Source organism: Nocardia arthritidis NBRC 100137 (assembly GCF_001612765.1).
In the GTDB taxonomy this organism is placed as follows: Bacteria; Actinomycetota; Actinomycetes; order Mycobacteriales; family Mycobacteriaceae; genus Nocardia; species Nocardia arthritidis.
Genome location: NZ_BDBB01000034.1, coordinates 1 through 57671 on the forward strand (window position 1 = coordinate 1; position 57671 = coordinate 57671).

Here is a 57671-nt window from a genome sequence, read left to right on the forward strand (position 1 = left end):
GGCCGCGGCGTGCGCCGACCGGCCGACGCCGCCCGCTCATCGGCGCTTCACCGGGCCAGCCACGCGACGAATTTCTCGGTCTCGCCGATCAGCTCGCGCATGTCGCGTCCGATCGGCACGTGCGCGCCCGCCGTGGCATCGCGCAGCGCGTCCACCACCCACCGTCCTTCCGCCGCGATGAGGTTCTTGTTCAGGTCGTCGACCTTGCTGCCGACCCCGAAGACCGCCAGTGCCACCTTCGCCCTGGTGGACTGCGCGGCGTCGATGTGGCGTTCCACCTCGCGGTGATTCATGCCCGCGGACAGCAGCGTGCGCCGCGCCCTCGCCAGGCTGGCCGCCTCCACCGCGGAACGGCAGCACGTGGCCACCAGTTCGTCGGCGATCGCCGCGGGCAGCTGCGGGGTGCGCACCAAGGCGCGGGCGTCGTCGAGATAGCGGCGGATCGGATCGCTGGACACCCGCACCTCGACCACCGAGCGGTCGCGCCGCTGCACCTCGAGCACGGTCGCGTCCAGTTGCATCCGCCGCACCGCCTCGGCGAGGCGCTCGTCATGGGTGAAGACCACCACCTGGCGGGTCCAGGCCACCGTGGCGAGCACCTGGGCCAAGCCGTCCACCTTGGCCGGGTCCATCGCCTGCACCGGGTCGTCGATCATGACGAAGCGGAACGGGCTCTGCTCCACCGTGGCTCGCGGCAGGAACAGCGACAGACCGAGCGCGTGCAACTCGCCTTGGCTCATCACGCCGAGGGCTGCCCCGTCCACCTCGTCCACGGTGACGTCGAGCAGTACGCGGCGCGCGGTGCCCGCGTTGCCCTGCAAGCGGATAGCGCCCAGTTCGACGTTGCTCTGCTGCCGCAGGGTGCGCCACACCCATCGGGCCGTCGTCTCCAGCGGCGTCATGCGCTCGCCGCGCAGGCCAGCGGTGGCCGACTTCAGCCAGTCCTCGGCCTTCTTCACCGTGCGTAGCTCCGCCGCGTGCGCGGCCACCTCGCGCGCGCCCTCCAGCCAGGCCACGATCCGCGGCACCAGCGGCGTCCACACCTCGTCCAGGCGGTCGAGTTCCTTGCGCGTGCCTTTCTGCAGCAGGTCGAGCTCGTCGACCAGCCGCGCGTGCGCGCTGCGCAGCCTGCCGGGCAGGTCCGGGGTGTATTCGGTGGTGGTCAGCGCGGCCCACTCGGCCCAGGCCTCGCGCACCGCCGTGGTGTCGACCGACGGAGGGTTGCGCGGGTCGAAATCCAGTTCGGCGGGCACGAGGTCGGGAAGCGCCCGCGCGGCGCGCACGGCGTCGCCGAGTTCGATGCGGGCGGTGGTGAGCGCGTCCACCCGGGCGGCGAGTTGCTCGATGGCGGCATCGGTCTCGCGCACCCACGTCTCGTCCAATGCGCCACGGCCACACACCGGGCACGGACAAGCTCCGCTCGCCGCCTGGTGCTCGCGCGCTGTGCGCAGCAGCTCGAGCAGGCGCAGATCGGATTCGGCGTCCGCGGTCGTGCCCTCGGCGAGGGCCGCGCCACACGCTTCCAGCCGGGTGGCCACCGCGTCGACTTCGGCGTCGTCGGGCAGCGCGAGCCGCACGATCGCGCGCAAGCCGTCCGGTCCGGCCGGATCGTCCACCACGCCCAGCACTTCGCGACCCACCGCGGCGAGATCGGGTTGAGCGGGCCGCAGCAACCCGGCCACCCGGATCGCGCGGTCGTCGGCCACCGACGCCAGCAGTTCCAGCAATTCCAGTCGTTCCTGACGCGAATCCCGCACGGCGCGTTCCAGTTCCAGGCGGCGCGTCCGGATCCGTTCCTGCGCCAGGGTGAGTTCGTCCAGGCCCAGCAGCTGGTGCAGCGCGTCGAACAGATCACTCGGCTTCCCGTCCACCAGCGCGCCGAGTTCGCTGTAGGACAGGAAGGGGCGGTAGAGCTCGAGCTGGGCCGTCCACCGGTCCATGTCGAAATCCGTGGGCGCCGCGGGCGGATACCGCTGGGTCCAGTGCGCGTCCGGCAGGTCGGCGTCGGGCGCCCATTCCTTGGTGATGGTGAGCCGGGGCGTGCCACCGGCGGTGAGCATCTCCAGCTCGATCCGCACGGCCGTGCCGTCGTGCAGGTTGCGCCAGCCTTCCCGCCAGGCCGCCGATCGCCCGTCCCACCGGCGATTCCCGCCGGTCAGGGCCAATTCGGCGGCCTCGGCGAAACTGGATTTACCGCTGCCGTTGCGGCCGACCACGAGGGTGAGACCCGGACCCGGCGGCAGCTCTAGCGTCGTCTCGGGACCTATGCCGCGGAAACCGCACACCCGGATGGCGCTCAGGAAGATCCCGGAGTGATCGAATGCCGTTGCCGCGCCGTTTGATTCGGCGGCACCGAGGGCGCGCAGCACGGTCCGCGTGATCGAGGGCGTGACCGCTGGATCCTCGGCGAGGCGCCGGGTTACCACCTCCGAGAGCCGGGGCGGCGCGTCCGCGGAGCCGGCGGCCTGGACAGCGTCGGGATCCAGGCGCATGCGAAAAATCCCCTCCACCATCGAGCCGCCACACGTCCTCCGACCCCGTGCGCGGCGCCTGTCGAAAGCTGTGCGAAACGCTACCCGATGGCATCGGGATCGCCCACCGCACCCAGGCGAATCTGCCCGCGGGGATGGATATGGTCATCGAAACGCCTGCGCCGCGTCTCGATGTCCACCCCTCGCCAACCCCGGCGGGCAGCTCGATGGTGTCAACACCCGTTCCGGGTGGCTCGGTCGAGCCGAACAGGACAGAATGCCAGAGCGCCACGATCAGCGCAAGATTCGTCCGGGTGGCGAATACGGCGCCGGGACAGGCCGTTCCGTGCGCGGCCGGACACCGGTGGCGGCACTTGTCGGTGCGCTGCGGTAGAAATCCGGTCAACCGAGCAACGAAGGAAGGCGATGAGCCACCACCGAGCTGGAGCCTCCCGATGACGACGCCGTGGACCGAAGACCAGGTCACGGCGCTGGCACCGGACGCGAATTCGCTGTCGGCGGCCCGCAAGCTGGTGAGCCGCTGGCGCGGCTGCGGTCAGCACGGCACGGCGCTGTGGGGGCAGTGCCAGGGCAGCGGCGCCACGCCGTATCAGACGATCGTCGACCTGTCCGGCCCGGCATATCGGTGCTCCTGCCCGAGCCGCAAGTTCCCCTGTAAACACGCGCTGTCGCTGTTGCTGCGCTGGGCAGCGGGCGAGGTCGCCGCCGTTCCCGAGACCGCCGACTACGCGGCGTCGTGGATCGGCGGCCGTGCGGCGCGGGCCACCGCGACCGCGGACCGGCCGCGCACCGCCAACCCGGCCACCGCCGAACAGCGGCGGGTGCGGGTGACGGCCGGCTTGGAGGAACTCGACATCTGGCTCGCTGATCAGGTACGCACCGGGCTCGCGCAGGCCGATCGCTCGTATCACGCCTTCGAGGCCGTGGCCGCCAGAATGGTCGACGCGCAGGCCCCCGGCCTCGCCTCCGCCCTGCGCAGGCTCCCGGCCGTCATCGCCACCAGAACCGACTGGCCCGATGTGGTGCTGCGCGAGTACGCGCGGATGCACCTGCTGATCGTCGCGCACCGGCAGCTCGACTCGGTAGCGCCCGCGCTGCGCGCCGGCATCCGAACCCACGTCGGCTATCCCAACCCGGCCGAGGCGGTGCGCGCCGAGCCTCCGGTGCGCGACCGATGGATGGTGTTCGGGTCGCGGATCACCGAGGACGAGCGCCTCTACACCCGGCGAACCTGGCTGTACGGGAGGGCAAGCAGGCGCTGGGCGCTGGTGGTCGACCATTCCTTCGGGTCCCCCGGCTTCCCCGCCGACGTTCCCGCGCTCGGGCAGATGGCCGACGCGCAGCTGCATTTCTATCCGGGCGCCGCGCCGCTGCGGGCGCTGTGGGGGGAACGGCACAGCGCCGCCGAACCTTTCACCACGCTGCCCGCCGCCGACAGGCCCGCTACGATCGCCGCCGCGCTGGCCGCGCACGCGTCGGCGCTGGGCGCCGATCCGTGGTTGCGTTCCTGGCCGATGCTGCTGGCCGACGTGGTTCCAGCCCGCACCGAACAAGGCTGGTACGTCACCGAATCCGACGGCACGGCGCTGCCGATCCGGCCGGGCGAGCAACCGTGGACACTGCTGGCCGTCTCCGGTGGTCATCCGGTGACCGTGGTCGGCGAGTGGAGCGCCGACGGACTGGAGCCGATTTCGGTGTTCACCGCCGGTGAGGTCGTCGACCTGGTGCGCGCCGAGACCTTCGGATCCGAAGCGTCTCATCCGCCCGCCGGGTCGACCGGCAGCGCGGACCTCACCTCCGTCGCGCTGCTGGGCACCGCGCGCCGTACGCCGGATCTCGCCGCGCTCGCGCCGTCGATCGCGCACGCGGCGAAACGGTCAGCGAGCGATCCCGCGGTGCGGTTACTCGAAACAGCCGCGCTGCACGACCTTTTCCGCCGTGGCGGCATCGAACCTGCCACCGCGGCCGCACCCGAGCCCGCGGCGGACGATCCGCGCCCGTCGCTGCCGCGCCCCGCGGCGGCACGTCTGTCCCGCATGCTGCGGGAGCGCTCGGCATTTCTTCCCGAGTGGTTCGACGCGGCGCGGCCGCACGATTACCGGGCGCCGGACGCGCTCTGCGAGCAACTGCTCGAGCACGCGAAGATCAACGCCACCTTGCGGGAGCCGCTGCTCCGGCTCGCGGGCGCTCGCGGCAGCTGGCTGGCGGCCCGGCATCCGGACTGGCGCGACCTGGTCCGGCGGCCGTCCACCGCCTCCGAGCGCTCCGCCGACACCTGGCTGTTCGGCCGGCCACCCGAGCGCCGCGACTGGCTCGCCGAACTCCGGCGCGACGACGCGGGCGCCGCCAGGGCGGAACTGACCGCGGCGTGGCCGAAGGAAACCGGGCCGCTGAAGGCCGAGCTGCTGGCCGTGCTCGCCGACCGGCTCGGCCCGGACGACGAGCCACTGTTGGAAGCGGCGCTGGACGACCGGCGCGCGGACGTGCGCCGCACCGCCGCCGGACTGCTCGCCCTGCTGCCGGAATCGGCGTTCACCCAGCGGATGCGCGAGCGGGCGAGCGCGTGGATCCGCGCCGAGCACCGAATGCTGCACACGAATGTGCTGCTCAGGCTGCCGGATACGCTCGACGCAGCCGCGCAGCGCGATGGGATCACCGACCGCACGACCGAATTCGCCTACCGCTGGAACGGCGCGCCCGACGTATCCGCGGCTCGGCTCCGGCAGGTGGTCGCCGCCACCCCGCTCGCCCACTGGGCCCGTGTGCTCGGCACGCCGCAGCAGGCGGTGCGCGCCACGATCGACGACCGGTTCCGGCAACCGATCTTCGACGGCTGGGTGGATGCCGCGCTGGCGCAGCACGATTCGGCGTGGGCACAGGCGCTGTTCGAAGCGGGTGTGCCCACCGACCTGGCGATGCTGCGCAGGCGAGAGCTGTTCGCGCTGCTGCCGCTGCCGGATCGGACCGCGCACCTGACGCGGCTGGACGGCTCGTGGCTCTCCGAGATCGAGGCGCTGCTGCCCGCGATGGGACATCCGTGGCCGGAAGCGCTGGCCCAGCACGTGGTCCTGCTGCTGTTCGAGCGGGCGCGGGCGGCGGCGCGACGTCCCGAGACGCACGGCGCCGCACCGAACGCGCACCGGTCACTGCTCGCCGCGGCCGCGGTGCACCTTCCCGTCGCCGCCGCGGGCACACTGACCGCGGTGGCCCGTCGATGCGACGATCCCGCTTGGGAGCGGGCCTTCGACCAGCTCGCCCATGACCTCAACCACCGCTCGATGATGCTCGAGGAGCTGCAGTGACCACCATCGACCCCGCGCCGAATCTGCTGCGCCCCCACGCCGAACAGGCTTACGCCGACGAGCTGCGTGCCCTCGCCGCCGCCGACGACCGGCCCCGCCCGCCGTCCTGGCGACTGTCGCCCTGGGCGGTGGTCACCTACCTGCTCGGCGGCTCCCTCCCCGACGGCACGGTGATCACCCCCAAGTACGTCGGCCCGCGCAGGCTCATGGAGGTGGCGGTCGCGACGCTGGCCACCGACCGGGCGCTGCTGCTGCTCGGTGTGCCGGGCACCGCCAAGACCTGGGTGTCGGAACATCTTTCCGCCGCCATCAGCGGTGCGTCGACGCTGCTGGTGCAGGGCACCTCGGGCACGGCCGAGGAGGCCATTCGCTACGGCTGGAACTACGCACGGCTGCTCGCGGAGGGGCCGAGCGAGGCGGCGCTGGTACCGTCGCCGGTGCTCACGGCCATGCGGGCGGGCTCCATCGCCCGGCTAGAAGAGCTCACCCGCATCCCGTCGGACGTGCAGGACGCGCTGATCACCATCCTGTCCGAGAAGACCTTGCCGGTGCCCGAACTCGGCATGGAGGTGCAGGCCGCCAAGGGCTTCAACGTCATCGCCACCGCCAACGACCGCGACCGCGGGGTGAACGAGTTGTCCTCCGCGCTGCGCCGCCGGTTCAACACGGTGGTGCTGCCGTTGCCCGCGAGCGAGGACGAGGAGGTCGCCATCGTCAGCAGGCGGGTCGAGCAGCTCGGCGCCGCACTGGAACTGCCCACCGTGCCCGCGGCGGCCGAAGAGGTGCGGCGGGTGGTGCGGGTCTTCCGCGAGTTGCGCTCCGGCAGTACCGCCGATGGCCGGACCAAGCTCAAGTCGCCGTCCGGAACGCTGTCCACGGCCGAGGCGATTTCGGTGATCACCAACGGGATCGCGCTTTCGGCGCACTTCGGCGACGGCGTGCTGCGCGCCTCCGACATCGCGGGCGCGGTGCTCGGCTCGGTGATCAAGGATCCGGTGGCCGATGCGGTGGTGTGGACCGAGTACCTGGAGGCCGTGGTCCGCGAGCGCCCCGACTGGGCGGATTTCTACCGCGCCTGCCGTGAGGTCAGCGGGTGACCTCCGGCACCGAAAGCCTCGCGACGACCAGGGTTTTCGGCATCCGCCACCATGGTCCGGGATCGGCGCGCTCACTGCGGCTGGCCTTGGCGGCCTTCCGGCCCGACATGATTCTCATCGAGGGGCCCGCGGACGCTGATCCGCTGGTGGGCTTCGTCGCCGCCGAAGGCATGTCCCCGCCGGTCGCGCTGCTGGCCTACGTCCCCGACGCGCCCGCCAAGGCCGCGTTCTGGCCCTACGCGGTGTTCTCCCCCGAATGGCAGGCGCTGCGCTACGCCGTGGACAACGACGTCCCCGTGCGGTTCTGTGATCTGCCCGCCACCGTCACGCTCGCGACCGAGGACGAGCCCGGCGACCGGTTCGATCCGCTGGCCGCGCTCGCCGAGGCGGGCGGCTACGACGACGCCGAACGCTGGTGGGACGCCGTCGTCGAAACCGTGCCGGACGCCGACGCGTTCGAGGCGATCACCGAGGCGATGGGCGCGCTGCGCGAATCCGTCGAGCACACGGATCGGCAAGGCGACATGATGCCGGAAACCGGCCCCCCGGACGCGAACGAACACCCGTCCAACGGCGAGGACGTCCAGACCGTCCGCAAGCCGCCAGCGGTCGAACTCACCGGTGACCTCGCGGACGATTCGGAGCCGGAGCCCGATTCGGTCGCGGAAGCGGTTGCCGAATCGCCGTCGCGCGAATCACCACCCGAACCACTCGTGGTCGACGCCCACACGCTGCGGCGCGAAGCCCATATGCGCCAGACGATGCGCAAAGCGGTCAAGGACGGAGCGAGGAGGCTGGCGGTGGTGTGCGGTGCGTGGCACGCGCCCGCGCTCACCGGCGCGCTCGGTCCCGCCGCGCCCGACGCCCGGTTGCTCAAAGGTCTGCCGAAGACCAAAGCCCGGCTCACCTGGGTGCCGTGGACACATTCGCGGCTGTCCACGTCCTCCGGTTACGGCGCGGGGGTCACCTCCCCTGGCTGGTATCACCATCTGTTCACCGCGACCGAGCGGCCGATCGCCCGCTGGCTGACCAAGGTGGCCGGCGTGCTGCGCGCCCACGACCTGCCCGTCTCCAGCGCGCACGTCATCGAAGCCGTCCGGCTCGCCGACACCCTCGCCGCGTTGCGCGGCCGCCCGCTCGCCGGTCTGTCGGAGGTCACCGAGGCCACGCGGTCGGTGCTGTGCGGCGGAGACGAGACGATGCTGCGGTTGGTGATCGGTGAACTCGTCGTCGGCGAGGCGCTCGGCGCCGTTTCCGAGCAGACGCCGACCGTGCCGCTGGACGCGGACCTGCGCGCCACCATCCGATCGCTGCGGATGAAGCAGGAGCCCTCGATCCGCACCGTCGACCTGGATCTGCGCAAGCAACGCGAGGTCGAGCGGTCGCGTCTGTTGCACCGGCTGCGGGTCCTGGACATCGAGTGGGGCGCGCTCACCACCAGCGAGGTCCGCAGCACGGGCACCTTCCGGGAGACCTGGACGCTGCAATGGCATCCCGAGTACGCGATCTCGATCATCGAGGCCTCGCGCTGGGGCACCACCATCCGCAGCGCTGCGGAGTCGAAGATCCTCGACACCGCGAGCCGCGCCGACCGCTCGGTCGGCGAACTGACCACCGCGCTGGAAGTCGCGCTGCTGGCCGACCTCGGCGGCGCCACGGACGGATTGATCGCCCGGCTGGAGACCACCGCGGCGCTCGACCACGACGTCACCCACCTGCTGGCCGCGCTGCCCGGCCTGATCCGGACGCTGCGTTACGGCGATGTGCGCGGCACCGACACCAAGGCGCTGGGCCATGTCGCCGACGGGCTGCTGGTGCGCATCTGCGCGGGCCTGCCCGCGGCGGTCACCGGACTGGACACCGACGCCGCCACCGAGTTGCGCGGTCTCCTGGACGCGGCGCACACCGCCATCCGCACCAGGGACGACGGCTGGGCCACCGGCGAGTGGCTGGCCGCGCTGCGCCGCGTCGCCGACCGCGACGACGTGCACGGCGCGCTGGTGGGACGTTCCGTTCGTTTGCTCGCCGACGCCGGCCGCATCGACGACGCCGAATCCGCGCGCAGACTCTCCGCGGCGCTCTCGGTGGGCGCCACCGCCGCGGCCAAGGCGGCGTGGATCGACGGGTTTCTCGGCGGTCGCGGCCTGTTGCTCGTGCACGATCGGGAACTGCTGCGGCTCATCGACGACTGGCTGCGCGGCCTCGGTGACGACACATTCGTGGAAACCCTGCCGCTGCTGCGCCGCACGTTCGGCGCGTTCGAATCGGGTGAGCGCCGCGCGATCGGGCAGGCGGTCCGCGACGGCGGATCGGTCGCCGCCGCGTCGGCCGTCGCGGGCATCGACGTGGACCGGGCCACAGCCGCGGTGCGCACCGCGGCGGAGATCTTGGGGGTGACGGTATGAGAGGTCAGGACCTGAGGCGGCGGCGCTGCCCAACCACCGAGTACCCCTGGCCCCGCCGGGAAGGTCAGAGCATGAGTGATCAGGCAGCGCGGCGAGACGGCTGCGGAGTCCTCGCTCGCATCGGGGAGGCCAGGGCATGACCGACGAAGCACAGTCTCGGCGATGGCGATTGGTGCTCGGCGCGGCCGCGGAGGAAGGACTGGGCGGGCTGGGCTCCGGCACGGACGCGGCCATGGACCGGGCGCTGTCGGCGCTGTACAACACCGATGACGAGCCCTCGCCCGGCAAGCGCACCGGCGGTTTGCAGGGCTCGGCCCCGCGGGTGGCCCGCTGGCTCGGCGACATTCGCAGCTACTTCCCCGCCGCCGTCGTCGAGGTCATGCAGCGCGACGCCGTGGAACGGCTCGACCTCACCCAGTTGCTGTTGGAGCCGGAATTGCTCGAGGCGGTGGAGCCCGACGTGCACCTGGTCGGCACCCTGCTGAGCCTGAACCGGGTGATGCCCGAGACCACCAAGGCGACCGCGCGCATGGTGGTGGAGAAAGTGGTGCGGGAGATCGAGCAGCGCGTCGCGGCGCAGACCGTCGCCGCGGTATCCGGTGCGCTGAACCGCGCTGCCCGCGTCACCCGGCCGAGATTGCGGGATATCGATTGGGATCGCACGATTCGCAAGAACCTCGCCACCTATCTGCCCGAGCATCGCACCGTGGTCCCCGAACGCCTGGTCGGCTACGGCCGCAAGGCCCAGGCGGTGCGGCGCGATGTGGTGCTGGCCATCGATCAGTCCGGTTCGATGGCCGCCAGCGTCGTGTACGCGTCGGTGTTCGGCGCGGTGCTCGCCTCGATGCGGTCGCTGCGCACCTCGATGGTGGTCTTCGATACCGAAATCGTCGATCTGACCGACAAACTCGACGACCCGGTGGAGGTGCTGTTCGGCACGCAACTGGGCGGCGGCACCGACATCAACCGGGCTCTCGCCTACTGCCGGTCCCTGGTCACCCGCCCGGCCGACACGTTGTTCGTTCTGATCTCCGACCTCTACGAGGGCGGCATCCGCGACGAGATGCTGCGCCGCGTCCGCTCGATGCGGGAGTCCGGCGTGCAGGTCGTCGTGCTGCTCGCGCTCTCCGACGACGGCGCGCCCGCCTTCGATCACGACAACGCCGCGGCCCTCGCCGCGCTGGGCATCCCGGCCTTCGCCTGCACGCCCGATAAATTCCCGGAGCTACTGGCGCTGGCTCTCGATCGCGGCGACGTCCAGGCCTGGGCGCACGCCAACGCCGCCCACCACTGAATCGGCTTCCACACCGCGACGACGGTCAGCGGGGCGAAGGGCGCGGAAGCCGCGGCCGGAACGGGTCAGCCGGGGTAACCCCCCGGGAATCCCCCCAGCAGGGAGAACACCTGGATCGCAAGCCAGGACAGCAGATTCGGGATCGTCATCGGCTCCATGGCAACTCCTTGTCCGGGCGGGCGAACAGGACGGCTCTGCGATCGTACGCGCCGCGGCGAGCTTTTCCGGGCAGCGCCGCCGGGCGTGTGCGCAACCACTACGAGCGGTTCGGAACGGGTTTCTTCGAGACAGGACCCATCACGCCCCAGGCGGTGGCCGCCGCGGGGACCACGAAGGGATGCAAGGCGGCGGACACCGCCAGCAATCCGACAGCGACCATCGTGTCCAGCCAATAGTGGTTGGCGGTGCCCACGACCACGACCGTGGTCAGCACCGGATGGGCCAGCGCGAGCCAGCGCCACGGCGTGCGAGTCGCGGCGACCACCGCCACCCCGAGCAGCAGCGCCCAGCCGACGTGCAGCGAGGGCATGGCCGCGAATTGATTGGAAAGCCCGCCGGAATCGGCGTCGCCGTAGACGGATTGGCCGTACCGCGCGGCCAGATCGATGAAGCCTTGATCGGGCAGCATGCGCGGCGGTGCGAGCGGGACCAGTATGTGCACCGCTAGCGCGGCGCCGGTCAGCGCCACCATGAGGTTCCTGGTCCAGCGATAGTGACCCGGGCGAAATACCCACAGCCACAACAGGACCCCGACGGCTACGGTGAAATGCGCACTGGCGTAGTAGAAGTTGGCCGGAACGGCGAGGAACTCGCGGTCGAGGAACAACGCCTGAACCGTGCGCTCGTCCAGCAGGCCGAGCCGCCTTTCGAAGCCGAGCAGACCGTGCGCGTTGACCACCGCACGCCCGGTGTCGTCGGCGGTGACCAGCCGTCCCGCGCGATAGCCGAGGTAGAGCACCGTGATGAGGACGAGCTGCCCGACCGCCTCGCCGCCGCGACCGCGTACGGCCGCCCGCACCCGTTCGACTGCCTCGCCCGGCGCGAACTCCAGTCCGGCACCGAAGTCCACAGCGACCATCGCGGCCTCCTTCCCCGTTGCATCAGGCCGTTTACCGAGAATTAAGTGGAGTGGTAACCTCCGTTTAACCTAACGCTACGAAACCGACAACTTCAGCAAGATGTGACGGGACAGACACCGGCACGCCGAGGATCGAGTTCACTTGCGACACAAGTGAACTCGCGATTCATGCCGCCCGGCCGGGGGATCGTTGGCAATGGTGTCACCGGGTAGGCGGAGCGGTGATGCGGCGATCTACCGCCGTCTGATGCCCGCGCGAAGGGAACTGATCCCTGATGCCGTTACCGATCATCGCGGTGGAGTCCCGCATCGGTCGCGGTTCCGGCCGATCGAGGATGTGATCGGCGAGGGGACGAAGTCGTCTTCGTCACCAGGCAACACCCGGGCGAGTACCGGCGCCTGCCACCGACCGGCAGATCCCTCACCTATCACGCGATGTTCATCATCAGCTCCGCCGACGCGTGCGGCGCACGATGGACGTGCGCCGCACGAGCCGTTCAGAGGTCGGCGATGGCCGCCAGTGGCGGCGTGCGCGCCGCCCGGACCCCCGGCCAGAGGGCGGCCAGCACCCCGACGACCGCCGAGCTGATCAGGACCAGCACCAGCTGACCCCACGGGACGGCGATCTGGTCGAGGCCGAAATCACGCAGCGTGCGCAGGAACCCGACGCCGAGCCCCAGCCCGAGCAGCATGCCGACGATCGCGCCGAACACCGCGATCAGCATCGACTCCAGGTAGATCGTCCGGCGCACCTGGGCGCGCTGCATACCGACCGCGCGCAGCATGCCGATCTCCCTGCGTCGCTCCACCACCGACAGCGCGAGCGTGTTGACGATGCCGAGGATCGCGATCACCACCGCCAAGGCGAGCAGGCCGTACAGGATGGCCAGCAGTGTGTTGATCTGCTTGCCCTGCGCGCCTTTGAACTCCTCGCGGTCCTGCACCTGCACCACCACGAACTGCTCGGTGGCCTTCTCCAGGTCGGCACGCATCTGGGTGAGGTTCGCGCCCGGCTGCGCCTTGAGCAGCACCAGGAAGTTGGTCCGGAAGTTGAGCGGGACGACCTCGTCGTAGACCGTCTGCGACACCACCATCGGACCGAGCAGCGGGTTCTTCTTGTACACACCGGTCACGGTGAGCGGAACCTTCTTGCCGTCCACACTGGTCGGGGTCACCTGGTCGCCGACCTTCCATCCCCGGTCACCGGCCTCGTCCTCCGACACCAGCACGTCCCTGGCGCCCAGAGTGTCGCTGCCGCGCACGATCTCGTAGTTCAGCACGCCGGCCAGCGGACCGTCCGGCGACGAGGCGAACACCTGCTCATCGCCGAGCTTGAAGCCCGCGCCCCGCATCCCCACCGCTTGCTCCACACCCGGCACCTCGGTGCGCGCCGCATCGGCCGCGCCGAACGGCACGCCGAGCAATTGCGGTCCCGCCAGCACGTAGTCGGCTCGCACGCCTTTGTCGACCAGCACACCGACGCTGGCTTTCGCCGAGGCGCCCAGCATGCCGATCGCCGAGACGAGCATCAGTCCCAGGGTGAGCGCGAACGCCGTGGCGGCGGTGCGGCGAGGATTGCGTGAGGCGTTGTTGCGCGCCATCCGCCCGATCGGTCCGAACGGACGCACCAGCGCACCGAGCCCACCGACCAGCGGCCGCGACAGCGCCGGCGCGGCGAGCAGCACCGCGAAGATCAGCCCGAGCGCGCCGACACCGACCGTCGCGGCCGCCGTGCCGCCGGTGCGCTGCGCACCGAGCACGACGAACCCAGCGCCGAGCACGGCGAGCACCGCTCCGCAGATCGTGCGCAGACGCAGCGACTCCCCCGCCGACGCGAACTCTTCGCGCATGGCCTGCACCGGCGGAATCCGCGAGGCGCGGCGGGCGGGCGCGTAGGCGCTCACCATCGTCACCGCGAGACCGACCAGCAGTCCCACCGCGATGGTGCGCGGCCGCACCGCCATCGAGCCGGTCGGCAACCCGAGGTCGAAGGCGTTGAGCACCGCCGACAATCCGAACGCCAGCCCGACACCGCCCGCCAGGCCGATCACACTGCCGATCAATCCGATGACGAATGCCTCCGCCACCACCGACGTGCCGACCTGCTGCCTGCTCGCGCCGACCGCGCGCAGCAGCGCCAGCTCCCGCAGCCGTTGCGCGACGATCATCGAGAACGTGTTGTAGATGATGAACGTGCCCACGATCAGTGCGATCGCGCCGAAGGCGAGCAGGAAGTAATTGATGAAGTTCAGCGCGTTGGAGACTTCCTTCTTCAGGTCCGCACGCACCTGGTCGCCGTTCTGCACCTTGTAGCCGGTCAGCTCTTGCGCGAGATTGTCGCGCAGTTCGTCCCCGGGGATGCCGGTGGCGGCGAGGTCCACGTAGGCGACGTGCAAGCCGTCGGTGAACAACTTGCGCGCCTGCGTGTCGTCGAACAGCACCCCGATGAAGCCGCCGGTGTCGGACGGGACTTCGTAGATGCCGGTGAGGGTCACATCGATGGGATCGGGCTGGGAGGGGATGAGGACCTTGGTCCGGTCACCGATCTTCAGCCCGGCCCGCTCGGCTCCGCCGGTATTGAGCGCGATCTCGCCGGGCCGGGCGGGCGGGACGCCCTGCAGGAACTTCTCCGGCTCCGCGACGGCCTTCTCCGGTGGCAGGTACGACTTGCCCAACGTCGGCGCCCCGCCGGTCTGCACCGCTTTCTTGCCCGCCGGATCGAGCAGGACCACCGGTCCGTTCACGCTCGGCGCGACCGTGCGCACGCCCGGATACTTCACCAGCTCGTCCACCACGTTGTTGGGCACGCCCTGCGCTTGGCGCTCCTTCGGACTCACCCGGACGTCGACGCCCTTCGCCTCGTTGGCGAAGATCCCGTCGAAAGTGCTCTGCAGCGTGTCGGTGAACACGAACGAACCCGCGATGAACGCGGTGCCGAGCACCACCGACAACAGGGTCAGCGCGAGGCGCACCTTGTGCGCGGCGAGATTGCGCAGCGCGACTTTGCGCATCGGACTTCCGGCCATCACGCCCGCCCCCGATTCTCCCGCGAACGCCCGCTCACGCTTGGTCCAGCGCTTTCATCCGGTCGAGCACGGTTTCGGCGGTCGGATCGCGCATCTCGTCGACGATGCGTCCGTCGGCCAGGAACACCACCCGGTCGGCGAACCCGGCCGCATGCGGTTCGTGGGTGACGATGACGACCGTCTGCCCGAACTCGTCCACCGCGGCGCGCAGGATCGACAGCACCTCCTCCGAGGCGCGGGAGTCCAGGTTGCCGGTCGGCTCGTCGCCGAAGATGATCTCCGGCTTGCCCGCGAGCGCACGGGCGCAGGCCACCCGCTGCTGCTGTCCGCCGGACAGCTCACTGGGACGATGGGTGAGCCGATCGCTCAGCCCGAGCCGCTTCAGCACGGTGTCCAGCCACTCCTGGTCGGGCTTGCGCCCCGCGATGTCCAGCGGCAATGTGATGTTCTCCAGCGCCGTCAGCGTCGGCACCAGGTTGAACGCCTGGAAGACGAAGCCGATCCGGTCCCGGCGCAGGCGCGTCATCTGCTTGTCGGACAGACTGGTCAGGTCGGTGTCGCCGATGCGGACGGTGCCCGAACTGGCGCTGTCCAGCCCCGCCAGGCAGTGCATGAGGGTCGACTTGCCCGATCCGGATGGGCCCATGATCGCGGTGAACTCTCCCTTCGCGAACTCGGCCGACACTCCGTCCAATGCCCTGACCTGGGTGTCACCCGATCCGTAGACCTTGGTCAGTTCGATAGCGTGGGCCGCGACATCGTTCGATGCCGCCAGGTCGGCGATGTCGGCGCCCAAGGCTTGGGAAGTCATGCCGTCCAGTCTTACCGGCTTCGCGGCCCCACGCCATCAGGGAAGACCCTGTGTTCGTTTTTCCAGTGCCTGCGGGGCCGGGTGTTCCGTGTCGCCCGGATGCGAGCCGGACGGGACGGGAGGGTTGGCCGCGCTGGGTGCGCAATGGCCGACTGTGCCCGAGGTGGCCGGTCGGGACTACTCCGATTTTCCGCCGACCACCCACTCGAAGGCCGCGGCTTTCGAGCGGGCGCCTTCGAGGGCGCGCGAGCGATTGGGTTCGCCGAGTTCGGCCAGTAGCTCCTCCGACATGTTCACCAACGCGGCCAGCGTGGCGGGGGTGAACCAGTCCGGTCTGGTGGCGAAGAGGATGTCCTCGGAGGCCGTGTTGCCGCTCGCGCCGGGAGCGAAGGGGCAGCCGCCGAGTCCGCCGAGCGCGCCGTCGACCATGTCCGCGCCGGCCGCGACCGCGGCGAGGGTGTTGGCCACACCCATTCCCCAGGTGTCGTGACCGTGGAAGACCACGCGGCGCGGTGGCGTGCGCTCCCGGACCGCGGCGACCAGCGCGGCGACCTCGCCGGGATGGGCTTGACCGAGCGTGTCGGCCAGGACGATGTCGTCCGCGCCCTCGGTGCGCGGGTCCCGGGCGATGGCCAGCACCCGCTCCGGGTCGACCGGGCCGTCGAACGGGCAGGTGAAAGCCGTCGCCAAGCAGAGCTGGATCGACCCGCCCGCCTCGCGGGCCAGCCGCACCGCGTCCGGCATGGCGGCGACGCTGTCGGCGGTGTCGCGCCCGATGTTCGCCCGGTTGTGCGCGTCGGAGGCCGAGAAGCAGTACTGGAAATTGCGCACGCCCGCCGCGGCGGCCTTCTCGACATGGCGCGGGGTCGCCACCCACACCCAGCAGCGGCGCAGTTCCTCCGGCGTCAACGCGGCGACCAGTTCCATGGTGTTCGCCATCGGCGCGACCAGGTCCGGGCGCGCCATCGAGCCGATCTCCAGCGCGGGCACCCCGAGCGCGAGCAGGCGGCGCACGATGTCCACCTTGCGCTGCACGGGCAGCAGTTTGCCGGTCAATTGCAGCCCGTCGCGCAATGTGACATCGCGCAGCACCGGCGCGGTCATCGCTGCTCCCGAGCCCGGTGGTGACCGCACATCACCCCGCCCCAGGGCTTCTCGCCCGCCCCGGTCGGATTCGGCTGGACGGCGGGCCTGCTGGTACCCGGCGAGAGCAGCTCCCGCGCGCCGCGTCCCTTCGGACGCCTCCGGTCGTGCGGCTGCGTGCTCATCGCGCCTCCAACGCGTCGATCTCGGCCTCGCTCAGGCCGAGCAGACCGGACAGCACCTCCCGGGTGTGCTCACCCAGGTCGGGGCCGACGGTCCGGATGGGCAGGGACTGATCGCCGATCACCGGGACGATGCCGGGAAAGCCGACGACCTTCGGCTCCGGCGCGCCGACATCCACGGCGAACGGCTGGATCATATTGCGGGCCCGATACTGCTCATCGGCCACGATGTCGGCCGCGGTGTAGATCGGTCCGCACGGAATCGCGGCGGCGTCGAGCAATTTCAGCGCCTCGGCGCGGGTGTGCCGGACCGTCCACTCGCCGATCGCCGCGTCCAGCCGCTCGCGGTGGCGCCAACGGCCCGCGTTGTCCTGGAGTTCCGGGTCCGCGGCCAGATCGGGCCGCTCGATGACCGCCATGTAGCGCTGGAAGATGGCGTCGCCGTTGCCGCCGATGATGATGCTGGTGCCGTCCGCGCACGGGTAGGCGTTGCTCGGCGCGATGCCCTCCATCCGGCCGCCGACGCGTTCACGCTGGATGCCGTAGGCGAGATAGTCCGGCACCAGCGACTCCATCACCGACAGGATCGCCTCGTTGAGCGCCACGTCGATCACCCGCTCCCGCAGCGGGACCGGCGCGTCCGGCTCGGCGCGGCGCTCGCGCTGGAACAGCGCCATCACGGTGCCGAACGCGGCGTAGATGCCCGCGATCGAGTCGCCGATCGAGACGCCGGTGCGCACGGGGGGACGGTCCGGATCGCCCACCAGTTCACGCAGCCCGCCGACCGCCTCGGCCACCGCCGCGAACCCGGGACGCTCCGACAGCGGCCCGGTCTGCCCGTAGGCGGAGATCCTGGTGATCACCAGGTCCGGGTTCGCCTCGTTCAGCACCTCGGGGCCCAGGCCCCACTTCTCCAGCATGCCGGGCCGGAAGTTCTCCAGCAGCACGTCGCAACGGCGGACCAGGTCGAGCACGATCCCGCGCCCCGCCTCGGTGCGCAGGTCCAGCGTGATCGACTTCTTGTTGCGGTTGATCGTCCGGTAGAGCATCGAGGTGTCGCCGCCGTAGAGCCGCCAGTTGCGCAGCTCGTCGCCCGCTTTCGGGCGTTCCACCTTGATCACCTCGGCGCCGAAGTCACCGAGGATGCGCCCGGCGGTCGGCGCGGCTATGTAATTGCCGAGTTCCAGGACGCGTACCCCGTCCAGCGGCCGAATACTCATGGCAACCAGTCTGGACCATGAGGTGCCGTGTTGGTTTTGCGGCGCCGCGTGTTCACGGCCCGGAGAACTCCGGCGACAGCGGAAACTGCCCGTACTGGAACCCGAAGACACCGCATGGCCCCTCGACAGCCGGCAGTCCCGGCAACCATGCGGAGTCCTCGCTCAGGACGCGAGCGGCTGCGTGTCTTCGATGATCGAGTAGTGCTCGGCGTTGCCCGCGATGCTGGTGCTCGTCGAGCCGTCGACGCCGACCGGGACGTCGCCGGCGAGCGTGATGCGGGTCAGCTTGCGCGGCTGATCGTCGTAGTCGTCGATGGCGTAGTGCTGTGTGGCGCGGTTGTCCCAGATGGCGACGTCGCCCGGCGCCCAGTTCCAGCGGACGGTGTTCTCCAGCCGGGTCACCCGGTCCTGGAACAGCCGGAACAGCGCGTGCGACTCCGTGCTGGACAGCCCGACGAAATGCTTGACGAAGTGACCGAGCAACAGCGCCCGCTCCCCGGTCTCCGGGTGCACGCGCACCACCGGGTGCTCGGTCTCGTAGTAGGTGGACTCGAACTCCGCCCGGTAGGCGGCCGTGTCGGGACGCGGCGTCTCCTCGACGCGGGCGTAGTCGTAGATGTTGGTGTGCACGGCGCGCAGGGATTCGGCGAGCCGCTCGAGCGGCTCCGGCAGCGACTCGTAGGCCGCGACGGTGGAGGCCCAGGTGGTGGCGCCGCCGTAGGAGGGCAGCCGCACCGCGCGCAAGATGGACGCCTTCGGGATGCGGTCGACGAAGCTGACGTCGGTGTGCCAGCTGTTGGCGCGGCCGTGCTCGGAATCGATCGCCAGACTCTTCACACCGTGCGAGGTGACCGTCGGATGCGGCGTGGTCGGCGAGCCGAGCAGCTCGGCGAACTCGTACTGCGCGTGCTCGGTGAGGTGATCCTGCCCGCGGAAGAAGATCACCTTGTGCTCCAGCAGTGCCTGACGGATCAGCTCGACGGTGACCGGATCCAGATCGCCGCCGAGCCGGACGTTGTCGAGGCGCGCGCCGATGCGGGCGCCGAGCTTGGTCACCACGGCGGTGGATGGGGTGGCGGGTGCGACCGTCATGAGATCACCTTCGCTGTCGAGATCGGTTACTGCTCCCTCGAGCACATCACCGAGACCACCCCGCTGACCAGGGTTTTCGTCGTGCTGATCGCAAACAGGGCATGCGAAACGGAGCCGCCGTCCCCTGAACACGGCGCACACCGTATGCGGCTCAGCGCGCGACCGAGCAAGCGAATCCGCGACCACCGAGCAGACCCGCCCCCGACGGGTGCGAGTCTTCCGAGCGCCGTTCGCAGCGCCGCAGGCGCTGCCAATCAAACACAGTGCTCGCGCAAGTACGCCAGATCCTCCGCGAGGCCGTCTCCCGGGGTTTCCAGGACCACCGGCGCGTCTGCCGTCCGGCACACTTCGGCGAGCAATTGCGGATCGATGGTGCCGTCGGCGAAGTTGGCGTGGCGGTCGGCGCCGGAGTTGAACTCATCGCGCGAGGAGTTCAGGTGCACCAGGTCGATCCGCCCGGTGATCGCCTTGATCCGGTCGACGACGCCGATCAGTTCCTCACCACCCGCCCAGGCGTGGCAGGTGTCCAAGCAGAAGCCCGCGCCGTACTCGCCGACCGCGTCCCACAACCGGGCGATGGAATCGAAATGCCTGGCCATGGCGTGATTGCCGCCCGCGGTGTTCTCGATCAGGATCGGCACCGCGAATCCGCCCTTGTCCTGCTGGCGCTCGAACAATTTGCGCCAGTTGTCGATCCCGGTCTCCAGCTCGGCGTCGGAGCGCACGTGCCCGCCGTGCACCACGAGGCCGAACGCGCCGAGTTCGGCGGCCGCCTTCGCCTGCTGCGCCACCGCGTTGCGGGACGGCATGCGCAATCGGTTGTTCAGGCTCGCGACGTTGATCTGATAGGAGGAGTGCACCACCACCTCGATCGGGCTGGCGAGAATCTCCTCGGTCCGCGGATGCGGGGTGGGTTTGTCCCAGCTCTGCGGATCGACCACGAACATCTGGATGACGTCGGCGCCGAGTTTCTCCCCGAAGCCGATCGGGTCGCTGTCGAGCCGGACGTGTGCTCCAATGCGCATGCGGGCCACCATACTGGCAGCTACCGACGACAATCGAAGTTGCGCCGCGACTGTTGCGTCCCCATGGCTCGTCGAGATACATGGGTAGTGTTCGCGCGCTCGACTCGAGAAGGGGGTGTAGCGGTGTTGCAGACCGGCGATGTCTTCGCGGGCTACGTCATCAAACGCGTCCTCGGCCGGGGCGGTATGGGCACCGTGTACCTGGCCCAGCACCCTAGGCTGCCCCGGCTGACGGCTCTGAAGCTGCTCGAGCGGGAGCTCTACGCCGACACCGGCATCCGCCGCCGCTTCGAGCGCGAGGCCGATCTGGTCGCGGGCCTGGACCACCCGAACATCGTCACGGTGTTCGATCGCGGCGCCGAGCATCGGCAGCTGTGGATCTCCATGCAGTACGTGCCCGGCGCGGACGCCTCCTGCGCGGATGTCGACGTACTCGCGCCCGGCCGCGCGGTGCAGATCGTCGCCGATACCGCCGCGGCGCTGGATTTCGCGCATGCCAACCAGGTACTGCACCGTGATGTGAAACCGGCCAACATCCTGCTGGCGAAAGCGCCGATCGGACAGCCGGAGCGGGTGCTGCTCACCGATTTCGGGATCGCGGGCATCCGTGGCGCGGAGTCCACGATCGGCTCCTCGGGCACGATCACCGCGACACTCGCCTTCGGCGCTCCGGAACAGCTGATCGGACAGCCGCTGGACGATCGTGCCGATCAGTACTCGCTGGCGTGCACGCTGTTCTGGATGCTCACCGGCGCGCCCCCGTATCCCGGTGCCAACCCCGCGGCCGTGGTGAACAACCATCTGTACGCACCCATCCCGGCACCGAGCCGGGTGCGCCCCGCATTGCCGCCCGCGCTGGATCCGGTGCTGGCTCGCGCGATGGCCAAGCGGCCCGCGGACCGATTCGCCAGTTGCGCCGAGTTCGCCGCCGCGGCGAAACATGCGCTCGGCGTGCACCCCGCCGGCCACTGGACGGCGCCGCCGCACGCCATCCACGCCGATGGGCGCGCGGCCGAGCCGACGTACCGCACAGCCGCGCCCCCGCCGCAGCAACGCTCGAGGCAGCCGGAAAGCTCTCGGCCGCTGCCGAGTTTCCTGCCGCCGCGCCGTCCCGTTCACCCCGGCCTGATCGAGTTGCCGAACTTGCCCATGCGCCCGGGATCCGCGGTGCGACAGCACCAGCAACCTCCGGACCCCCGGCCACCGCCGGGCGGTCCGGCGCACGTCGATCGCCCGCACGTCGCCATGCTCGACGAGCGATAGGCGGCGCGCGACTACTGCTATGGTTTCGATGTTTTCCGTGGTCGGGCTTATTCCGGCCACGCATTCTTATGCTGTACGCCTGTTCGCCGGTGGGTCCCGGCGGGCGGCGGGAAGTGGAGCAGTCATGCTGGCCAGCGGTGACGTTTTCGCCGGCTATGTCATCGAGCGGCAACTCGGCCGTGGTGGCATGGGCTCGGTCTATCTGGCGAAACATCCGCGGCTGCCGCGGATGACCGCGCTGAAGCTGCTGAATCGGGAGATGTTCTTCGACAAGGAGGTGCGGGCGCGGTTCGAACGGGAGGCGGACCTGGTCGCCCAGCTCGATCACCCGAACATCGTCACGGTCTACGACCGCGGGCTCGACGACGAGCAGCTGTGGATTTCGATGCAGTACGTCGACGGTATCGACGCCGCCTCGGTGGAACCGAAGTCGCTGCCGCCCGAACGCGCGGTGCAGATCATCAAGGAGACCGCCGACGCGCTGGACTACGCGCACGGCAACGGGGTGCTGCACCGTGACGTGAAGCCCGCCAACATCCTGCTGGCCCGCTCCACCGCAGGTCGCGGCGAGCGGGTGTATCTCACCGACTTCGGCATCGCGCGGCTGCGTGACGACACCGGTCATCTCACCCAGACCGGTACCTTCACCGCGACGCTCGCCTACGCCTCTCCCGAGCAGCTCACCGGCGCCTCGCTCGACCACCGCTCCGACCAGTACTCGCTGGCCTGCTCGCTGTTCTGGCTGTTCACCGGCACCGGCCCGTTCTCCGCGACGAACCCCGCCGCGGTGATCCAGGGACATCTGCAGGGAGCGCCGCCCGCGCTGAGCGGCGTCCGGGCGGGGTTGCCTTTCGCGCTGGACGGCGTCCTGGCCAGGGCGATGGCCAAGCGGCCCGACGACCGGTACGGCAGCTGCGCGGAATTCGCAGCGGCCGCCAAACAGGCGCTGACCGGTTCGAGCGCGCCGTCGATGCCGGTGGTGGGCGGTCCACGTCCGGTCACCGGTCCGCCGCACCCGACCGCGGGGCCGCGCCCGACGACCGGGCCGCAGATCCCGACGACCGGCTCGCCGTACCCGGTGGCGCAGGGCCACTACGCCAGCGGCCTTGGTCAGCAGGCGCACACTCCACACACCAGCGGACCGAATGCGCTCGCCGCTTCGGCCGTACCGGCGACTCCGCCGCCCGCGCCGGTGGTGAACTCGCGGCCGCAGACCGGTCCCGCGCCGCAACCGACCGCCATCAACCCCTACAGCCAGCAGCAATCCGGGTTCTCCGGCTTCGCCGCCCCACCGGCGCCCCCGCACGGCGCGCACCTCCACCCGTCGGCCCCGCCGCCGCCGAAGAAGAACACCGGGCTGATCGTCGGTCTCGCGGTGGGCGTGGTCGTGTTGATCCTGGTGGTACTCGGCATCATCGGCGCCGTCTCCGATTCGGGCTCGAACAACGCCGGCACCACGACCACGTCGGCGGTGAAGCCGAACCTCGTCGACGCGACGCCGGAGTCGATCAGCGCGGAATTCCCGCGGATGGTGCCCGCCTCCCAGACCGAGGACGTCGGGTACAACGGTGCGGAGTGCTGGCTGGCCTCGCCCAGCTCGCCGCCCTCGCCGTCCAAGGGCGACCCTGACTTCGGCGACTGGGCCGCGCAGTGGCGCTGCTTCAAGGGCGGCAACAACGATGATCCGTACTACCGCATCTACGTCTACAAGACCCCGGCCGACGTCCAGGCGGTGCTGAAGACGCTGCCCGCGTCGGCCACCAAGTCCAGCGACACCAACGGCGGGAAGACCTACACCAATTACAAGTATGTCGACGAGGGCGCCAAGATGGTCACCGCGTTCACCGGCGACCCGGATCGGACCCAGTACCTGATGTACACCGACGGCTTCGCCCACACCACCATCGACGAAGCGCTGCGCTGGTGGCGCTCGGCGCCGCTGAACTGACCGATGCTGCGCACCGGCGAGGTCTTCGCGGGGTACACCATCGAACGCCTGCTCGGCCGCGGCGGGATGGGATCGGTGTACCTCGCCCGGCATCCGCGGCTGCCCCGGTTGACGGCGATGAAGCTGTTGAACCCGGAGCTGTTCGGCGACAAAGAGATCCGCGCCCGCTTCGAGCGGGAGGCGGACCTCGTCGCGCGGCTCGACCACCCGAACATCGTCACGGTGTTCGACCGGGGCGTCGAGGGCGATCGGCTGTGGATCAGCATGCGCTATATCGACGGCACCGACGCCGCCGCGCTGGACGCGTGGACGCTGCCGCCGCAGCGGGCGGTGCAGATCATCGCCGAGACGGCTACGGCGCTGGACTTCGCGCACAGCCGCGGCGTGCTGCACCGCGACGTGAAACCGGCGAACATCCTGCTGGAGCGGGTGGAAGGCGGGCAGGAGCGCGTCTTCCTCTCCGACTTCGGCATCGCCCGATTCCGGGACGACACCGGACGGCTCACCCAGACCGGAACCTTCACCGCCACTCTCGCCTACGCCGCCCCGGAGCAGCTGTCCGGTGCGCCGCTGGATCACCGCGCCGACCAGTATTCGCTGGCCTGCACGCTGTTCCGCCTGCTGACCGGCACGGTGCCGTTCGACGCCACCAACCCGGTCGCGGTGATCCATGGACATCTCAGCGCACCGCCACCGCAGGTCAGCAGGCTGCGGCCCGGCTTGCCGTTGGCACTGGACGGCGTGCTGGCCAAGGCGATGGCCAAGCACGCGGCCGATCGCTTCGACTCGTGCACGGAGTTCGCCGCCGCCGCGTGGCAGGCGCTGACCGCGCCCGCGGCACCGTGGCCACCACCGCCCCCGCCGAATTCGTCTCCGCCCCGGGCCGACGCAGCCGTCCCGCAGCGACCGGCGCGCGCCTACCTCGGCCCGGCACGACGTTCCCGTTGGCACCCTTCGGTGGGCGGCTGGATCGGCCTGCTGTTGGTGGTCGCCCTGTTCGGCAGCGCCGTCGCGATGGCCCTCAGTCACTCTGATTCCTCCGGTACCGCCGCACCGACGACGACCGCCCGCCCGCGGAACACCGCGTCCCCCGCGCCCTCGGTCACCGCCCGTCCGGCCACGACCGTCGCGGCCACCACGGACCGTGCCACGATCGGCGCCCGCGCGGCCGAGTTGAGCGCGGCGTTCCCGCATATGCTGCCGGAGACCTCCGCCCAGCGCCTTGTGCACTCCGGAACCGGATACAACAAGGCGGGCTGTTTCGCCCACACACCGGATTCCCCGGCGCCCGGCGACCCGGAAGACCCCGACTTCGGTGCCTGGCTGGTGATGTGGAGCTGCTTCGGCGGCCCGAACAAGGCGTCCTTCGACTTCTACCTCTACGACTCGCCCGCCGACGCGCAGGCGGTGCTCGCCGCGTTGCCGGCCAACGACCACGCGACCGCCACCACCGACAATGGCCGCAGCTATCCGAACTACACCCTGCGCGGCAGCCGCGACCTGCGCCCGCCCATGGTCACCGCGTTCCCCTCGGACCCTGGCCGGGCAGCCATGCTGATGTACAGCGCCGGATTCATCGCCACCGACGCCGAGTTCATGGATTGGTGGGAATCCGCGCCGCTGAATTGAGTTCCCCCAGGGGGAACTGATTTCCGACACCGACTTTCGCGCGGCGATCCGGCGGATGGCCGAGTATCAGGCGCGCGAACGCGCCGACGGCGACGCGACCGGTCCGCACCACGATCTCACCGAGGCCGCGCGCGCGGGTCGGATCAGCCCTTCAGGCAGGTGTCGCGCCGGAGTCGCCCGCGGCGGCCGAAGTGGTCGCCGATCTCGCCGCGCGCTACGCGGCCACCTTCGGCAGGCCCGACGATCGCGCGCTGCGCGAGTGGATGCCGGCGCGCCTGGACGTGGCCGACGACCCACGCGTGGAGCGGTACTGGCGGCTGCTCGCGGTGATCAACGGCCGGCCCGCGCCGCCGAGTCTCGCGCCGGTATTCGCCTGGTTTACCGCGGCCCTGCGCACCGTCCTGGCGGGTTACTCGAAGACGTAGTGCGCGAACTCGTGGGTCGGGTGGAAGCCGATCGTCCGGTAGATCCGGTTGGCCGTGGCGTTGGCGACGTCGGCGAACAGGCAGACGTCCAGGCTCTCGGCGCGCAGCAGCTCGGCGACGTGTGCGGTCAGCGCACTGGCGTAACCGTGCCCGCGCGCGTCCGGCGGGGTGTAGACCGGTCCGATCCGAGCCCAGCCTTGGATCGGAACGTGGTGCGCGGCAAGACTCACCGGTTTCCCGTCGCGTTCCCACAGCCACCACCGGCCCGAGTTCACACGACGCCGGATCGCGGCCTCGTCCAGCCCGGACGCCATTGCGGACTCCTCGTGCATGGCCGTCAGCCAGTCCCCGCACAGCGCGACATCGGATTCCCCGGCGCGGCGCGGCGCTCCGGCCACGTCCGGGATCCGCAGCGCGCCGAGCCGGTGCAGCCTGGTGACGTAGGACTGGTGGAAGCCTTTCCCCAGCAGGGCGCCCCAGTGCTGAGCGAAAGCCATGGCGTCGGCGACGACGCCCTCCACACCCGCGCTCTCGGGGACGAGGTCGGACAGGGCGCGAGCCACCGCGGGAATGCCCTCGGGCGGTAGCGCGCCGAGATACACGTCGCGACCGGCTACGCGCATGGCGGCACCGACCACCGAGGCATCCTCGCCATGGACGGAGAGAAATCGCGATACCTCGGCCGGGGCGTCGATGCCCATGACGTGGTTGGCGACGGTCGTGGTGAGCACCGTGTGCCGCAACGGATCGCGGAGCAGGAACGACCCCGCGACCGAGCGGAACTCGGCGGCGTCGGTGGTGATCTCGATCCTCATGGAATCACGGTAGGCGCCTGAAGTGTTGCGCGCCTTGCTTTCTCGCGGCCGGTCCGAGACCGGTGACCGGGCGACCGGCCGGTTCGCCTCAGTCGGCTTCGCCGCCACCCTCGCGGAGTTTGAGCAGAACCAGTCCCGCGGTGCACGCGAGAATGAGTCCGGCGACCGTGATTTCGACGTGCAGTCCGGCGATGCCGAGCACCGCCCCGACGAGACCGCCGATGAAGATCAACCAGGCGAGCGTCCGCGACACAATCGTGGACAGCGTGCGCCCCTGCTGGTTCGACGCGGGATGCTGTGCCGTTGCCGACACCACATCCTCGGCGGCGCGGGATGAACCACGCCGCGACGCTGTCGAGTAAGCTCCCATCATCAACTCCTCGATGACGCCGGTAAGAGAACCACTATCACGTTCTCACACAACGTGTCTCTCATCCTGAAACCGGCGTCTCACGCGTAACTTTGCTCACACACGCTACGACTCCGGGACGCCGGAAGATAGCGACACGTGCCCACGACACGCCGAAGAGACCAATTCGATATCTGAATTAGTACCGTTTTATATGCGCCGCCCGGCGTATCCCCAGCGACCTCTCGCCTCGCCTGGCCGACGGGCCTCGATTAAGGTGAGTCCACTCGATACACACGAGGAGTGTCACCGTTGGAAAGCAGCAGGGCCAAGATCGCCGGTCCGGCGATCGCCGCGGGAGCGGTTTCCATCGGACTCGTCCTGATCGGCGCCTGTGGCGTCGGTAGACAGGACACCTACGTGCCGCCCCCGCCGCTGAAAGCGGGCGAGTACGCCGAGCCGGTGGTCCACGAAAGCACTACCGGCGGCTCGACGACGCCGAGGGTCGTCATCCCGCCATCCCCCACCTGGCGGATCGCTCCTGCCGATCAGAAGCACCCGACCCCCTTCGCGGGCTTCGTCAGCAGCACCACCGCCGAACCGTCCGCACGCAACCCGCACGAGGACACCTCGCAGGCGGCAGCACCGGCCGAGGAACCTAGGACGAGCGCCGCGCGGACGCCCACGAACGAATCGACCGGCGAGGCGCCCACGCAACTGCGGACCACGCCGGGCGACGACGAGTGAGACGCGGTGGTGCGCAAGCACGCACCACCGCGGCACTCCTTACAGTTCCGGCTGCTCGTAGTCGCCGACTCGGGAGCTGAGCACGCGCAGATGCTCCAGTCCGCTGCCGAGCGTGCGCTCGATCGCGGTCAGCCGGGCCACGTAGTGGCTCACCGGGTACTCCGCGGTGACGCCGATGCCACCGTGCATCTGGATCGCCTCCTGCCCGATGTGCCGGGCCGCGCGCCCGACCTGCAGCCGCGCGCGCGACGCGATCACCGGATCATCGGCCCCGTCGGCCAGCGACGCCGTGGCGTACAGGCTCATGCTGCGCGCCAGCTCCAGCGAGACGTACATGTCGGCCGCCCGCTGCGTGAGCGTCTGGAACTTCGACAGCGTGACGCCGAACTGCTTGCGCTGCTTGAGGTACTCGGCGGTCAGCCGCAACGCCTCTTCCATCGCGCCGACCGACTCCGCGCACAGGCTCGCCTGCGCGTGCGTCAGCACGAACGCGATCGCCTCGGCCGTGTCCGCCCCGCCGAGCCGCTCGGCGGGCGCGTCGGTCAGCTCCAGCTGCGCGCCGCGCTGGCCGTCGACCGTGCGGTAGGACTTGCGGACCACACCGGTCGCGTCGGGCGCGACCAGGAACAGCCCCACACCGCCCTCGGGCAGCGCGGCGCTGACCACCAGTTCGTCGGCGCTGTCGCCGTGCGGAACGGGGTTCTTCACACCGGTCAGCGTGTACGAATCACCCTGCGCCGCGGCGGTGGTCGCCAGTTCGCTCGACGACCAGCGCACACCGGGCTCGGTGTGGGCGAAGGCCAGCAGCTTCGTGCCCGACGCGACCTCGGGCAGGATCCGCTGACGCTGTTCGGCGCTGCCCACCGCGGCGACCAGCCCGCCGGGCACCAGCACCGCGTCCAGGATCGGTTCGGGGGCGAGCCTGCGGCCCACCTCCTCGAGCACCACCATCGTCTCCACGGGACCGGCGCCGACGCCGCCGTCCTCCTCGGCGAAACTCAGGCCGAGCACGCCCAGTTCGGCGAACTGACGCCACACGTCGCGACTCCAGCCGAGTTCGGAGTCGACGACCTTCAGCCGTGACTCCGCGTCGTAGTTGCGGGCGAGCAGGTCACGGACCGTGTCGCGGAGCATGACCTGTTCATCGGTCAGATCGAAATCCATGGTGTCGCCTCACAATCCGAGGATCGTGGAGGCGATGATGGTGCGCTGCACCTCGCTGGAGCCTCCGTAGATGGTTGTCTTGCGGTAGTTCAGGTAGGCGGGGCCGCTGCGCTGCGCCCACCCGGGCGAGGCGATGTCGTCCGCGCCCACCGGGATGGCGTCCGGGCCCGCGATGTCGAGCAGCAGCTCGGTGGCGGCCTGCTGGAGTTCCGAACCGCGCAGCTTCAGCACCGACGAGGCCGGATTCGGCTTGCCGTCCGAGGAGTTGGAGACCACCCGAAGCTGGGTGAGTTCCAGCGCGAGCAGCTCGTTCTCCAATTCGGCGACCCGCGCCGCGAACACCGGGTCCTCCAGCAGCGTGCCGTTGCCCGACTTGGTCTTCGCGGCGTACTGCTTGGCCACGCCGATCTTGACCTTGGTGCGGCCGACACCGGTGATGCCGGTGCGCTCGTTGCCGAGCAGGAACTTGGCGTAGGTCCAGCCCTTGTTCTCCTCGCCGACGAGCTGATCGGCGGGTACCCGGACGTTCTCGAAGAACACCTCGTTCACTTCGTGCCCGCCGTCGATCAGCTTGATCGGGCGGATGGTGACACCGGGCGACTTCACGTCGAACAGCAGGAAGGAAATGCCCGCCTGCTTCTTCGCCGCGCTGGGGTCGGTACGCACCAGGCAGAAGATCCAGTCCGCGTACTGGGCCAGCGTGGTCCAGATCTTCTGGCCGTTGACGATGTAGGAATCACCGTCGCGGACCGCGGTGGTGCGCAGCGAAGCCAGGTCGGAGCCCGCGTCCGGCTCGGAGAAGCCCTGGCACCACCAGATGTCCAGCGCCGCGGTGGGCGGCAGGAAACGCTCCTTCAGCTCCTGCGAGCCGAAGTGGGCGATCACCGGACCGACCATCTGCGCGTTGAACGTCAGCGGCTCCGGCACCGAGGCAAGCTGCATCTCGTCCTGCCAGATGTGGCGCTGCATCGGCGTCCAGTCCTTGCCGCCCCAGGCCACGGGCCAGTTCGGCACCGCGAGGCCGTGGTCGTTGAGGATCTTGTGCGCGGTGACGATGTCGTCGCGGGACAGCTCACGGCCGTCCCGGACGCGCTCGCGGATGTCGGCCGGGATCTCGGTCCGATAGAACTTGCGCAGTTCGTCGCGGAAGGCGACGTCGTCGGGGGACAAGGATAGTTTCATACGCATCTCCCTGCGTGTCTCGTACGTCCGAGTCAAACCTACCCCTCGGTAATCCTCCGTTGTCGACTGGATCACAGGAGCGGGCCGCCCGGGCCGGTCACCAGGCCGGATTCCCCGCCGCTCCCCGGGACGGCGATAGCGGCGAGCTGGTACGTTGCTGCACGTGGGTCGGGGTCCCACAGGGTTCGGTATCGAGGAGAACGAGTGAACGGCAGGACCATCGCACGCGCCGCGGCGGCCGCGGCATCCCTCGGCATCGGCGCGGTGCTGACATTCTCCGCGCCGGCCACCGCCGAGCAGAACCAGGCGCCGGTGGACTCCGGCCTGGCACATCTGAACGAGATCGCGGGCACCGACCCGTCCGCACAGGAGGGCATCGCCGCGCTCACGCGCTACGCCGGATTGATCGACGCCGCGCACCTGCGTGACGTCTCCAGCGTGTTCACGCCGTTCTCCTATGCCGCGCCCACCTTCGGCTGCGGCAGCAACGGGCCGATCACCACGATCATCGCGGCCGCGACCACCGAGGGGACGGGCAACGGCCGGGACCTGAACGTCGCGCCCGGCGAACTGCGGTTCAGCGCGACACCGTCGCACTCCGGCGCTCCCCTGGCTTCCGGGCTCGTCGTCGCATGGGTGAACGTGAACACCGGCGCCAGCGGCCTCGATCCGCTCGACGACGTGACCGAGTACCACCTGCCGACGCTGTCCAAGACGGTCGAGAGCGGACCGGGCACCGTACTCGCCTCGATGTGGGGCATCATCGACTACCCGTTCGCTCACTGCGTCATGACCCCCACCGTCGGCCTGTTCACCGTCCCGGACTTCCCCGCGCCCGCGGCCCCCGCTCCCGTCCAGCCCGCCCCTGTCCCGAGCGGGTCCGGCGGTGAGCCCACCCCGTAAGGGCCGCGCCTACCCGAGCGCGGCGAAGAACGCGCGAATGTCGGCGACGTGCGCGCGCGGGCGTTCCATCGCGATGAAGTGGTTGCCGGTGTTGCCCTCCGGCCAGTGCACGATGGTGTTATCGCGTTCGGCGAGCCGCCGCATCAGCGCGGAACCGCCGCCGTACGTGCCGGTCGGCACCGGTTTCTGGCCTTTCGGCCAGACGAATCCGCCGTCGCCGAGGCCGTTGTACATCGGCCAGGACGACGAGCCCGCGGTGTCGGTGAACCAGTACAGGCTGATGTTGGTCAGCAGATGGTCGCGACTGATCACGTCCTCCACCCGGTCGGCGAGCGGGGCGAACTCGGTGAACTTCTGCATCAGCCAGGCGAGCAGACCCACCGGCGAATCGGTCCACGCGTGGGCGAAGGTCTGCGGGGCGGCGCGCAGCAGGACGTGATGGTTCACGCCGCCGGTCATCCACTGCTGCATCCGGTCCCACTCGGCGCGTTCCTCGGCCGTCATGGTGGGCACGTCCGCCTCGGTCGGCATCCCGATCCCACCGTCGAGGTGCACGCCGATCACCCGGTCCGGTGCGGCGATGGCGAGTTCCGGCGTCACGTAGGCGCCGAGGTCGCCGCCCTGTGCGCCGAAGCGCCGGTAGCCGAGCCGATCCATCAGTGTCAGCCACATCCCGGCCACCGTCGCCGGTGTCATGCCGGGTTCGCGCGGCCCGTCGGAGAAGCCGAAACCCGGGACCGAGGGCACCACGACATCGAAGGCCTGCGCCGGATCGAGTCCGTGCGCCCGTGGGTCGGCCAGGGGCCCGATGGTCTCGGTGAATTCGACGAACGAGTTGGGCCAGCCGTGGGTGAGGATGAGCGGCGTCGCGTCCGGCTCCGGCGAGCGCACATGCAGGAAATGCACGTCGAGCCCGTCGATGCGCGTCTTGAACTGCGGGAACTCGTTGAGCGCCGCTTCCCTCGCGCGCCAGTCGAATCCGGTCCGCCAGTACTCGGCCAGCTCGCGCAGGTAGCCGACCGGCACGCCGCGATCCCAGCCGGAGCCGGGCAGCTGCGCGGTCCAGCGGGTGCGGGCGAGCCGGTCGTGCAGGTCGTCTACGTCGGCCTGCGGTATCTCGATGCGGAACGGGCGGATGTCGGTCATTCGGTCGGCTCCTTGCCGGTCGGTCCTGCGGTACGACGACGCTAAGCACCATCTAGGACTGATCCGGTCCTAGATTTCCGGCATCCTCGAAGTCATGAAAGACACGCCCGCCCGGCTGCTTCGTCTGCTGTCGCTGCTCCAGACGCCACGGGAATGGCCGGGCAGCGAATTGGCCGAACGCCTCCGCGTCACCGATCGCACGGTGCGCCGTGACATCGACCGGCTGCGCGAGCTCGGCTATCCGGTCACCGCGACACTCGGCGCGACGGGCGGCTATCGCTTGGTGGCGGGCGCGGCGATGCCTCCGCTGCTCGTGGAGGACGACGAGGCCGTCGCCATCGCGGTCGGATTGCGCGCCGCCGCCGGGGCCGGGGTGGCCGGGATCGAGGAGGCGTCGGTGCGGGCGCTGGCCAAAGTGGAGCAGGTGCTGCCCGCCAAGTTGCGACGCAGAGTGCGGGTCCTCGCCACCGCCCTGACCCCGCCCACCGGCGGCGGACCCAGCGCCGACCCCGACGTGCTCGCCACACTCGCGGCCACCGTGACCAACCGGGAACGGGTGCGTTTCGCCTACCGCGACGAGGTGGGGGCGGAAACGAGGCGCAATGCCGAGCCGGTGGGACTGGTGCCCGCCCGGCGGCGCTGGTATCTGGTCGGCTACGACCTCGACCGGGACGGCTGGCGGGTGTACCGCGTCGACCGGATCGACCGTCCGCAGCCCACCGCCGCCCGCTTCACTCCGCGCCCGCTCCCCGCCGCCGATGCCGCCGCCTACGTCGCGGGCCGCCGCACCGACTGGGGTTCACCGACCTTCCGTCGTCGCCTCACCATCCACGCTCCCGCCGACCGAGTCGCGGGACGGTTGGGCGAGAACCCGGGCGAGGTCATCGCGATCGATGCCGACACCTGCCGGATCGATGCCATGCGGGACGACGCACCGGAATGGCTGTCGCACCGGCTGCTCGAGCTGGGCGCGGACTTCCAGGTGCACGAACCGCCGGAATTGATCGCACACCTGCGCGCCGTCGCCGACCGCGCCGAGCGCGCGATCGGTCCGAATCCGCCACCCCGTGCCGATGCCTGAACATCCGGCGCGGCCCGGCGACCGCGCCGCTTCGATCCGCGATATCGGAGGGCCATCCGCTGAGGACGCCCGGCCGCCCCACGCGACGTCGGCCCGAGGGCTCAGCGGGAAAGGTCGATGCGGAGGAGAGCGCCGGACTCGGTGCCGGCGATCAGTTGTCCGGGGTCGGCCGGGGTGGCGGCAACGGCGGTGAGGGGTTGCGTTTCGAGGACGGCGCAGGCCGCGCCAGTAGCGGGATCGACGCGAATCAACTGACCGGTGAGGGTGGTGACGTAGAGGATGCCGGTCGGGTCGATCAGGAGGTCGTCGGCGAAATCCGGGAGGCCGGGCAGCCGCGAGGACAAGTCGGTCACGGTGGCTCGGGCCCCGGGGTCGTCGAGCGGGATGCGAACGATCCGGCCGAGCGGGCCGCCGTTGGCCGTGACATACAGCGCGCCGTCGTGCACGGCCGCGCCGTTGGCGGCCAGTCCGACCAGCGGCGCGCCCCACGCGATGTCGACGGACGCGTCGGGACGGATCTTGACCACGCCGGACACGGTCGCGACGTAGAGGTTGCCGCTCGGGTCGAAGGCCGCGCCGTTGGGCATCGTGAAGCCGGAGACGAAGACCTCCGGCTTCGGCACGGCCGCCGCCGGATCGAACCGGACCACGCCGCCCGGCCGGACGACGCTGACCGGCGCGTCCCCGTAGACGACATACAGCAGCCCGTCGGGGCCGAGCCGTACCGCGCCGGGGAATTCCACCGGAACGGTCGCGGTCAGTGTGCCCGCGGCGTCGTAGCGCTGGACCTCGTTGCGGTAGAGCCGCGAGACCCACAGGTTGCCCTGCGCGTCGTAACCCAGATTCTCCGACCAGTCGAGCACCGGAACAGGCGCTGGAACGGCCGTGACCACCACCGCGGGGTCGCAGGAGGCGACCGGCGGCGCGGCGACCGCGCCCGGCGCGAGCATCGCGGTAAGGGTCGACGTCGCGGCGGACAAAAGAAGAGCGCCTGGACGGCGGAGGATTCTCAACGCGGGCACCTCGGGCTCGGGTGGGTGGGAGTCGCCGCGGATCCTAACCGCTCTCGACGCCGAATCGTGCGGTCCCATCCGCGACACGATCTTTGGCACTATCGGTGAATGCCATTTTTCGACGGCGCGCGCGGCCGGATGCACTATCGGCGGTGGCCGACCGAGAACCCCTTGTGCACTGTGGTGCTGCTGCCCGGAATCGGCCAGCACAGCGGGCACTACCATCGCTTCGCGCGCGCCTCGCAACCCAGCGGGGCGCAGGTATGGGCGTTGGACACCGCCGGGCACGGGTTGAGCGAGGGCGATCCGGAACGGCCCGGCACGCTGGCCGAACTGGTGGCGGACGCGCTGCGGCTGGTCGAGCTGGCTCGCGCGGATCGTCCGCTGATCTTGATGGGCCATTCGCTCGGCGCGGTGACCGCGCTGGGCATGCTCGGCGCGGCGGTGCCGGATCCGGCCGATGCGACAACGCATTCGACGGTACTGGAACGGGACTACCCACTGCGGCCCGCACTGCCCGCGGACGCTCTGGCGGGCCTGGTGCTGTCAGGCGTTCCGAAGCGCGCGCTCGGCGGCGGTGCGCCGGGCGCGCCGGGAACGCCGCTGCCACGCGAACTTCCGGTGCTCGCCGTGCACGGCGTGGACGATCGGCGCGCGCCGATCGATGCGATCAGGGTCTGGACTAGCCGCCACGAATCGGTAGATTTACGGGAGTACATCGACGCAGGGCACGACCTGTTGCACGAGCCGGTGCACGCGCGGGTCACTGCCGACATCGCGGATTGGATGCAGGGTGTCGTCGTGGGGTTGGCGCGACATCCGTGAACCGCTCTTCGGACGAGGAAGGGGGACGGCGCAGATGCCATCACAGGAGAACGGGTTCGGCGGGGAACCGCCCGCGGAGGTCACCGCACCCGGTGTCGACATCGCCGCGCTGAACCGAGCGGTCGACGACGGCTCGCTGTGGATCGACGGCCTCTTGGTCGCCGACGGCGCGCACGAACGCTGCGCGCGCCAGTACGAGCTGCTCGCCGACCGGGTCGAAGAGCAGATCCGCATCCTGAGCGCCGCCACCGGGCTGCCGGGGTTCGGCGGATTCGCCTCCGGCGACGCGCTGCGTGCCGGTTTCGAGCGCAAAGCCGACGGCGCGATTACGCGATTGACCGGATACGCCGCCGCCGCAAGGGATCTCGCCCAGACCTTCCGCGCCGCGGCCGCCACCTACCAGCAGGCCGACGAGGCGCTCGCGCAGGCGGTCGAACGGATCGACGTGACGGGAGCCGCGCATGCGTGAGATGCCGCGCGCCGGCGAGCGGGCCACCCACCGGCGCACCGACCCCGCTTACGCCCCGAACGTCGAGGTGTTCGACAACCTCACCCACGCCGAGATCCACGCCAAGGTGCAGCTGCTGGACCCCGCCGTGCTCTCGGGCGGCAGGCAAGCTTGGAGCGACGCGGCGGCGCACCTCGCCGACGCGGTCTTCCAGGCACACACCGAGATTCGCGCGGCCATCGCCGACGGCTGGCGCGGCTCCGCGGCGAAGAGCGCGGACGCGGTGGTGCGCGTGTTCGAACAGAGCGGCCAGGACTTGGCCGACGTGTTCGCGGTGGTCTCGCAGCGCCTCGGGCAAGCGAGCGACGCGGCGGAAGCGCTGCGCGCCGCGGTGACCGAGCCGCCCACCGCGGCACCGGATCTCGCTGGGGCGCTGCTGGATCCGTCCCAGGCGACCAGCAACGTCGAGGGACAGAAGGCGAGTGAGCACGCCCGCCAGGACGTCGTGCGAGCGATGAACGACATCTACACGGGTGTGTTCGTGCAGACCGGCACCGACGTGCCCGCGTACCCCGACGAAGCGGACCGGCCGGCCGCCACGGCGCCCACCCCCGCACCGGCGAGCAAGCTCGTCGGGAGCGTGCAGCCCTCCCCCGAAGCGCAGCCGGTACCGCTGGGAACACACGCGCAGGAACCGAACGGCGCGGCGGAGCAGCGCGTCTCCGCGGCGCCCGCCGATCCGGCGCCCGCCGCGCGGACTCCGTCCACGTCCGCCGCCGCTGCCGCGCCCGGCGCGGCCCCGGTCACGGCCGAGCCATCGGCGACAACCGCGCCCAAGGTCGCGCCCGCCGTCACAGCGGCGCTCCCGACGGTGGCGGCGGCCGCATCCCTGCTGCACACCGTGCCCGCAGCGGCCGCGTCCGGACCGACCACCGCAGCCGCCTCGGCGACGAGCGAGCCGATGACAACGCCTGCCGTGCCGGGCGTGGGCGGCCAGGCGCCGCCCGAGGAACAACGCAAGCGCGACGAGCGGCGCAAGAACAACGACAGCGGCGACGCGGCGGTCACCGGCCTGAGCGCGGGCGCGATGGGCGGTCTGATGGGTGGTGCGGTGGCCGCGGTCGACACCCCGCGCGCGGGCTCGAGCGTGGCCGCGAACGCGGCGTCCGCACGCTCGGCGCCGATCGATGACGAGGACGACGAGTTCGATCTCGACGATCTCCCCACCTTCCTCGAGCCCTCCGACGACGGCGGCGAACTCATCGGATCCCTCGATCCGACCACGCCGCCCGTGCTCGGTGAATGGTCCGAGTACGAGTGAACTGGACGCTGACCCCGGACCAGTTCGCGCTGGCCTGGTCACGCACCGACGGTGATCGCATCCCCTATCCGCTCGCCGTACGCCTGTCGGCACGCGACACCGGTGAGCGCGCCGCGCAGCTTCCGGCGCTCGATCACTGGTGTGCTCGAGTGCTGGACGCGGACCTGGAAGCGGCGCTGCGCATCCTCGCCCGGCCGGACCTGCGAGTGGAGGTGTTCGGTCAGCGTGACGCGGCGCCCGGCCCAGCCGCACGGGGAAACGGCGGCCCGCCGCACGGGGCAACGGCGGAAAGCGATCCGGCGCGCCCGATCCGTATCCTCGGCGCCGCCGCCGGGAACATCGCGGTGGTCGCGGCGCAGCGCCCCGGCGCGACGCCCGACCGCGGTGGCGACGTGCGGCTGTTCGCGGGCAGTTCGAAGAGCCTGTGCGCGCGGATCGTTTCGATGCTTCCGGACAACACTCCCGGCACGCTCCCGCGCATGACCGCGCCGCTGGCCCAGGTCGGTGAAGACAGCCGCAACCTGGTCACCGTTCCGGTCGCCGGGCCCTCCACCTCGTCCCGGATCCGCAAGCTGCTCAAGCAACCGCGCGAAGGCATCGGTCAGATGGTGGTCTCCGCGCGACGCGGCGAGGGCGAACTGCGCCCGTTCGGCGTGCTGTGCTGGATCGATGTCCTCGCCGACGGCCGGTACGCGGTGCGCACCGGCACGGACGTCGATGTCGTCGCCGTCACCGCGGAGGGTTTCGCCGCTCACCTGCGACCGCTCGTCACCGCGGCCGCGCGCACGTCGACGGCTTTCGCCGGGCATTGACCATCTCGGCGGCCCGTTACGCGGTCAACCGCCTTGTGGAATCGACCGCCGTTCCTCGGCGGGTTCCCAACGCTCCGGCAAGGGCGCGACCGTACCGTTTACGGTTTACGAGTGCCACTGGGGCGGGCAGCATGATCGCCGCCCACTCGCTGGTGCCACCCGGGGCCGAGATTCCCGACGGCGTGCTCGCCGCCGGATCTCCCGCCGAGGTGAAACGGCCGATCGAGGGCACTCAGGCGCAGATGTGGGTGCGGCTCAACCCGGGCTTCTACGCGGAACTGGCGCAGCGCCACCGCAAGGGCATCGTCGAGATCTGACCGCCGTCAGCACAGCAGCGCGGTGACCTCGGCGTCCTCGAGCTGGTGAAAATCCCGGTAGGCGCCGCCGACGCCGCCGAGCGAGCGCGGTACCCACGGGCAGACCACCTCATCGGCCTCGTCGGCGACCCGGCGCATCGCCTCCGTGGAGGAGACCGGCACGGCGACGACGACTCGCGCGGGCTGGTGCAGGTGCGCGACCCGGCAGGCGACCACGACCGTGGCGCCGGTCGCCATGCCGTCGTCGACGATCACCACCGTGCGCCCCGCCAGCGGGATCGGCCGCGACGCTCCGCGCAGCACCTGCCTGCGCCGCTCCAGTTCGGCGCGCTCCCGCGCCTCGATCGTGTCGACCTTCCTCGGCGTCAGCCCGGTGTGCGCCAGCACATCCGGATTCAGCACCCGGACCCCGTCCTCGCCGACGGCGCCCAGCGCCAGCTCCGGCTGCCACGGCACACCCAGCTTGCGGACCAGAAGGATGTCGAGGTCACCGCCGATCACCTCGCGCACCGCCGCCGCTACCGGCACTCCGCCGCGCGGCAGACCGAGCACCAGCGGGTTCGACGCGCGTAGGTGTTCGAGATGCTCACCCAGCGCGTGACCGGCCGAGGTCCGATCGGCGTACATCATCGATGTCGAACGCTACTCCGGTCCGCGCTCGGTGATCGCGAATCGCCGCAACGCGAGGCTCGGGTTGGCGGTGCGCACCTTGCTCAGGTACGCCAGGTCGATTCCGGCGGTGAGCACGCCCGTCTCGTCGCCGAGTCCGGCGAGCACCGAACCGGCCGGGTCCACGATCATCGACGCGCCGGCGCCCCGGGGTGCGGCCTGGTCGGCGGCGGCCACGTACACGGTGTTCTCGATGGCCCGCGCCCGCACCAGCGTGGTCCACTGGTCGATCTTGCCCGGTCCGGGGATCCATTGGGCGGGCAGCAGCAGCACCTGCGCGCCCGCCGCGGCGACCCGGCGGGCGCCTTCCGGGAAGCGCAGATCGAAACATGTCTGCATGCCGAATGTCACATCACCGACCGCGAAGGTGGCCGGCGCCTCGATCGCGCCCGGCTCGACCACATCGGATTCGAGGTGGCCGAACGCGTCGTAGAGGTGGACCTTCCGATAGCGGGTGACAAGGGATCCGTCGGGGCCGAGCACGACCAGGGTGTTGCGGATGCGGTCGCCGCCGGGAGCGACCTGCTCCACCGTTCCGGCGACCAGGAACACCTCGAACTCGCGCGCGATCTGTCCGAGGCCGGTGACGAATGGGCCGGTCAGGGGCTCGGCGACGGCGATGACCCGCTCGTCGAGCCGGGTCACGGCAAACATCGAGTATTCCGGTGCCACGACCACGCGGGCACCGCGCTCACGGGCCGTGCGCACGTGCTCGCGCACCGCCGTGAGGTTCGCCGAGGGGTCCGTCGAGGGGGCGAACTGGACGACCGCCACGTCCAGTTGATCCGGCGTCGCGTCCTGATGCGCGGGCGAGTTGTCCAGTTGCATAGGTCTCACCGTATTGGGGCGGTGACCGGACCGGCCAGCACAAGGCAGTAAACTCCTGGTCAATGAGCACCAATGAGGTCGACAGCGTTTCTGGCGACAACGACAGGGACACCGACGGCCCGTCATTCGCCGATCTGGGGATCGATGACCGCATCCTGGCGGCCATCGCCGACGTCGGTTACGAATCGCCGTCGCCGATTCAGGCCGCGACGATTCCTCCGCTGCTCTCCGGCGCCGACGTCGTCGGTCTCGCGCAGACCGGCACCGGGAAGACCGCGGCCTTCGCGATTCCGATCCTGATGGGGCTCGAAGCCACCGGCCGCACCCCGCGCGCCCTGGTGCTCGCCCCGACCCGCGAGCTCGCGATCCAGGTCGCCGAGGCGTTCGGCCGCTACGCCGCGCACATCCCGGGGCTGCATGTGCTGCCCATCTACGGCGGACAGAGCTACGGCGTGCAGCTGTCGGGCCTGCGCCGCGGCGCGCACGTCGTGGTCGGCACGCCGGGCCGGGTGATCGATCACCTGGAGAAGGGGACGCTCGACCTGTCGCAGCTGCAGTACCTGGTGCTCGACGAGGCCGACGAGATGCTCAAGATGGGCTTCCAGGAGGACGTCGAGCGCATCCTCGCCGATACTCCGTCGGACAAGCAGGTGGCGCTGTTCTCCGCCACCATGCCCGCCGCGATCCGCAAGATCTCCAAGCAGTACCTGCACGATCCGGTGGAGATCACGGTCAAGGCCAAGACCTCGACGGCCACCAACATCACCCAGCGCTGGGTGCAGGTCTCGCATCAGCGCAAGCTGGATGCGCTCACCCGGGTGCTCGAGGTCGAGTCGTTCGAGGCGATGATCATCTTCGTCCGCACCAAGCAGGCCACCGAGGAGCTCGCCGAAAAGCTGCGCGCCAGGGGCTTTTCCGCCGCCGCGATCAACGGCGACATCGCGCAGAACCAGCGCGAGCGCACCATCGGCCAGCTCAAGTCCGGCGCCCTGGACATCCTGGTCGCCACCGACGTGGCCGCGCGCGGGCTGGACGTGGACCGTATCTCGCACGTGGTCAACTACGACATCCCGCACGACACCGAGTCCTACGTGCACCGCATCGGCCGCACCGGCCGGGCCGGGCGCAGCGGCGAGGCGCTGCTGTTCGTCGCGCCGCGCGAGCGGCACCTGCTCAAGTCGATCGAGCGGGCCACCCGCCACCCGCTGACCGAGATGCAGCTGCCCAGCGTGGAGGACGTCAACGCGCAGCGGGTCACCAAGTTCGGCGACACCATCACCGAGAACCTCACCTCGGCGAATCTCCCGCTGTTCCGCAAGCTGATCGAGGACTACGAGCGCGAGCACAACATCCCGCTGGCCGACATCGCCGCGGCGCTGGCGGTGGGCTCCTACGACGGCGACAACTTCTTCATGGAGCCCGAGCCGGAGCCGGTGGAGCGCCCGCAGCGTGACCGGACCCCGCGCGAGCGGCCCGCCCGGCGCTTCGAAGAGGACCGGCAGGCCGGTGCGCATCACCGCGCTACCGGATCCGAGCTGGCGACCTACCGGATCAGCGTGGGCAAGCGGCATCGCGTGGTGCCCGGCGCGATCGTCGGCGCCATCGCCAACGAAGGCGGCCTGCGCCGCAGCGACTTCGGGCACATCAGCATCCGTCCCGACCACAGCCTGGTCGAGCTGCCCGCGCAGCTGCCGGAGGAAACGCTGGAGGCGTTGCGGCGCACCCGGATCAGCGGTGTGCTCATTCAGCTACAGCTGGATCAGGGCCCGCCGCAGCAACGCTCGTTCACTCGTGGCCCGCGCCGCGAGCGCGAGGGCGTCAAGCGGACGGAGCGCCGTAAGCCGCGTTCCTGAGCCGGGGAGGGTAGGCCGAGGTCAGGCGCGCTAGCTACAGTGTTGCGGTCCGTGTGTAATTCGGCGCATGCCGGCAGCGGGTGTCCCGCGAAGACACAGGAGGGCCGCGTTTGTTCGTGTTCGGTGATCGTGTCGTCTGCACCACCGTCGATCTCGTCCGCGCGGCGCACTGCGAGTTCGCGCTGCTGCGCGCCCTCGACGCCGAACTGGGCACCATCCCGGCCGAACCAGGAAGCACCGCAGCCGGCCCGGAGGCCACGCGGGGAACCGAGGATGTGCGGCAACGCCTTCTCGCCGACTACCGCGCACGGTTCGGTGGCGCGGTGGTCGAGATCGACCGTCCGCCGGACGAACCGGGCGATCCGGCTCGCCACGTCGCGGCTCTGACCGCCGCCCACGCGGGCACGGTCGCCGCCTTGCGCTCAGGCGCACACGTGGTGCACGGCGCGACCTTCTTCGACGGCCGATTCCAGTGCTCCGCCGACTTCCTGGTGCGGGCCGAACATCGGGTTCGCTACACCGTGCACGGCATCGCGCCCACCACCGCGGACCGGGTGGCCGCCGCACTGGAACTCGCCGCCTGCGCCGAGGCTCTCGACCGCTCGGGCGCGCTCACCGCGCCGCTGGTGCGGCTGCACCTGGGCGAGGAGAGCAGCGCCAGGGCGCTGAGCGAGCTGCTTCCGCTGCATCGGGCGCGCAGGCGCCGGGTCGAAGGCATCGTGGAGGAGAAGCTCGGCGAACTGCTGCCCGTGCAGTGGGGCGATCCCCGTTATCTCGCTTGCGGCCGCTGCCGCACCTGCATCGAGGCCCTGTCCGCCGCGCGTGATCTGCTGCTCGTGGCCGGTATGCCGCCCGCGGCGCGCGCCCGGCTGCGCGAAGCGGGGGTGAACACTCTCGATCGGCTGGCCACCACGGAGATCGCGGTGCCGGGCGTGCCGCCGCGCACCGTCTCCGCGCTGCGCTGCCAGGCGGAAATCCAGCTGCGGCGCGAAGTTTCGGGCGAGCCCACGTACGCGCTGCTCGACGCGGCCGCGCTCGGGGCGCTGCCCGCGCCCTCCCCCGGCGATCTCTCGCTCACCATCACGGGCGGCGGGCGCAATCCGCTCGTCGTTGAGGTCGGCGGGCCGGACACGGTGCACCTCTCATTGCGCGGGCCGAGCGGATCGAGCGAACCCCGCGCTGCCGCCGCCGCGGAACGCCGGGTGCTCGAGCAGGTGCTCGACTATCTGACCCAGCGCCGCCGGATCTATCCCGACCTGCACGTCTACCACTACTCGGCCATGGTGCGCACGGCACTGCTGCGCTGTACCGGACGGCACGGCGTCAACGAAGAACTCGTGGACGAGTTGCTGTGCGACGGCGTCCTGGTCGACCTGTATCCGATCCTTCGTAACGCGCTGCTCATCGGGGAGTCCTCCTACCGCCTCAGTGGGCTGCGGCGACTGCTTCCCGATTCGTCCGCCGCCGAACACGATTGCCACACGGTGCTGCGGTTACGCGATTGGCTGCTCGATCGCGCGGGCGAGCAGCGCATCGCCACGCGGACCGTGGCGGCGGGGCGGCCGGATGGGTGGTGCGCCGCGGTCCCCGGGGAGCCCGCGCCGCCGCCGTCGTCCCGGCCGTCGTCGCTGGAGGCCGCGCTCGCGGAATACGCCGCCGCGCAGGGCGATCCGCTGCATCCCGCAGCGATGATGGCCGCGGCGCTCGGCTACCACCGGCGCGAGCGGCAGCCGCTGTGGTGGGCGCACGCCGACCGGCTCAGCCATCCGGTGGACGAATGGGCCGAGGCTCCCGGGGTTCTGGTCGCCGACTGGGGCACGGTCGACACCAAGTGGCATCGGCGCCCCGACCGCCCGGCGATGCGGCGCTACCTGACCCTGACCGGCCGGATCGGCACCGGTTCGAGCGGCGCCCCAGGCCCGAGCACACTCACCCCGGGCACCACCGTCTACACCTTCTACGACCAGCCGATGCCGGACGGCATGGTCACCGGGGCGGGCCTGCGGGCAACCGCGACGGCGACGGTGCTCGGCTGCTCGGTGGACACCGAATTCGACGACACCGTCAGGCTGGAGGAATTGCTGCCCGAGGGCTGCGAGCCCTACGACGACCTGCCCTCCGCGATCGCGCCCGGCCTCCCGGACTGGGACGAGAACGCCGAACTGGCGATCGAACTCGCGGCGCAGCAGTTGCTGATGACCCTGCCGGACGCCCCACGCTCGGCCGTCTTCGACATCCTCGCCCGCCGCCCGCCGCGGCTGCGCGGCGACGCCAGGTTGCCCGAGGTGCACGGTGACTACGCCGTGGCGATCACCGCCGCGCTGTGCGCTCTCGACGACTCCTACGTCGCCGTGCAGGGCCCGTCGGGCACCGGGAAGACCGCGACCGCGGCCCGGGTGCTGGAGCGGCTGATCACACGGAACAAGTGGCGGATCGGCATCGTCGCGCAAGAGGCCGCGCCCGTGGAGAACCTGCTCGACGCGGTCGTGCGGGCGGGCGTGCTGCCGGAACTGGTCGCCAAGAAGGAGGCGGCGGCGGTCGCCCCGGAGTGGGTGGTGATCGACGCCGCCCGCTATCCGCGATTCCTGGACAACGCGATCAGCGGTTGCGTCCTCGGCGGCGATCCGGCCGATTTCGCGAACGAGGATCTGGTGCCGCGCGCGGCCCTCGACCTGCTCGTCGTGGCCGACGCGGGCCGCTTCCCGCTGGCCGAGACCGTCTCCGTCGCGGCGTGCGCATGCAACCTGTTGCTGCTCGGCGACCCGGTCGCGTCGAACGCACGCGGCGCCCACCCCGCCCCGATCGGCGAATCGGTGCTCGGCTGGCTGGCCGAGGGACGCCAGACCTTGCCCACCGAGCGGGGCTACTTCCTGGACCGTACCTGGCGGATGCACCCGGCGGTCTGTGAACTCGTCTCCCGCCTCTACTACGACGGGCGTCTGCGCGCCAACGAGACGGTCACGCTGGCCCGGCGCCTGGACGGCGAGCAGCCCGGCGTGGACACCGTCCTGGTGGACCACTACGGCAACACCACCGAGTCACCGGCGGAGGCGCGCGAGGTGGTGCGCCGGGTCCGCGCTCTGCTCGGCATGTCCTGGACGATCGGCGCGACCACGCGCAGGCTGCACCCGCACGACATCTTCGTGGTCGCGCCGTACGCCGCCCAGGTGGGGCGCATCCGCACCCTGCTGGCCCGCGCCAAGATCGAGGACGTCCTGGTGGGCACGCCGGATCGCTTCCGCGGCCGGGAGGCGGCGGTGGTGCTGCTGTCGATGACCACCTCCTCCCCCGCGGACGCGCCCTACGGCATGCCGTCGCTGTTGTCGCGCGGCTTGATCCATGCGCTGTGCCGCGCCATGTGGAAGGCGATCGTCATCCGCTCGCCGCTGCTCACCGAGTATCTGCCCCCGAGCACGGACGAACTCGCCGATCTCGGCGCGTTCCTGCGGCTGACCGACGCGGGTCAGCCGAAGCAGACGCCCTCGCCCCGATAGGTCGGCACGCCGACGCGGGCGCCGTCCTCGTCGACCAACTGCACGGCGTCGAACCGCTCGCACAATTCACCGGCCTTCGCGTGCCGGAACCACACCCGGTCGCCGATGCGGAGTTCCGCGGCGCCCGACAGCGGGGTCTGCACTTCACCGGCGCCCTCGGCGCCGAGCAGCTTCAATCCGCGCGGCCACACCGGCTTGGGTACCCGCGACGATCCGGCGGGGCCGGAGGCGATATAGCCGCCCGCGAAGACGGTAGCGATATCGGCCGCGGGCCTGCGCAGCACGGGCATGGCGAAATACAGCGCGGGTCTGGGGGTGAACGCCCGGTAGTCGTCGAACAGGGTGGGCACGTACAGCCCGGACCCGGCGGTCACCTCGGTGACATCCGGATCGGCGACGCTGACCTCGATGGAGCCGCTGCCGCCGCTGTTGACGATCGCGAGATCACCGGTCACCGAACGGACCGCGTCGAGCACCTGGGCCCGGCGTTTGCGGATCTCCGCCGCGGACGCCCGCTTCACCAAGCGCACCGCGACATTCGAATCAGGAAGCCCCGCGATCTGCGCCTCGTAGGTCATCACGCCCACCACGTCGAAGCCACGCCGCAGCGCCGCACCCGCCAGGGCGGCCGCCTGCTGCGGCGTGCGGACCGGAGAACGGCGCACACCGAGGTGCAGCGGGCCGATGCGCAGGGACGCGTCGACGTCCAGGCAGACCCGTGGCCGTACCCGATCGGTGCCCACGGCCGCGCGGATCAGGTCGAGTTGCGCGGCATCGTCGATCATCAGCGTGATCGATCGGGACGCGATGTCGTCGGCGGCCAGTTCCGCCAGTGCCGCGCGGTCCACGGTCGGATAGCCGAGCAGGACATCGCGCGCTCCGTGGCGCACGAGCCAGAGTGCCTCGCGCAGGGAGTAGGACATGACGCCCGCGAAGCCGCCCGCGGCGGTGAGATCGGCGCCGAGGACTTCGGCGAGCACAGAGCGGCAGCGCACGGATTTGCTGGCCACTCGGATCGGGGTGCCCGCCGCGCGACGCACCAGGTCGGCGGCGTTCGCGCGCAGGGTGGGCAGGTCGAGGGCGGCCAGGGGCGGGTCGAGTTCGGCGGTGGCCGCGTGCAGCCCCGCGATCGGCGACGTCTCGGTCACCAGGACAACTCAACCACCAAGTTGGTCAAACGTCCAGTATTTGTCAGATCTCCGCGGCCTTGGTGGCCAGTCCGCTGACCATCTCGTCGAGCACCACCAGCATGGTCTCGTCGTTGCAATCGGCCAGCCAGCGCAGGACCGTGCCCTGCACGATCGAGACGACGTTGCAGGCGATCGCCTCCACCGGCTCCAGCCATTGCGTTCCGGACCGTTCGGCACACAGCTTCAGGAACGCGGTGACCTCGGCGTCCTTCTCGCGATAGAACTCCGTCGCGATCGGATCCGGGAAGCAATCGGTCCTGACCTCCCACCGCGCGCGCAGCGCCTGCAAGGTCATCTCATACGAGCGGATCTGCCGCTCCGGAGTGGCCTTGACCAGCGGCCAGTAGGCACTGACCCCCGCGTGCAGCAACACCCGCAGCGCGCGCAGGCCCGTGTATTCGAGCGTGGCGGCCGCCGTTTCGACCGCGTCGGTGACGGCGGGGCGTAGCCGGATTTCTGTTATCACTTCTCCACGTGCGCTCAACGACGACTCCCTCTCGGCGAAAGAACTCACGCACCTGGGTTGGCGCGACTCGCTGAACAGGGCGGGCAACATCGGGAAACATTCGAGCTGCCCGGTCCAACGTTCACCAATGGTAGAGCGTTTTCGGGGTTTGAGAACGGGTTCGATGGGTAATTCCGGACTGAAAGAATGTTTTGTTACCCAACCGGGACCGCTGCGCGATCATGCCGTGCCGCCCGGAAATCCCGCTATGACGGGGGATCTGGGTCTCCACCCACGCCTCGAAAGACCATTGACAACGGTACGGTCCGAGGCGTCGGCGACCCAAATCCTGTGGCAAATGCCACAGCGAAACCTCGCGAATCGGTCAGCATAACGTGCGGGGTTCGATCCGCTCCCGACACCGTTTCGTTCCGCGTGCCCGATAGCCTGGATCGGTGACTCTCTCGCCCCCCGCCGACCAGTACTTCCTCTCCGGCACGTTCAACTTCCGCGACACCGGCGGGCTGCGCACCCACGACGGCGCCAAGGTCCGCCCCGGCATCCTGCTGCGCTCGGCCCAGCTGAGCGGACTCGACGACGCCGGCCACTCCGCGCTGCGGGAACTGAGCATCAGCGCCGTCCACGACCTGCGCGGACATCGCGAGATCGACCACATCGGCGCCGACCGGCTGCCCGCGGACGTCCGGCTGACCATCACTCCGTTCGACTCCAGGATGGCCGAGGCGCCGCCGCACGAGGCGACCGCGCGGACCGCCTACACCCACATGCTCGAGGTCTACCGGATGTTCCCGGCGCTGCCCGAGGCGCACGCCGCCATCGCTTCGCTCGCCGAGTCCATCCTGCGCGGCGAAGGCGCCGTCCTGGTGCACTGCGCGGCGGGCAAGGACCGCACCGGCTGGGCGGTCGCCACGCTGCTGCGCGCGGTCGGCGTCATCGAGGCCGACGTCCAGGCCGACTACCTGCTCAGCAACGGGGCCGTCCCCGCGCTGCGCGCTCTCATGACGGGCAAACTGCTGGCCGGCGAGGAGCTGTCGATCGACCTGCTCGGCGTGCGCGAGGAGTACCTGGAGATCGCCACCGCCTCGATGCGCGAATTGCACGGCGACCTGAACGGTTATCTCGCGACCATCGGGCTCGCGCCCGACCTGCTCACGCGGCTGCGCGAGCGAATGCTGGAGTGAGAACCGATCACTCGACCGGCACCGCTCCTCTGCGCACCAAGCCGTCGCCGTCGATCGTCACCTGATCGCCGGTGTGAAACCAGGTTCCGGTGAACCGCGCCGCCGTGGTGGTGGGGTCGTTCCAGTAGCGCGGGGTCACATTCGGGCCGCGACAGAGCAGTTCGCCGTGGCCCGCTGTGGCCCGCGGCCCCCACAGCGCCAATTCCGTTCCGCCGAAAGGAAACCCGAGCACCGCGGCCGCGTCGGACGAGTCCGCCTGTTCGGCGTCGTCCACCGCGAGACCGATGCCGCTGGTTTCGGTCGCGCCCCACACCGACCACTGCCGGGCCGCGGGGAACACGCCGCGCAATTCGGCCGTGAGCTCGACGGGAGCGACCGGGGACGCGGCGCGTTCGGCGCGATGACCGGCTTTGCTGATCCGTGCGATGCCCTCGGTGCACAGCCCTTCGGCGCACAGTTCGGCGAGTTCGGGCAGCAAGCCCGCGAAGATCCGCGGCGTCGCGGAGACCATGTCGATCCGCTCTGCGGCGATCGCCTCGGCCATCCCCCGGGCGTCCCGGGTGAGCACCACGGTGCCGCCGACGGCGAAGGTCGGCAACAGCTGATCGACGCAGCCGCTGGCGTGCGCCAACGGCAGTAGCACCAGGTTGCGCAGGCCGTCGGTGGGCAGGTCCAGCGCCGCGACCACCGAGCGCACGGCCGACAGCAGATTCTCGTTGGTCAGCTCCACGCCCTTGGGCGTGCACGTCCCGCTCGTGTAGCTCAGCAGCGCCAGGTCGCCCAGCGCCGCGCCGTCGTCGATGTAGGCGGCGCCGTCGGGCAGCTCGGCGCCCTTGGGGCCGAGCACGAAATCGGCACGGCTGTCGGCGATCACGCGCTCGGCCACCGCCTCGGGCAGCCCATCGTGAACCAGCACCGGTACCGCGCCGCTGAGCAAGGCGCCGAGGAATGCCTGCACCCAGCGAGCACCGGAGGGCATGTGCACGGCGACGCGGTCGCCGTATCCGATGCCGTGCTCCTGCAAGCCGCCTGCGATCCGGGAGGCACAGTGCCACAGCTCGCGGTAGGTCAGGCGCGGGCCGCCGATCTCCACCACGGCTTCGCGGCTACCGAAGGCGTGCACTTGCAGATCCAGTAGTTCGGTCAGCGCGGGTGTGAGGTTTCCGTAGCGCAGCACCCCGTCGACGCCCCGGGCTAGCGGGTTGTCCCAGACGTGCGGGCCGGTGAGGGGATATTCGACGAGCAACTGCGACATTCGTCCTCCGCGTGCCTCGAAGTTTCAGGCACTGCGACTATATGACGCATGTCACAACTTCGCTGCGATAGGCGATGAACGTGTCCCAGCTGTCACCGCCCCGAGTAGCGCGCCTTCCCCGGACCCTGCTCGAGGAAACTGCGCACCCCGCCCTTCAGGTCCTCGGTGTCGAACAGCACCCCGGACACCTCGGGCGTCACCGAATCCGCATGTGCCACACCGCCGGAACGCCACGCCTCGATGATCTTCTTGGTCGCCGCGTTCGCCTTCGTCGGACCGTCGGCCAGCCGGTGGGTCAGCGCTCGCGCCGCCGCGTCGAGGTCTTCGTGCACGGCGTTGACCACGCCCCACTCGGCCATCGTCGCCGCGTCGTAGAGGTCGCCGGTCATCACGAACTCGCGGGCCCGTCCGGAGCCCGCGCGTTCGGCGAGGCGCTGCGGGCCGCCCATCGACGGGGTCAGCCCGACCACGATCTCCACCAATCCGAACCGGGCCTTCGGCGCCGCGAGCAGAATGTCGCAGGCGAGCGCGATCTCGAAGGCGGCGGTCAGGGTCAACCCGTGCGCGGCGAAGACCACGGGACACGGCAGCGCCTCCAGCGGGTGGATGATCTGCGCGAACAGGGTGCGCCACAACTCGGCGCCCTGCTCCGGGGTCAGGCCGTCGAAAACGTGCACGTCGACGCCGCCGGACACCACCTTGCCCTCGGCGCGCAGCAGCAGGGCGCGCGGCGGCCGCGCCGACAGCTCGGCGATATCGGCGATCAACGCGTCCAGCATCGCCCGGTCGAAGAGATTGAGCGGCGGATGGGCGAGGGTGAGGGTCGCCACCTCCGCGCCGGCGTCGGTGCGCATTCGTTCCAGCCGGGTGGCCTTCGTTTCACTCATCCGGTCAGCGTACGAGGTCGATCTGGAAGACTGTCGATGTGACCAAGTCGGCCAGCGCGCGCGGTTCCTACGTCGAACCCGGCGAGTTCAAAAGGGACACGAACTACATCACCACCCGGATCACGGCTGACGGCCGCGACGGCTACCCCGTCGAGCCGGGGCGCTACCGGCTCGTCGCGGCGCGCGCCTGCCCGTGGGCCAATCGAACGCTGATCGTGCGCAGGCTGCTCGGACTCGAGCCGGTGCTCTCACTCGGACTGTGCGGACCCACGCACGACGAGCTCAGCTGGACCTTCGATCTGGACCCCGGCGGCGTCGACCCGGTACTCGGCATCCCCCGGCTGCGCGACGCTTATCTGGCCCGGTTCCCGGACTACCCGCGGGGTATCACGGTGCCCGCCGTCGTGGACGTGCCGACAGGGCAGGTCGTCACCAACGACTACGCGCAGATCACGCTCGACTTCTCCACCGAGTGGACCGCGCACCACCGGCCCGGCGCGCCGCAGTTGTACCCGGAGCCGCTGCGCGCGGAGATCGACGAGGTGAACCTCGCGGTGTTCCGCGACGTCAACAACGGCGTCTACCGCTGCGGGTTCGCCGGGGCGCAGGACGCCTACGATGCCGCCTACGACCGGCTCTTCCACCGCCTGGACATGCTCTCCGAACGCCTTGCCGCGCAACGGTATCTGGTCGGCGACACGATCACCGAGGCCGATGTCCGGCTGTTCACCACGCTGGTCCGCTTCGACGCGGTGTACCACGGCCACTTCAAGTGCAACCGGTCCAAGCTCAGTGAGATGCCGGTGCTGTGGGCGTACGCGCGCGACCTGTACCAGACCCCCGGCTTCGGCGACACGATCGACTTCGGGCAGATCAAGACGCACTACTACGTCGTGCACCGGGACATCAACCCGACCGGGATAGTTCCCAAGGGCCCTGATCTGGCGAACTGGCTGACCCCGCACGGCCGAGAGACCCTCGGCGGCAGGCCGTTCGGCGACGGAACCCCGCCATCCCCTCCGCCGTCGGGCGAACGCGTGCCCGCGATCCCCACTCCCGCGTAACGGGCGCGTCCGGACGAAGTTCGTCCGGACGAAGCGAGACAGCCGCCGGTGGAACCGATGCGGCTGGGTACTTCGTTGTCATGACGAGCTGACGGCAACCGGTGCCATACAGTTCTACCCAGCAGACCGGAAGAGGAGGATGCCGCCGATGCTCAAAGGCGCGTTCGAGAAGACGGTGGTCGAACTGCTCGACACCGGGTCCCGCCTGCAGGCCCCCGCGGTCGCCAAGTACGTGGACCGAATTCGTCGCTCCCACCCGGAGGAAAGCCCCGCGCAGATCATCGACCGGCTGGAGAAGCAGTACCTGCTCGCGGTGACCGGCAGCGGCAGCGCGGTCGGCGCGACCGCGGCCGTTCCCGGTGTCGGCACCGTCGCGGCCATCGCCGCCGTCAGCGCGGAGACCACCTTCTTCATGGAGGCCTCAGCGGTGTTCACCCTTGCGGTGGCCGCGGTGCACGGCATCTCGCCGGAGAACCAGGAGCAGCGCAGGGCGCTGGTGCTGGCCGTCGTGCTCGGCGAGAGCGGCATGCAGATCGTGCAGAAGAGCGTGGGCAGTTCCGCGAAGAACTGGGGCTCGGCCTTCGCCAACCGCATCCCCGGATTGTCGAGCATGAATGATTCGCTGCTGAAGCGGTTCATCATCCGGTTCATCACCAAGCGCGCCGCGCTGATGGCGGGCAAGGTGCTGCCCGCGGGCATCGGCGCCGTGATCGGCGGTGCGGGCAACCGCGCCCTGGGCAAGGCCACGATCAACAACGCGCGCAAGGCATTCGGGAAGCCGCCGGCCACCTGGTCCGGGCACCTGGTCATCGACGCCGATCCGTTCACCGCGATCGACCCGGCGAAGCCGCGACCTCCGGCCGAGCCACGATGAGCGGGGCGCGGCCGATCGCGTTCGCGGTCCAGGGATTGACCAAGCGGTACGAACTGGCGACCGCCGTGGCGGATGTCAGCTTCACCGTGCCCGCAGGCGCCGTCGCCGCGCTGGTGGGTCCGCGCGGCGCGGGCAAGACCACGATTGTGCGGGTGCTGCTCGGACTGGTCGTCCCCACCTCCGGAACCGCGTCCGTCGGCGGGCCCGGCGCCCGGCGAGACGGCCCGGGCGGGATCGGCGGCGTCCTCACGCCACGCGGCCTGCCTCCGGCCCGTACCGCGCGAGAGCACCTCTGGATCTACGCCGCCGCGGCGAACGTCGCCGACAGCCGGGTGACCGAGGTACTCGAACTGGTGGGGCTGGACGAGCACGCCACGACGAGGACCGGCGCCATGTCGATCGGGCAGCAGACCAGGCTGGCCCTGGCTACCGCGCTGCTCGGCGATCCTCCGCTGCTGGTGCTCGACGATCCGATGGACGGGCTCGACGCCGCCGAACGCGGCTGGCTGCACGACTTCCTGCGCGGGCACACCCGCCGCGGCGGCAGTGCCCTGCTGACCAGCGAGAGCCTCGGCGCCGTCGTGCCCGCCGCCGACCAACTGGTCGTACTGAACGAGGGCACGGTGGTCTACCAGGGCACTCCGGCACGGCTGCGGCGCGGGCATCCGGACCGGCTGGTCGTCGCGGCGTCCACGCCCATCGCGCTGGCCACCATGCTCGCGGCACAGGGATTCACCGACGCCGTGATCCGGCCGGACGGTCGCCTCGCCGTCGCCGAGGCGAGCGAAGCGCAGATCCGCACGGCCGCCACCGCGGCGCAAGTGCGCATCGATAGCATCGTCGCCGACCCGATCCATCCCGACCGCGTGCTCGCGTCGCTGACCAAACCCACCGCCGCGCCCGCGCCGCACTACCCGGGTCTCGCCGCGCCCGGCGGCCGGCCACCCTCGCCGACGCCCTACGGAATCCCACGATGATCACCATCCTGCCCGCGGACCTGGTGCCGAACGTCAACTCCGAGGTGCGCAAGGTCGTCACGATGCCGCGCGCCAGGACGCTCGCCGCCGCGCTGCTCGCCGTGGCACTGTTCGCGAGCCTCGTATCGGCGAGCCTGGCCGGGCCGCCGGATCCGCGCGGCCAGCCCGCCACCGGCGCGGCGACGATCGGGCTCTACGTCGCGCTGGCGCTGGTGGCGCTCGCGGCCGCGGTCTTCGGCGCGGTGGGCACCGGCGCGGAGTACCGGTACCACAGCATGGCGGTGACCACGCTGTTCACCGCCGACCGCGACCGGCTCGCCGCCGGGAAATTCCTGGTCATCGGGTGTTGTGCGCTGGCGGCGGCGGTAGCGGTCGAACTGGTGTCGGCCGGGGCCCTGTTCGGCGTCGGGCATGGCAAGGTCGCCGTCACCGGGGAGTTCTTCGCGGTGCTCGGTGGCGGGCTGCTCGCCACGGTGTGCTGGTCGCTGATCGGCGCGAGCGCGGGCATCCTGCTGCGGTCCTCGACCAGAGCCGTGCCGCTGCTACTCGGCTGGATCGTGCTCGCCGAACCCCTGATCTGGCTGATCGCCCGCGGCCTCGGCATTCCGGGCGTAGTCACCCTGCTGCCCGTCTCCGCGACCGTCGGCACCGTGGCGGTGGGGTCCTACCCCGACAGCGATCTACTCGCCCCCACCCCGGCCGCCGTCGTGGTCTTGCTGCTGTGGACCATCGGCCTGGGCGCCGCGAGCTGGTGGAGCCTACGCACCCGCGACCTGTGATCCGCGGCTGGTAGGGAACAACGGCTTGTCGGCCGGTGTCGGTACCGTCGATGACGAACGCGGTACGACAAAGGGGACGAGCGAACGACGTGGACGGGGGACCTAGACCCGGCTGGATACGCAGGCTGTGGGCCGAATGCCTACCGCACCGCGCGGTGCTGGGCGGACTGGCGGCAGCCGTGGTCGGCGGAGCGGTCGTCGAGACCGCTGGGCCGCTGCTGACGAAACGGGCCGTCGACGCGGCGGGGATCGGTGACACGGCGGCGATCAGCGTCGTGGCCGGACTGATCTTGATACTGGCGGTCAGCCGGTCCGCCGCCGGGTTCGGGCGGCGCTGGCTGGCGGGGCGACTGTCGCTGGACGTGCAGCATGCGCTGCGCGTACAGCTGCTGGGCGCATTGCAGCGGCTGGACGGCGTCGGACAGGACACGCTGCGCACCGGGCAAGTGGTGTCGCGCTCGATCACCGATCTCCAGCTGGTCCAGGGTCTGCTGGCGATGGTGCCGCTGTCGGGCATGGCACTGCTGGAGTTCGGACTGGCCGCCGCGGTCATGATCTGGCTGTCCCCGCCGCTGGCGGCCGTCGCGCTGCTGGTGGTGCCCGCGATCGGCGTGGTGGTCTACCGCATGCGGCCGCGCCTGCACGCGGCGACCTGGTCGGCGCAGCAGCGCGCCGCCGATCTCGCCCAGCACGTCGAGGAGACGGTCACCGGCGTGCGGGTGGTCAAAGGGTTCGGCCAGGAAGCGCGGATGGTCGATCTGCTCGAGCGGCACGGTCGCAAACTGTTCGCGGAGCGGATGCGCGCCGCGCGGATCGACGCCGGGTTCGCGCCGTCGGTCGCGACGATTCCGCAGATCGGCATGGTCGCCGTCATCGCGCTCGGCGGACTGCTGGCGCTGCACGGCGGGATCGGCATCGGCACCTTCGTCGCGTTCGCCGCGTATGTCGCCGTCATGACCGGAACCGCGCGCATCCTCTCCTCGGTGATCGTCATGGCCCAGCTGACCAGGGCGGCTGCCGAGCGGGTGTTCCAGGTGATCGACACCGCGCCGGTCATCGCCGAGCCCGACCACCCGGTGGATCTGCCGGACGGACCGCTCGGCATCGAGATCGATGCGCTGAGTTTCGGTTTCGACCCCGACCGGCCGGTGCTGCGCGAGCTGGATCTGCGCGTGCGTCCAGGCGAGACGGTGGCGATCATCGGCCCGGCGGGCTCGGGCAAGTCCACGCTCGCCCTGCTGCTCCCCCGGTTCTACGCGCCGGACGCGGGCAGTATCCGGCTGTTCACCGACGCCACCGCGCCGCACGCCGGCAACGCGAGCGCCGCCACCCGTGCCAACCCGCTCGCCGGTACCCACACCGCCGAAACGGTCGGCGTCGACATCGCCGACGTGCGCGCCGCCGACCTGCGCGCCGCCATCGGCGTCGTCTTCGACGATCCGTTCTTGTTCTCCGACACCATCGCGGCCAATATCGCGCTCGGACGGCCGGAAGCCACCGACGAGGAGATCAGGCAGGCCGCCGTTCAGGCCGCGGCCGACGAATTCATCGCCGAACTGCCCGACGGCTACGACACGGTGGTGGGCGAGCGCGGCCTCACCCTCTCCGGCGGCCAGCGCCAGCGGATCGCGCTGGCCAGAACGCTGCTGGCCCGCCCGCGCGTCCTGGTACTCGACGACGCCACCTCCGCGGTGGACGCGGTCACCGAGGCCGCCATCTTCCAGGCCCTGCCCGACAACGGCGGACGGACCACGCTGATCCTCGCGCACCGGGAGTCGACGCTGGCCCACGCCGACCGCGTGATCCGGTTGCCCGCTCCCGCCGGGCACCTCGCTGCCGAGCCGGACCCGGGCGCGACGCCGGTCTCCCGGGGGCGAGCGCTCGACGGTCCCTCCGGTCGCCGGTTCGGCGGCGCGGCGGCCGACATCAGTGAGACACCTGAGCTGCGCAAGACCATCGCGCTCCTTCCACCGGCCACCGAACAGCCGAGCATGGACGCGGAGCGGCTGCGCGAGCCGGATCCGGCGTTCCGGCTCACCCGCTTGCTGCGGCCGGTCCGCGCGCTGGTACTGACGGTGATCGCACTGCTGGCCGCCGACGCGATCATCGCGATCGCCTTCCCGCCGCTGGTGCGCTACGCCATCGACGGCGGCGTGCTCGGCGCCGACGCCGGGGCGCTGGTCCGCGCGACGCTGCTCGGCACGGCCCTGGCCGGCGCGGGCTGGGCGGTCGGCGCGGCCACCACAATGCTCACCGCCCGCACCGGGGAACGGGTGCTGTTCGCCCTGCGCGTGCGCAGCTTCGCGCACCTGCAACGGCTCGGCCTGGACTACTACGAGCGCGAGCTGTCCGGGCGGATCATGACGCGGATGACCACCGACGTCGACGCGCTGTCGACCTTCTTGCAGACCGGAGTCGCCACCAGCCTGATCGGCTTGCTGACTCTTGTCGGCATCACGGCCGCGCTGCTGGTCATCGACGTCTCCCTGGCTCTGGCCGTGCTGTCGACGGTGCCTGCCCTGGCGATCGCGACGGTGCTGTTCCGGCGGGTGTCGTCCACCGCCTACACCGTGTCGCGCGAGCATGTGTCGGCGGTTAACGCCGACTTCCAGGAGAACGTGACGGGCTTGCGCGCGGTGCAGGCCAACCGCCACGAGCCACGCGCCGCCCGTCGATTCGCCGAGTACTCACAGCGATACCGCAACAGCCGGTTGCGGGCCCAGCGGGCGATCGCGCTGTATTTCGCGTTCGTCGTCGGATGGGCGGACGTGGCCCTGGCGGCGGTGGTGTACTTCGGGGCGCGCGAAGTCGCCACCGGTGCGACCAGCGCGGGCACGCTGGTGGCGTTCGTGCTGTATCTGGGGCTGCTGTTCGTCCCGATCCTGCAGCTGTCCCAGGTCTTCGACAGTTACCAGCAGGCCAGGGTCGGCCTGCGCCGGATCGGGGACCTGCTGCGCACACCCTCCTCGATCGCCGCCGACCCGGCCGACCCGGTGCCCATCGACGGCGGGCTGCGAGGTGAGGTGATGTTCGACGACGTCCGCTTCCGCTACGCGGGCAGTCGCGTTCCCGCGCTGGACGGCGTCTCGCTGCACATTCCGGCGGGCTCCACCCTGGCCCTGGTCGGGCCGACGGGCGCGGGCAAGTCGACCGTCGTCAAGCTGCTGGCACGGCTGTACGACCTGCCCCCGGACTCCGGTTTCGCCGGTGCACCATCGCCTGCGGCCGTCGTACCGGAAAGCGAAACCGGAGTATTCGCGGATGCCCCTGGCGCGATCCGGGTGGACGGCGTCGACGTCCGCGACTACCGACTCGCCCAGTACCGCTCTCGGCTGGGCATCGTCCCCCAGGAAGCTCACCTGTTCACTGGGGACGTGGCGAGCAACATTGCATTCGGGAAACCATTCGCGACGCCCGAGGAGATCGCCGCGGCCGCCGCCGCGGTGGGCGCGACAGAGATGATCGCCGCCCTTCCGCTCGGGATGAACCAGCCGGTCGGTGAGCGTGGGCGCGGCCTGTCGGCCGGGCAGCGGCAGCTGATCGCCCTCGCCCGCGCCGAACTGGTCGCCCCGGACTTGCTGCTGCTCGACGAGGCCACCGCGACGCTCGACCCGGACGCCGAGGCATCGGTGCTGGCAGCGAGCCGGTCGCTGAGCCGGGACCGCACCACGGTCCTCGTCGCGCACCGGCTCGCCACGGCGGCGCGCGCCGACCGGATCGCCGTCGTCGACCATGGGCGAATCGTGGAATTCGGCTCCCACGCGGAGCTGCTCGCGGCGGGCGGGCCGTATACCCGGCTGTGGGCAGCGGCGCAGGCGTCGGAGGGAATATTCTCAGGTGACGCCGGGTCATCACCAATAGGGTCGGGGGTGTCGGGTGGTCGGTGAATCCGCCGATTTGCTGCTGGGCCTATCCTCAGATAGGGCGCATCGGCGCGCAATCCGCTGATCCCCGTGCCGGGCACGTCACAAACGTCGCAGCGCGAAGAACGAAATGAGGCGAACACCTGCTGTGAGCAGCTCAACTTCCCAGTTCGGACAGAACCAGTGGCTAGTCGATGAGATGTATCAGAAGTTCAAGCAAGATCCATCTTCGGTCGACGAGAGCTGGCACGAATTCCTGGCCGACTACACGCCTGAGGTGAGTGGCGACTCCGGCAACAGCCAGTCCGCGCCCGCGCCCGCGCAGTCTGCCGCTCCCGCACCGGCTCCAGCGGCCGCCAAGCGTAACGACGCCAAGCCCGCAGACACCAAGCCCGCCTCCCCCGCGGCCGCGAAAGCGCCCGCCCCGGCCGCCGCCAAGCCCGCACCGGCCGCCGCCAAGCCCGCCGCGGTGAACGCGCGCACCCCGCAGACCACCCCGGCGCCGAGTTCGAACGCCGCGCCGACCTCCGGCCCGAAGCAGGCCGACACCGCCGCCGACGAGTCGAAGGTGCTGCGCGGCGCCGCCGCGGCGGTGGCGAAGAACATGGCCGCCTCGCTGAGCATCCCCACCGCGACCAGCGTGCGCGCGATTCCGGCCAAGCTGATGATCGACAACCGCTTGGTCATCAACAACCACCTCGCCCGCACCAGGGGCGGCAAGATCTCCTTCACCCACCTGCTCGGCTACGCCATCGTGCAGGCGGTCAAGGCTTTCCCGAACATGAACCGGCACTAC

At 70.6% G+C, this 57671-nt stretch carries 46 protein-coding genes (1 of these 46 running past the window's edge); 25 read left to right on the forward strand and 21 right to left on the reverse strand.

The features are described 5' to 3' along the window. Positions 1–47: 47 nt before the first annotated feature. The gene (locus NA8_RS22675) at positions 48–2492 is read right to left on the reverse strand and encodes an AAA family ATPase (protein ID WP_063052368.1); all 2445 of its coding nucleotides are present in this window, start codon (positions 2490–2492) and stop codon (positions 48–50) included. 434 nt (positions 2493–2926) lie between these two features. On the opposite strand from NA8_RS22675, the gene NA8_RS22680 reads away from it, so the two are divergent. From NA8_RS22680 to NA8_RS22695, 4 genes are all read left to right on the forward strand, one after another. After that, on the forward strand, positions 2927–5794 hold the full coding sequence (locus NA8_RS22680; protein ID WP_063052369.1) for an SWIM zinc finger family protein: 2868 nt from the start codon (positions 2927–2929) through the stop codon (positions 5792–5794). Then, positions 5791–6891 (forward strand): ATP-binding protein, encoded by a 1101-nt coding sequence (locus NA8_RS22685; protein WP_063052370.1) that lies wholly within the window; start codon positions 5791–5793, stop codon positions 6889–6891. Before NA8_RS22680 ends, NA8_RS22685 begins: the two co-directional genes overlap by 4 nt. Then, entirely contained in the window at positions 6888–9296 is a 2409-nt protein-coding gene (locus NA8_RS22690) for a DUF5682 family protein (RefSeq protein WP_063052371.1), read from the forward strand. Before NA8_RS22685 ends, NA8_RS22690 begins: the two co-directional genes overlap by 4 nt. A gap of 136 nt (positions 9297–9432) precedes the next feature. Continuing rightward, the gene (locus NA8_RS22695; RefSeq protein WP_063052372.1) at positions 9433–10590 is read left to right on the forward strand and encodes a VWA domain-containing protein; all 1158 of its coding nucleotides are present in this window, start codon (positions 9433–9435) and stop codon (positions 10588–10590) included. Between the two features lie 256 nt (positions 10591–10846). Here NA8_RS22695 and NA8_RS22700 read toward each other — a convergent pair whose 3' ends face one another. The 8 genes from NA8_RS22700 to NA8_RS22730 form a co-directional block, all read right to left on the reverse strand. After that, positions 10847–11668 (reverse strand): phosphatase PAP2 family protein, encoded by an 822-nt coding sequence (locus tag NA8_RS22700; RefSeq protein ID WP_084467017.1) that lies wholly within the window; start codon positions 11666–11668, stop codon positions 10847–10849. A 497-nt stretch (positions 11669–12165) separates the two neighbouring features. Beyond that, positions 12166–14694, reverse strand: a complete 2529-nt coding sequence (locus NA8_RS22705; RefSeq protein ID WP_063052373.1) for an ABC transporter permease — start codon at positions 14692–14694, stop codon at positions 12166–12168. 34 nt (positions 14695–14728) lie between these two features. Beyond that, positions 14729–15505, reverse strand: coding sequence for an ABC transporter ATP-binding protein (locus NA8_RS22710; protein ID WP_084467018.1), 777 nt, complete (start codon positions 15503–15505; stop codon positions 14729–14731). A gap of 177 nt (positions 15506–15682) precedes the next feature. Then, positions 15683–16609, reverse strand: coding sequence for a hydroxymethylglutaryl-CoA lyase (locus NA8_RS22715; RefSeq protein ID WP_063052374.1), 927 nt, complete (start codon positions 16607–16609; stop codon positions 15683–15685). Continuing rightward, positions 16606–16773 (reverse strand): hypothetical protein, encoded by a 168-nt coding sequence (locus tag NA8_RS33960; protein WP_157106853.1) that lies wholly within the window; start codon positions 16771–16773, stop codon positions 16606–16608. The genes NA8_RS22715 and NA8_RS33960 overlap by 4 nt, the downstream gene beginning before the upstream one ends. Next, positions 16770–17990 carry a CaiB/BaiF CoA transferase family protein gene (locus tag NA8_RS22720; protein ID WP_063052375.1) on the reverse strand — a complete coding sequence of 407 codons (1221 nt, stop codon included), beginning with the start codon at positions 17988–17990 and terminating at the stop codon, positions 16770–16772. Before NA8_RS22720 ends, NA8_RS33960 begins: the two co-directional genes overlap by 4 nt. 162 nt (positions 17991–18152) lie before the next feature. Continuing rightward, positions 18153–19082 (reverse strand): TauD/TfdA dioxygenase family protein, encoded by a 930-nt coding sequence (locus NA8_RS22725; RefSeq protein ID WP_063052376.1) that lies wholly within the window; start codon positions 19080–19082, stop codon positions 18153–18155. Positions 19083–19336: 254 nt separating this feature from the next. Continuing rightward, positions 19337–20107, reverse strand: coding sequence for a deoxyribonuclease IV (locus NA8_RS22730; protein WP_063052441.1), 771 nt, complete (start codon positions 20105–20107; stop codon positions 19337–19339). A gap of 123 nt (positions 20108–20230) precedes the next feature. Here NA8_RS22730 and NA8_RS22735 point away from each other — a divergent pair, with 123 nt between their 5' ends. From NA8_RS22735 to NA8_RS22750, 4 genes are all read left to right on the forward strand, one after another. Beyond that, complete coding sequence (locus tag NA8_RS22735; protein WP_084467019.1) at positions 20231–21370, forward strand: serine/threonine-protein kinase; 1140 nt, start codon at positions 20231–20233, stop codon at positions 21368–21370. Between the two features lie 124 nt (positions 21371–21494). Continuing rightward, positions 21495–23318, forward strand: a complete 1824-nt coding sequence (locus NA8_RS22740) for a serine/threonine-protein kinase (protein ID WP_063052377.1) — start codon at positions 21495–21497, stop codon at positions 23316–23318. A 3-nt stretch (positions 23319–23321) separates the two neighbouring features. Continuing rightward, complete coding sequence (locus tag NA8_RS22745; RefSeq protein ID WP_063052378.1) at positions 23322–24947, forward strand: serine/threonine-protein kinase; 1626 nt, start codon at positions 23322–23324, stop codon at positions 24945–24947. Between the two features lie 191 nt (positions 24948–25138). Then, positions 25139–25372 (forward strand): hypothetical protein, encoded by a 234-nt coding sequence (locus NA8_RS22750; RefSeq protein WP_063052379.1) that lies wholly within the window; start codon positions 25139–25141, stop codon positions 25370–25372. On the opposite strand, the gene NA8_RS22755 is transcribed toward NA8_RS22750, so the two are convergent. Beyond that, positions 25357–26187, reverse strand: coding sequence for a GNAT family N-acetyltransferase (locus NA8_RS22755; protein ID WP_157106854.1), 831 nt, complete (start codon positions 26185–26187; stop codon positions 25357–25359). The two genes, NA8_RS22750 and NA8_RS22755, sit on opposite strands and share 16 nt — an antisense overlap. Before the next feature lie 88 nt (positions 26188–26275). Next, positions 26276–26500 carry a hypothetical protein gene (locus NA8_RS22760; protein ID WP_051175497.1) on the reverse strand — a complete coding sequence of 75 codons (225 nt, stop codon included), beginning with the start codon at positions 26498–26500 and terminating at the stop codon, positions 26276–26278. Between the two features lie 348 nt (positions 26501–26848). Between NA8_RS22760 and NA8_RS22765 the strand changes: the two genes are divergently transcribed. Then, complete coding sequence (locus NA8_RS22765) at positions 26849–27283, forward strand: hypothetical protein (protein WP_063052381.1); 435 nt, start codon at positions 26849–26851, stop codon at positions 27281–27283. A gap of 39 nt (positions 27284–27322) precedes the next feature. On the opposite strand, the gene NA8_RS22770 is transcribed toward NA8_RS22765, so the two are convergent. Together NA8_RS22770 and NA8_RS22775 are read right to left on the reverse strand one after the other, a co-directional pair. Next, positions 27323–28447 (reverse strand): acyl-CoA dehydrogenase family protein, encoded by a 1125-nt coding sequence (locus NA8_RS22770; protein WP_063052382.1) that lies wholly within the window; start codon positions 28445–28447, stop codon positions 27323–27325. A 9-nt stretch (positions 28448–28456) separates the two neighbouring features. Then, the gene (locus NA8_RS22775; protein WP_062973874.1) at positions 28457–29629 is read right to left on the reverse strand and encodes an acyl-CoA dehydrogenase family protein; all 1173 of its coding nucleotides are present in this window, start codon (positions 29627–29629) and stop codon (positions 28457–28459) included. Between the two features lie 204 nt (positions 29630–29833). Here NA8_RS22775 and NA8_RS22780 point away from each other — a divergent pair, with 204 nt between their 5' ends. Next, positions 29834–30532 (forward strand): hypothetical protein, encoded by a 699-nt coding sequence (locus tag NA8_RS22780; protein WP_063052383.1) that lies wholly within the window; start codon positions 29834–29836, stop codon positions 30530–30532. A 9-nt stretch (positions 30533–30541) separates the two neighbouring features. Here the strand turns inward: NA8_RS22780 and NA8_RS22785 are convergent, their stop codons facing one another. Continuing rightward, entirely contained in the window at positions 30542–31678 is a 1137-nt protein-coding gene (locus tag NA8_RS22785; protein WP_063052384.1) for an epoxide hydrolase family protein, read from the reverse strand. 94 nt (positions 31679–31772) lie between these two features. Here NA8_RS22785 and NA8_RS22790 point away from each other — a divergent pair, with 94 nt between their 5' ends. Beyond that, positions 31773–32759, forward strand: coding sequence for a helix-turn-helix transcriptional regulator (locus NA8_RS22790; protein ID WP_063052385.1), 987 nt, complete (start codon positions 31773–31775; stop codon positions 32757–32759). Between the two features lie 101 nt (positions 32760–32860). Here the strand turns inward: NA8_RS22790 and NA8_RS22795 are convergent, their stop codons facing one another. Further along, positions 32861–33709: an SMP-30/gluconolactonase/LRE family protein gene (locus tag NA8_RS22795; RefSeq protein ID WP_063052386.1), complete on the reverse strand. Its 849-nt coding sequence runs from the start codon at positions 33707–33709 to the stop codon at positions 32861–32863. A 171-nt stretch (positions 33710–33880) separates the two neighbouring features. Between NA8_RS22795 and NA8_RS22800 the strand changes: the two genes are divergently transcribed. The 5 genes from NA8_RS22800 (at position 33881) to NA8_RS22820 (ending at position 37495) form a co-directional block, all read left to right on the forward strand. Next, positions 33881–34597 carry an alpha/beta hydrolase gene (locus NA8_RS22800; protein WP_063052387.1) on the forward strand — a complete coding sequence of 239 codons (717 nt, stop codon included), beginning with the start codon at positions 33881–33883 and terminating at the stop codon, positions 34595–34597. Positions 34598–34631: 34 nt separating this feature from the next. Then, the gene (locus NA8_RS22805) at positions 34632–35066 is read left to right on the forward strand and encodes a hypothetical protein (RefSeq protein WP_084467020.1); all 435 of its coding nucleotides are present in this window, start codon (positions 34632–34634) and stop codon (positions 35064–35066) included. Next, complete coding sequence (locus tag NA8_RS22810) at positions 35059–36366, forward strand: WXG100 family type VII secretion target (protein ID WP_157106855.1); 1308 nt, start codon at positions 35059–35061, stop codon at positions 36364–36366. The genes NA8_RS22805 and NA8_RS22810 overlap by 8 nt, the downstream gene beginning before the upstream one ends. Beyond that, on the forward strand, positions 36363–37178 hold the full coding sequence (locus tag NA8_RS22815) for an ESX secretion-associated protein EspG (protein ID WP_063052389.1): 816 nt from the start codon (positions 36363–36365) through the stop codon (positions 37176–37178). Before NA8_RS22810 ends, NA8_RS22815 begins: the two co-directional genes overlap by 4 nt. 131 nt (positions 37179–37309) lie before the next feature. Then, a complete protein-coding gene (locus NA8_RS22820) occupies positions 37310–37495 on the forward strand; it encodes an LbetaH domain-containing protein (RefSeq protein WP_063052390.1) in 186 nt (61 codons plus the stop codon). Positions 37496–37501: 6 nt separating this feature from the next. Here NA8_RS22820 and NA8_RS22825 read toward each other — a convergent pair whose 3' ends face one another. Together NA8_RS22825 and NA8_RS22830 are read right to left on the reverse strand one after the other, a co-directional pair. Beyond that, positions 37502–38125, reverse strand: coding sequence for a phosphoribosyltransferase (locus tag NA8_RS22825; protein ID WP_063052391.1), 624 nt, complete (start codon positions 38123–38125; stop codon positions 37502–37504). A 12-nt stretch (positions 38126–38137) separates the two neighbouring features. Continuing rightward, positions 38138–38992, reverse strand: coding sequence for a carbon-nitrogen hydrolase family protein (locus NA8_RS22830; protein WP_063052392.1), 855 nt, complete (start codon positions 38990–38992; stop codon positions 38138–38140). 62 nt (positions 38993–39054) lie between these two features. On the opposite strand from NA8_RS22830, the gene NA8_RS22835 reads away from it, so the two are divergent. Beyond that, complete coding sequence (locus tag NA8_RS22835; protein WP_063052393.1) at positions 39055–40845, forward strand: DEAD/DEAH box helicase; 1791 nt, start codon at positions 39055–39057, stop codon at positions 40843–40845. Between the two features lie 116 nt (positions 40846–40961). After that, positions 40962–44339 (forward strand): AAA domain-containing protein, encoded by a 3378-nt coding sequence (locus tag NA8_RS22840; protein ID WP_245663952.1) that lies wholly within the window; start codon positions 40962–40964, stop codon positions 44337–44339. Here NA8_RS22840 and NA8_RS22845 read toward each other — a convergent pair. Together NA8_RS22845 and NA8_RS22850 are read right to left on the reverse strand one after the other, a co-directional pair. Next, positions 44309–45487 (reverse strand): alanine racemase, encoded by a 1179-nt coding sequence (locus NA8_RS22845; protein ID WP_063052395.1) that lies wholly within the window; start codon positions 45485–45487, stop codon positions 44309–44311. The genes NA8_RS22840 and NA8_RS22845 overlap by 31 nt on opposite strands. 43 nt (positions 45488–45530) lie before the next feature. After that, complete coding sequence (locus tag NA8_RS22850; RefSeq protein WP_063052443.1) at positions 45531–46013, reverse strand: hypothetical protein; 483 nt, start codon at positions 46011–46013, stop codon at positions 45531–45533. Positions 46014–46429: 416 nt separating this feature from the next. Here NA8_RS22850 and NA8_RS22855 point away from each other — a divergent pair, with 416 nt between their 5' ends. Then, a complete protein-coding gene (locus NA8_RS22855; RefSeq protein ID WP_063052396.1) occupies positions 46430–47176 on the forward strand; it encodes a tyrosine-protein phosphatase in 747 nt (248 codons plus the stop codon). Positions 47177–47183: 7 nt separating this feature from the next. Here NA8_RS22855 and NA8_RS22860 read toward each other — a convergent pair whose 3' ends face one another. Continuing rightward, positions 47184–48431, reverse strand: a complete 1248-nt coding sequence (locus NA8_RS22860; RefSeq protein WP_063052397.1) for a class I adenylate-forming enzyme family protein — start codon at positions 48429–48431, stop codon at positions 47184–47186. Between the two features lie 92 nt (positions 48432–48523). Then, positions 48524–49318, reverse strand: a complete 795-nt coding sequence (locus NA8_RS22865) for an enoyl-CoA hydratase/isomerase family protein (RefSeq protein WP_063052398.1) — start codon at positions 49316–49318, stop codon at positions 48524–48526. 38 nt (positions 49319–49356) lie between these two features. Here NA8_RS22865 and NA8_RS22870 point away from each other — a divergent pair, with 38 nt between their 5' ends. The 6 genes from NA8_RS22870 to NA8_RS22895 form a co-directional block, all read left to right on the forward strand. Next, positions 49357–50382, forward strand: a complete 1026-nt coding sequence (locus tag NA8_RS22870; RefSeq protein WP_063052399.1) for a glutathione S-transferase family protein — start codon at positions 49357–49359, stop codon at positions 50380–50382. 148 nt (positions 50383–50530) lie between these two features. Next, positions 50531–51256, forward strand: a complete 726-nt coding sequence (locus NA8_RS22875; RefSeq protein WP_063052400.1) for a hypothetical protein — start codon at positions 50531–50533, stop codon at positions 51254–51256. Then, the gene (locus NA8_RS22880) at positions 51253–52233 is read left to right on the forward strand and encodes an ABC transporter ATP-binding protein (RefSeq protein WP_063052401.1); all 981 of its coding nucleotides are present in this window, start codon (positions 51253–51255) and stop codon (positions 52231–52233) included. Before NA8_RS22875 ends, NA8_RS22880 begins: the two co-directional genes overlap by 4 nt. Continuing rightward, a complete protein-coding gene (locus NA8_RS22885) occupies positions 52230–53012 on the forward strand; it encodes an ABC transporter permease (protein WP_063052402.1) in 783 nt (260 codons plus the stop codon). The genes NA8_RS22880 and NA8_RS22885 overlap by 4 nt, the downstream gene beginning before the upstream one ends. A 50-nt stretch (positions 53013–53062) precedes the next feature. Beyond that, entirely contained in the window at positions 53063–56899 is a 3837-nt protein-coding gene (locus tag NA8_RS22890; protein WP_063052403.1) for an ABC transporter ATP-binding protein, read from the forward strand. Positions 56900–57005: 106 nt separating this feature from the next. Continuing rightward, on the forward strand, positions 57006–57671 hold the beginning of the coding sequence (locus NA8_RS22895; protein ID WP_084467021.1) for a multifunctional oxoglutarate decarboxylase/oxoglutarate dehydrogenase thiamine pyrophosphate-binding subunit/dihydrolipoyllysine-residue succinyltransferase subunit. 3141 nt of this gene lie beyond the right edge of the window; the window shows 666 of its 3807 coding nt (coding positions 1–666); it begins with the start codon at positions 57006–57008; its stop codon lies beyond the right edge, outside the window.

Excerpts from the sequence above, each read along its gene's own strand:
- NA8_RS22675 (WP_063052368.1), bottom strand. The coding sequence starts at position 2,492 with ATGCGCCTGGATCCCGACGCTGTCCAGGCCGCCGGCTCCGCGGACGCG.
- NA8_RS22680 (WP_063052369.1), top strand. The coding sequence starts at position 2,927 with ATGACGACGCCGTGGACCGAAGACCAGGTCACGGCGCTGGCACCGGAC.
- NA8_RS22695 (WP_063052372.1), top strand. The coding sequence starts at position 9,433 with ATGACCGACGAAGCACAGTCTCGGCGATGGCGATTGGTGCTCGGCGCG.
- NA8_RS22700 (WP_084467017.1), bottom strand. The coding sequence starts at position 11,668 with ATGGTCGCTGTGGACTTCGGTGCCGGACTGGAGTTCGCGCCGGGCGAG.
- NA8_RS22705 (WP_063052373.1), bottom strand. The coding sequence starts at position 14,694 with ATGGCCGGAAGTCCGATGCGCAAAGTCGCGCTGCGCAATCTCGCCGCG.
- NA8_RS22710 (WP_084467018.1), bottom strand. The coding sequence starts at position 15,505 with ATGACTTCCCAAGCCTTGGGCGCCGACATCGCCGACCTGGCGGCATCG.
- NA8_RS22715 (WP_063052374.1), bottom strand. The coding sequence starts at position 16,609 with ATGACCGCGCCGGTGCTGCGCGATGTCACATTGCGCGACGGGCTGCAA.
- NA8_RS33960 (WP_157106853.1), bottom strand. The coding sequence starts at position 16,773 with ATGAGCACGCAGCCGCACGACCGGAGGCGTCCGAAGGGACGCGGCGCG.
- NA8_RS22720 (WP_063052375.1), bottom strand. The coding sequence starts at position 17,990 with ATGAGTATTCGGCCGCTGGACGGGGTACGCGTCCTGGAACTCGGCAAT.
- NA8_RS22725 (WP_063052376.1), bottom strand. The coding sequence starts at position 19,082 with ATGACGGTCGCACCCGCCACCCCATCCACCGCCGTGGTGACCAAGCTC.
- NA8_RS22730 (WP_063052441.1), bottom strand. The coding sequence starts at position 20,107 with ATGCGCATTGGAGCACACGTCCGGCTCGACAGCGACCCGATCGGCTTC.
- NA8_RS22740 (WP_063052377.1), top strand. The coding sequence starts at position 21,495 with ATGCTGGCCAGCGGTGACGTTTTCGCCGGCTATGTCATCGAGCGGCAA.
- NA8_RS22745 (WP_063052378.1), top strand. The coding sequence starts at position 23,322 with ATGCTGCGCACCGGCGAGGTCTTCGCGGGGTACACCATCGAACGCCTG.
- NA8_RS22755 (WP_157106854.1), bottom strand. The coding sequence starts at position 26,187 with ATGAGGATCGAGATCACCACCGACGCCGCCGAGTTCCGCTCGGTCGCG.
- NA8_RS22770 (WP_063052382.1), bottom strand. The coding sequence starts at position 28,447 with ATGGATTTCGATCTGACCGATGAACAGGTCATGCTCCGCGACACGGTC.
- NA8_RS22775 (WP_062973874.1), bottom strand. The coding sequence starts at position 29,629 with ATGAAACTATCCTTGTCCCCCGACGACGTCGCCTTCCGCGACGAACTG.
- NA8_RS22785 (WP_063052384.1), bottom strand. The coding sequence starts at position 31,678 with ATGACCGACATCCGCCCGTTCCGCATCGAGATACCGCAGGCCGACGTA.
- NA8_RS22790 (WP_063052385.1), top strand. The coding sequence starts at position 31,773 with ATGAAAGACACGCCCGCCCGGCTGCTTCGTCTGCTGTCGCTGCTCCAG.
- NA8_RS22795 (WP_063052386.1), bottom strand. The coding sequence starts at position 33,709 with ATGCTCGCGCCGGGCGCGGTCGCCGCGCCGCCGGTCGCCTCCTGCGAC.
- NA8_RS22800 (WP_063052387.1), top strand. The coding sequence starts at position 33,881 with ATGCCATTTTTCGACGGCGCGCGCGGCCGGATGCACTATCGGCGGTGG.
- NA8_RS22805 (WP_084467020.1), top strand. The coding sequence starts at position 34,632 with ATGCCATCACAGGAGAACGGGTTCGGCGGGGAACCGCCCGCGGAGGTC.
- NA8_RS22810 (WP_157106855.1), top strand. The coding sequence starts at position 35,059 with ATGCGTGAGATGCCGCGCGCCGGCGAGCGGGCCACCCACCGGCGCACC.
- NA8_RS22820 (WP_063052390.1), top strand. The coding sequence starts at position 37,310 with ATGATCGCCGCCCACTCGCTGGTGCCACCCGGGGCCGAGATTCCCGAC.
- NA8_RS22825 (WP_063052391.1), bottom strand. The coding sequence starts at position 38,125 with ATGATGTACGCCGATCGGACCTCGGCCGGTCACGCGCTGGGTGAGCAT.
- NA8_RS22830 (WP_063052392.1), bottom strand. The coding sequence starts at position 38,992 with ATGCAACTGGACAACTCGCCCGCGCATCAGGACGCGACGCCGGATCAA.
- NA8_RS22835 (WP_063052393.1), top strand. The coding sequence starts at position 39,055 with ATGAGCACCAATGAGGTCGACAGCGTTTCTGGCGACAACGACAGGGAC.
- NA8_RS22860 (WP_063052397.1), bottom strand. The coding sequence starts at position 48,431 with ATGTCGCAGTTGCTCGTCGAATATCCCCTCACCGGCCCGCACGTCTGG.
- NA8_RS22865 (WP_063052398.1), bottom strand. The coding sequence starts at position 49,318 with ATGAGTGAAACGAAGGCCACCCGGCTGGAACGAATGCGCACCGACGCC.
- NA8_RS22875 (WP_063052400.1), top strand. The coding sequence starts at position 50,531 with ATGCTCAAAGGCGCGTTCGAGAAGACGGTGGTCGAACTGCTCGACACC.
- NA8_RS22880 (WP_063052401.1), top strand. The coding sequence starts at position 51,253 with ATGAGCGGGGCGCGGCCGATCGCGTTCGCGGTCCAGGGATTGACCAAG.
- NA8_RS22885 (WP_063052402.1), top strand. The coding sequence starts at position 52,230 with ATGATCACCATCCTGCCCGCGGACCTGGTGCCGAACGTCAACTCCGAG.
- NA8_RS22890 (WP_063052403.1), top strand. The coding sequence starts at position 53,063 with ATGACGAACGCGGTACGACAAAGGGGACGAGCGAACGACGTGGACGGG.